Source organism: Planktothrix paucivesiculata PCC 9631, assembly GCF_900009265.2.
Taxonomy (GTDB): Bacteria; Cyanobacteriota; Cyanobacteriia; order Cyanobacteriales; family Microcoleaceae; genus Planktothrix; species Planktothrix paucivesiculata.
In genome coordinates this window covers 566,218-623,888 of record NZ_LR735018.1, presented here as the reverse complement: position 1 = coordinate 623,888, position 57,671 = coordinate 566,218, and the positions used below count along the sequence as shown (strand labels likewise).

The following is a 57,671-nucleotide window of genomic DNA, read 5'->3' as shown; positions in this document are numbered from 1 at the left end:
TATTCTTGCGTCGTCTTCGGTCGAATCTGTCCTAATTTTCATAAAAATTTGAGGATTAATGTCAAGCCAGTTTTTTAGAAGAAAATAGTAACCTTAGTCTTTGAAACCCTTTATTTTTCCTCTTTGGTTTCCTCCTCCAAAGACTCGGATTTTTTGATGGGTTTAGGCTTTTTTTCCGGTTCAGGATTGGAATGATTATTGTCTTCTTCAACTAGGGGAAATTTCAACAGGGGTTCATTGATTTCCTCGGGTTCTTCTGCTGTTTCTTCCTCCTCAGTTTCGGGAATTTGTAACTGAGATTTTGCATAGGGCCAATTCTGACGATACATCAATTCTAATTCGTTTCCGGCTTTCCGAAATATTTTGACCTGCCCAAACATTAAACCCTGAAAAAAACGATAAAATGCTAAACTAATAATCGCGACAATCAGTCCTGTTGCGGTTGTAATTAAGGCTTCTGCAATCCCCAATGTCACATCCGCAGATGATGAAGTTCCAATATCACCCAAACGAATAGAACCCAGGGAGTTAATTAACCCTAACACCGTTCCCAAGAGTCCCAACAGAGGAGCCATGGCAATCACCGCCTCGAGAATTTTATCTCCCCGACGCATCAAGGCCAATTCTTCATCCGCCGCCGCTTCTAGGGCCAAACGAAACAGTTCGGGGTCGGGAGACTGTAGCCGCAGGGGGGCATAGAGAAACCGTCCCATGGGGAGATTACTAGATTGTTTAGCAATTTGATGGGCTTTCCCCCATTGTCCCCGTCGGGCTGAGTCAATGACTCGGTTCACGATTTGTTTTTCTTTGGTTAGGGTCGTCGTCCAAAACCAAATCCGTTCTAAAATCACACTCATCGATAAAATGGACAAGGCCAGCAGCGGCCACATTGCTGGCCCACCCTTGGCAAAAATCTCTTGAATATTCATCGAACTCGCACAACCTCCTAAAAACTTCACCCCTACAACTGTATTAGATGTTTGACACTCTCACCGTTAAGCCTTCGGCTGTAACGGGAGATTCTTGCTTAATGACACTTAACTAGCTCAAACAGTGTTAACTGTTCAAACCCCGCCAGTACGTCTGACCCGATTAAGGGTACTTCACAAGCATTTTCCCTTACGGTATGCCCTACCGCAACTAAGCCTCTATTTCTAATTACTTTGGCACTCGCTATGTCTCTTGGTTCTGTATGACCACAATACTGACAATTATGCACTCTTTCACTCAGTAGCTTTTTGCCAGTATGTTTTCCACAATTAGGACACTCTTGAGATGTACCATTTTTATCTACTTTTAGATAAAATCTATCTCTTTTCCAGCAGACATAAGGTAATACTTCATTCATAAAACCACCTATCCCTGAGTCTAAAGATTGCTTCTTGACAATCCCCCGACTCCAATCTTTAACCAGCCTAATTGGGGTAGTTTTACCTTGCCTATTGCTAAACAATTTTTTAACATAGCTGGAAAAACAAAACTACGCATTTTCTTTTTATATCGTGGAAAACCACGACCTTGAGATTTCATATCAGTAAAGGCTTTGTCTAATGTTTTCAACGTTTGTTGTAACACTTGAGCATTAACTGACTTTAAATCCTGATTTTTTTGTTTGGCTATAGTTAAATTCTTGGCTTGTACATTATAATTGGGATAAGGTTGCTCCGATGGGACAATGTATTCTGACACAATTGAACAACTGTTAACAGGTGATTTTCTACTGCGTAACCAGTGCTTACGTTCAGCCAAAGCATAGTTGTAAACAGACCGACAGACATCTAAGATCTGCTCTATCTCTAACTCTTGCTGTCTGTTTAAATCTAACCTGAACTGATAAGTAAGATTAATCACTTGCTTTTATTGATTTTTTTGTGACATTTATGTATTCATTATAAACTTACTCATTAATTATGTCAACTAATTATCATAAAAATTGACTCAATATCAAGCTGATATTGTTTTGTTAGTATTAAGCATTCATCTTAACTACAAATTATCTGTTTATGAATTTATTTTTAAGGAGATTGAAATTAACAATTGAACTACACAGGATCATCTGTTTATTTCTGAAAATAAAAATATATTTTTCCCCTTGGCAGTTTAATTTTAGACCGAATATAATAGGCTCACAATAACGTTTCTAAGTCAGTTTATCAATAACTGGCATTGTTTTAATTGTCTAAATAGGGAGGACAGAATGAATCACTTTAATGTTGTCATGAATTTATTACGAGAAAGACAACAATTTTTAGAAGAGATCAAAAAAGGAGTCAAACTTAAATCTAAACTGATCGGATTATTGGTTTCAAGCACGGTATTTTTTGGTATTTATGGGGCAATTATTGGCTCATCAAGTAGTCCTTTACAGGCGTTAGTCTCGGCGGTGAAGTTACCTGCATTATATTTATTGACGTTAATTATTTGTTTCCCAACCCTATACTTTTTTAATGTTATGTTTGGGTCAAAACGAACATTTCAGCAATATTTAACGCTGTTAATGACGGCAATGGCATTGATTAGTGTGTTGATGTTCGGGTTTGCTCCGGTGGCTTTATTTTTTCTATTGAGTACCAATGATTATGAATTTTTTCTGTTATTAAATGTAATCATTATGGCAATTACTGGAGGATTGGGGGTCAAATTTTTCTATGAAGGAATGCAATATTTTTCCCTGGAAGATACGGAAGGAAAAGAACTGAGACTGAATATTTTACGATTTTGGTTAGCCCTCTATGCCTTTGTCGGAACTCAACTGGGTTGGACATTACGACCTTTTTTTGGTTCCCCTGGAATACCCTTTCAACTGTTGAGAGAACGCGAAAGTAATTTTTATGTTAGTTTATTGAATTCCATTGGCTCTTTATTGGGATTCAATTAAGATATTATGTAGGGATATTCCATCAATATCTCTACATCAAAAATCAAGTTTTTATATAATATCAAAAATCATGAGTCAGCAGGATTTAGAACCCTTTAAAATTACGGAATCAGAATTAGAGGAATTATCGGGAATTTCGCCGGGTGATGTATTAACCGGAAATTTATATCGGCTGAAAAATTGGCGAGATCCTAATAAATTTTTATCTCTATTTTTGAATCAAATTTTAATCTTAGGTTTAACTTTTGTCTTTTCTCTGCCCTTGGCTTTAGTCATTTCTCGCAAAACCGCCTATTTTACTCAAGACTTTGATTTATTTATTCAAGTGTTAGGAATTACTTTAACAATTTCTTTGATATCAATAATCAGTTGGAATGGATACATGATCAAAAAAGCAAAATCCTTAACTCGGTTAGCCAGTTTACTAGAAGAAGTTAATAAATATAATGATGTGATGAAAGCGGTTGAAATTTTAGATCAATTAGTTGCGGTGGGGAACTTACAAGCCGATATTATTAATAGAAAAGATGTGATGAAAGCCTTACAAATTACCCATGATAGTTTAATTAATGGATTAAAAACTGAACGAATATTAAGAGAACATCAAGATTTTATGGGTCGTCGTTATGAATTATTTGTTAATTTAGAAAATAACCTCTCCGCATTAATGGCTTTAGATGTTACCAACCAAGCTACTGAATACGGAAGGTTATTAAATGAAGCCCTAGAAATTGGGATGAGCGTGCATCAAGAGGTCAGGAAATTAAATTAAGATTGTTTTAAAGAATGGGTAACTACGAATTACGAATTACGAATGGGTAAATTTCCTATTCCAAAATATTGTAACCCTTGTGGTGGGAGTGTCCTCACTCGCTAGGATATACGGCTATATTTCTGACTAAGATTTACAATCTTTTAAGTAATCTGACCAAACATAACCTTGTAAGGGTTTGATGATTTTTGTCCATTTTTCTCCCTCACTGCCATCGGTTTCTCCTAATGCGACAATGGTTCCATTTTTAAGAGTTCCAATCACTTTTCCATTGGGTTTTTGTCGAACATTTAGGGGGGTTTTTGTGGGGTCAGCTACGATACAATAACCAATAAGAGTCTGTGCTAATTGGAATTGATTATTAGTTTCAGAAAGAGGAGGATAAGATTGAATTGCTGTATTTGCAGGCGTCGTAAAACTTAGGGTGATGGGAACTAATCCTAAAATAGCTAATTTACAAATTCTATTTCCAGATATTGTATTCATGGGGTTTCTATGCCTCAATTTAATTCATGATTAAAGTTGCACCCCTAGGCTGTTGCTTTGCGGTTTTTTCTCTGATAACCCTTGAGAACGTTAGGGTAATAAGATTCAAACACCTAACAGCCTAACCCTATTATAAACTATTTTTGAAATTAATCCTCAAAAATATCTAACTGTTCTACAGAATCATCTTTTTTATCCTGTTTCTTAATTCCTTTTCTCAATCCCATGGCTATTTTACTATGCTTTTCAATTTGACGCATTACTTGTTTAGCCCGTTGAATTACCACATCCGGTAAACCCGCTAACCGTCCGGCTTCAATTCCATAGGATTTATCGGCTCCTCCGGGTTGAACTTGATGCAAAAATATAATTTTATCGGGTAATTCTTTAACAGTAACTTGATAGTTTGCCACATTGGGAATAATTGAAGCCAGTTCATTTAATTCATGGTAATGGGTAGCAAAGATCGTCCGAGACCGGATTTCTGTGGCTAAATATTCCGCTACCGACCAAGCAATTGATAACCCGTCAAAGGTAGCCGTACCCCTCCCAATTTCATCTAATAATACTAAGGATTTAGGTGTGGCATGATTTAAAATATTAGCGGTTTCATTCATTTCTACCATAAACGTTGATTGACCTGTAGCTAAATCATCCACTGCCCCAACTCGGGTAAAAATGCGATCGCAAATTCCTAATTTAGCCGATTTAGCCGGAACAAAACTCCCCACTTGAGCTAATAATTGAATTAAGCCAATTTGTCTTAGATAACAACTTTTTCCACTGGCATTTGGCCCGGTTAAAATAATTAAATCTGGGTGAGAATAGGGTTTAACTCCTGGGGTTTCCGACCCTTCCTCCTGACTTCCTAACTGAGCCGTATTCGGAACAAAAAACCCAGGAGGTAAGGATTTTTCGACTACGGGATGGCGACCTTCAATAATTTTAACTTCTCGACTATTCACCATTTCGGGACGACAATAACCTTGATAGACTGCTATATCTGCTAACCCCGATAAAACATCAATTGCAGCCACCGCCCGCGATACATCTCTAATTAATTCTGAGTGTTCTCCCACTTCTAATCTTAATCGCAGAAAAATCTCATATTCCAATTGGTTTAAATCGTCTTTGGCGGTTAATATTCTGGCTTCTCGTTCCTTCAATTCCGGGGTAATAAATCGTTCTTCATTTGTTAAGGTTTGTTTCCTAATATAATCATTTGGAGCTTGATCTAATTTAGATCGTGTTATACTAATATAATAGCCAAAAGCCTTATTGAAACCCACTTTTAAAGTAGAAATTCCGGTGCGTTCCCGTTCTTGTACTTCTAAGTTTGCCAACCATTGTTGATCGGCTTCTGCTAATACCCGCAGCGAGTCTAATTGTTCATCCATTCCCGACCGAATAATTCCTCCTTCTTTCAAGTGTTGGGGGGGAGAGTCTACTAAATAGGATTGAATTTTATGGGCTAATTCTTCTAAAATAGGCGGAACGGTTTGTAGGGATTTTAAATAAGGAGAATGACCTTGACTGACTAAAACCGATAATTCCGGTAATTTGGCTAAGGAATCGGCTAAAGCCACTAAATCCCTAGCATTTGCGGTGCCATTTCCTGCCCGTCCAGTTAACCGTTCTAAATCATAAATTTGTCGGAGTAATTGTTGCAATTGAAACCTTAATTCATGATTTTCTACTAACTCTTGAATCGTGTCATGGCGCGCCCGAATTCCTCGCAGATCTAATAAAGGTTGTAATAACCAACGACGCAACGCCCGACCGCCCATGGCGGTGCTAGTTTTATCTAAAGCCCATAATAAAGAACCATGTAAAGTTCCATCCCGAACGGTTTGGGTAATTTCTAAATTGCGGCGACTTTGATAATCTAGGATTAAATAATCGGTGATTGTATAGGTACGCAGTCGTTGTAGGGGAACTTGATTGTTCCGTTGAGTATCTTCTAAATAATCTAATAATCCTCCGGCGGCACGCACTCCGAGGGGTAAATGATCACAGCCTAAACCTTCTAAAGAACGCAGTTGAAATTGTTCTAAAATTTGGTTTCGGGCTTCAGTTAAACTAAAGGGAAATTGCGATCGCAAGGAATAACAAAAACAATTCGGTAAACAATCGGGTAACTGACTCGATTTTTCCCCAGGACGGAGCATTTTCCCTAAATCCGGGGCATTAATCGGAAACAACACTTCCGACGGTTGTAGACGCATTAACTCTTGGGTCAGTTGTTCTAAATTTTGCGATTGGGTGGTTAAAAATTCCCCCGTGGAAATATCAGAATAAGCCAAGCCCCAATGATCTCCAGCAATCACAACCGCCGCCAAATAATTATTTTTACGCCCTTTAAGCATTCCGTCATCCGTCAGAGTTCCGGGGGTTAAAATTCGGGTAATTTCTCGACGAACTTGGCGTTTTTCTCTAGCCGCAATTTCCGCATCTTCAACTTGATCACAAATCGCCACCGCATAGCCTTTTTCTAATAACATGGTAGCATAGCGTTCTACTGCATGATGGGGAACACCCGTCATCGGAACTCGCCCGATTTCTTTCCCGGCGTGTTTTGCCGTTTGCACTAATTCCAATTCTTGCGCTATTGTAATAGCATCCTGAAAAAAACACTCAAAGAAATCTCCGACCCGAAATAATAGTAAGGCATGGGGATATTGTTCTTTGACTTCAATGTAGCGGTGCATCATTTCTGATAACTTTTCCCGATCAAGCTGGCGATAGTCTGCATTGGGCGGAAGTGAATTTTCGGGAACTGAAGGGGCAGAGGACGCACTGGGGGGAACGCTCATAGTTTTTTGAAGATGCAAGCCAAGACTAACCCTTAAGACTTTAGCGCGTTTAGTGGCTTTCTGCCAATAGGTAGCACTTTAGTTTAAACTTTAATTCATGCAAATCTTAGTCCACAACAGTCGTCAGACTGTATTTTTAAAGTGACACGCGATCGCATTTTATCCAAAAATCTAGCTCTGCAATTGGCTACTATTTACGCCTTTCTCAGTATTATTTGGGTGTTTTCATCCGATCAACTGTTGTATTTCCTCGTGCCTAATTCCCAATTTTTAAATCTGATTCATAGTATAAAAGGAGGACTTTTTGTTGCAATCACAAGCACCCTGCTCTACTTTCTCATCCGGTTAGGAACTCGTCATTTAGAAAAGTCCGAACAGAGATATCGAAGTTTGTTTTGTGCCCATCCTCAACCGATGTGGATTTATGATGTCAAAACCCTTAACTTTCTAGCGGTTAATCAAGCCGCAATTCAACATTATGGCTATTCAGAAGCCGAATTTCTATCGATGAAAATTACAGAAATTCGACCTCCTGAAGAAATTCCACGACTTATGGAAAGTCTATCTAAAATTGAGATGGGATTTAACCGAGTTGGGCTATGGCGACATTATAAGAAAGATGGTACATTAATCGCCGTAGAAATAACCGGTCATACTTTAGAATGGAAAGGTAAATTTGCTGAAGTCATTCTCGCTCAAGATGTTACAGAACGGCTCAAAACTAAGGCCGAATTAGAACACTATGCCTTTAGTGATTTACTCACCGGATTAGCCAATCGGAGTTTATTATTAGAACGCTTACAAATTGCGATTAATTACTCCTCCAAAAAATTTGCGGTTTTATCCTTAGATATTGATCGATTTAAGCCCCTTAAATATGCCTTTGGTCATGATTTAGCCGAACAACTATTAATTGCCATTGCCCAGCGCCTTAAAACCTTTGTAAATCCCAAAGATATTGTGGCTCGAGTGGGAACCAATGAATTTGCAATTTTATTTAGTGATATTGGCAATTATAATATTTTAACCGAAAAAATTGAACGTATTCATGCGGCTTTAGATTTTCCCTTTCGTTTAGATACGGTGACTATTTCATCCGCGACCAGTATTGGTGTGGTTTTAAATCAATTCCAGAGTCAACGTCCAGAAGATTATCTCCAAGCCGCTGATACCGCCATGTATTATGCCAAACAAAAAGGACGGGGAACAACGGTATTTTATGAACCCAGTATGGCAAAAATTGTGGCTGAACATCTGCAATTAGAAGCGGATTTACAACGGGCAATTGAACGTCAACAACTCAGTTTAAATTATCAACCCATTGTTTCCTTAGAAACTCAAAAAGTGGTGGGTTTTGAAGCTTTAGTGCGTTGGTATCATCCTGACCGGGGTTTTGTGTCTCCAGTTCAGTTAATTAATTTAGCCGAAAAAGCCGGCTTAATTGTCTCCATGGGACAATGGGTTTTATCCCAAGCCTGTCAACATTTATTAGAATGGCAAACCGAATTTCCTGAGATCTATGTGAGTGTTAATCTTTCAGAAATTCAATTACGACATCCGAATTTAATTCAAGAAGTGAAACGGGTTTTAGATTCTTTAGAACTTCCTCCTTTTAGTCTAAAATTAGAAATTACAGAAAGTAGTTTAATGGAGAATATAAACCATGCAACCGGATTATTAGAACAGTTAAAAGCTCTAAAAATTCGGTTGTTAATTGATGATTTTGGTACGGGATATTCTTCTTTAAGTTATTTACAAAAACTGCCCGTTGATACCTTGAAAATAGATCGCTCTTTTGTCCAGCATATCGAAGTTGAAAATAAGGATTTTGAGATTGCTAAAACCATTATTAATTTAGCTCATAGTTTGGGTTTAGCAGTCGTGGCTGAAGGCATTGAAACCTCCCAACAAGTTGAAATTTTTCAGCAACTGGGCTGTGACTTTGGACAGGGATATTTATTTTCTCCTCCCCTAAACCCCCCAGATGTGATGAATTTTATCAACCAAAAGCGTTGAAATAACAGCCCTAAATGTTCCCGGCAAAACAGTTAAGATAAAAGAGAAATTGGAGTAATCATTAAACATCCTATGGCAAGAGGCGACCAAATCTATATTTTTCGAGAATTTTGGAACCTAGAGGGTTTATATGAACACCATGGTATTGATTGTGGTGATGGTACAGCCATTCATTATCGCAAACCCAGCGAAATTATTGAACGGACTTCCATGGATATTTTTTCCAGGGGTCAAAAGATTTATGTTCGACAGTATCCCATTCGTTATATTGCGGATACGGTGATTAACCGCGCCCAAAGTCGTTTAGGAGAAAATCAATATAATCTATTGTTTAATAATTGTGAACATTTTGCGACTTGGTGCATGACTGGGGAGAGTAAAAGTCAACAGATTGAGAATTTTATTCCCCTGCTTCGTTATATTAATATTGATACCTTATCTGAGCCTCTAAAACAAGCGTTTATGGGCAGTCAACCCCAAGATGCTAACCGACTTTTAAATCAAGCATTAGGGGAAATTCGGGTCGCTTGGGATGACATTCATCCTCAGTATAAACAAGCCCTGAATGAAATGAATTCTTGGCATCAAGTAGCAATGGAAGCCTTAAAACGAAATCGAGAAGATTTAGCCCGAGCAGCCCTAAAACGAAAACTTAATGCTAAAAAACGAGCAACCGAATTAGAAGAAAGTTTGGAAAAATTAGCCACTATGACTCAAAATCTGTTGAAAAATCAAGGAGATAATAGGGAATAGGGAATAGGTAATGGGTAATGGGTAATGGGTTTTGGGTTTTGGGTTTTGGGTTTTGGGTAATAAACTGCTAACTAACAACTGATAACTGATGACTGATGACTGATGACTGATGACTGATGACTGATTCAGGGGATAAACTGATACAAAAAAACCTTGGACAGATATTGTCGAAGGCTTTTTTGCAGATATGATGTTTTTAACTGGGGCGAAAGGATTCGAACCTCTGGATGTCGGGACCAAAACCCGATGCCTTACCACTTGGCGACGCCCCATTGCTTCACAGTTATTAATATTAGCATTACCTACCCGGGATTTGTCAAGAGTTTTTCCAAAATTTTTTTTATTCTTTTTGCCCAATTCTCTAAAACCCTTAATATATAAGGTTTTCAGGCATTCTTTCCTGGGGATTCATCCTCGAAATTGGACAGAATCCAAGACCCTTGATTTTGAGGATAGATTGTTTACGCTTCATCATCCCCCGTCAATAGAGTTGTTTGTTGGGATTGTCGTGGGTTCTGATCCCCAATGTTCAATGGGATTCAGATTGCTATATGGTATTATGACGACCATGATTAATGCAAGGATCAAGATCAACGGTATCACTTATAACGAAAAGGTCAGATATTGTGGGAACTCGGATTAAGAACTTACAAGTCACAAGGGTTGTCGATGGGGACACAATTAAAGTCTTACTCAATGATAAACGGGAATTTTTAAGACTCGATTGTGTAGATACCGAAGAAATACTCAACCATGATTCTAAACCCCGAACTAATGCCGGAATTGCCGCCGCAGAAATGGCGCAAGAATACTTTACGAATGAACATGTTTTTTTAACAAAAATTGATGTTGAATTTGATGGAAATGAACCATTAGAAGTGTGTTTAGAAAAATATCGAGATCATCACGGGCGATTGATTTGTTATGTACATAAACAGGGAGAAAATTATAATTTAAAATTAATTAAGGAAGGTTGGAGTCCCTATTTTATTAAATATGGATTATCTCGATTATATCATCAAGAAATGATGGAGGCTGAAGCCGATGCCCAAGCCCATAACCGCATAATTTGGAATCGCCAAACCAATGAAAGTAGTGCCTTTAGAAACTATCGAATTTTAATGCCTTGGTGGTCGTTACGCGCTGCGATTGTGGATGATTTTCGTCGCTATGGACAACCGAATGGGGTGTTATCCGTGCGTTTAGATTATCCTAAAATTTTAGGCGCGGCAATGAAGCAACAATCCATTACTATTTTCTGTGATTTACAGGAGGGAATTACTAAATGGATTGGGAATAGTGCGATTATTCACACCGGAACAAAAGACCGAAGTTTAAAGCTATGGATTCCCGAAGCCAGTGATAATAAATATGCTCCCCTGGTTGATTTAATTAATAAACGATATACGGGGTTAGGACGGGGCTATGTTTATATTAGTGGACAGGTGACCATGTATCGAGATAAACCCGAAATTACTCTTACCCATCTGCAACAATTATCGGATTTTTACCCAATTTTTCAAACTAAAACCTTGGTAAATTCCCCCAGTTTAACCTATAATAATACTCAGAAATAATCACCGATACGATCATGGCAAATTCTCCCAAAATTCTCGCCTTTGCTGGCAGTGCTAAGGAAACCTCCTTTAATAAAAAGTTAGTCCAAATCGCCGCCGCCGGAGCCAAAACAGCCGGGGCGGAGGTCACCTATATTGATTTACGGGATTTCCCAATGCCCTTATTTGATGAAGATTTAGAAGCCCAACAGGGAATTCCGGTCGCTGTTCGCGAATTCAAAGATTTAATGGTAGCCCATCAAGGCTTATTAATTGCCTGTCCTGAGTATAATAGTTCGATTACACCGCTATTAAAAAATGCCATTGATTGGGCATCCCGTCCCGAACCAAATTTACCAGGATTAGCCTGTTTTAACAATAAAGTTGCAGCGATTATGAGCGCCTCCCCGGGAGGATTTGGAGGAATGCGCGGGTTAGTTCATGTTCGGGCTATTTTAGAAAGTATTGGGGTATTAGTTATTCCTCAACAACGATCTATTTCTCAAGCGTTTGAAGCCTTTAATTCAGATGGCAGTTTAAAAGATCCCAAACAACAGCAGGATGTAGAAAGTTTAGGAGCAAAAGTTGCCAGTTTATTAATCAAACTTTCCTCTTAAATATTACCCCGTACCCATTACCCTGTTACTGAGCGAAGTCGAAGTATTACCCATTCGTAATTCGTAATTCGTAATTCGTAATTGCCCACTACCCCTTCCCTAATCTATGGCTACTTTTCCAGAAGGATTTCCACCACCGACTCCCGTTGGAGTAATTGAAGTTAAACAATATCCAGCCTATCGAGGGATAACTTATTTACATCAAGGGGATTTAACTCAAGCCACTCGCCAGGCATTTAATCCCCTATTTCAACACATTAGTAGTAATAACATTGCCATGACAACTCCGGTGGAAGCTCGGTATTTACAAGAATCTGATTGTCAGAATCAAGCTGAGGTTTCTTTCCTCTATTCCCATCCTGAAATTACTCCTGAACAGATCAAATCAGATGTTAATGTAACGGATACTCCTACCATGAAAGTCCTCAGTATTGGAATTCAAGGAGCTTATAGTTGGGAGAGCTATCAAGTTCATTTACAACGATTAAAAAATTGGTTAAAACAACACCCTGAATATGAAATTGCGGGTTCCCCCCGACGGTTGTTTTATAATTCTCCCATGACACCTGAGAACCTCAAATATAGTGAGGTGCAAATTCCGATAAATTAATCAAAATTCGATTAATTTATCCCAATCTCAACTATTATTTTTGATCAGTAATAGAGAGTCGATAGGGATTTTGACCCTGTTGACGATCGCCAATATAAATGTTATAATCCCCCTTAACTCCGTAACCCGAATATTGTAGAACACCGCTATTAGCAGAACCTTCAGGTAACATACAATAACGTCCGGTGGGGCCATCAATTAATAGGGTCGGTGAACCCGATGTGGTCACCATAATTCGCCAATAGGGTAAATCATCAGTAACCTGAATAACGTGGTTTGGGGTTTGGGCAATAAACCCACAGTCCTGACTATTCACAGGCCCCCCAGAGGTTCCTGAGAGGGAGACGGGAGCTCCGGGGCTGATTTGCTGTAGATTTGCTCCAGCACTGGGCGCAAGGGCTAAAACCAGGCTAAAAACCCATCCCATTAGGGTTAAATGGCGTAATTTCATTTTAAGTTTCTCCTACAATTAATGCACTCCATTCAAACCATACTGACGAAAAATTAGACTTACAGGTTCGTTTTTTGAATCTTTGAGGGATAATCAAGACTGTGCCATTAAAGCAGGGATTGTTGTGACCCATCACTACCAAGCTAGAATTTATATTACCCTCCGTCCTTCTGTTCTTGATCCTCAAGGCGTGGCGGTGAAATCTGGTATTCAACATCTGGGATATGACAATGTTGAACAGGTGCGGATTGGTAAATATATTGAAATGACCCTTTCGGCAACGGATGAAACCGAAGCAAAAAGTCAACTTGACCAGATTTGTGATCAGTTGTTAGCTAATCCGGTGATTGAAATTTATCGATTTGATCTAACGGAAGTTGCGGCAGTTACTCATTAATTTGATGAACATTTTGGTTGATCAAAAATGAACTAAAAATCTTTTTTGATCAACTTGTTTCTATTGATAATTTACTAGATTAATACATTATGAAATTTGGGGTTATTGTGTTTCCGGGTTCTAATTGCGATCGAGATGTGGCTTGGGTCACTCAAGGATTATTGGGACAACCAACCCGGATGATTTGGCATGAAGATACGGATTTATCTGATATTGATGTGGTGGTAATTCCGGGGGGGTTTAGTTACGGGGATTACTTGCGTTGTGGGGCGATCGCGCGTTTTTCTCCGATCATGCGTTCAACTATTGAACACGCTAACCAAGGGAAATTTGTTCTAGGAATTTGTAACGGATTTCAGGTATTAACCGAAGCGGGATTATTACCCGGAGCATTAGTTAGAAATCGGGATTTACACTTTATTTGTGAGTCTGCTCCTTTAACGGTAATTAATAGTAATATTCCCTGGACTTCTGAATATCAAGTTGGGGAAGTAATTAATTTACCCATTGCCCACGGGGAAGGCTGTTATTATGCCGATGAAAAAACCCTAGAAGAATTAGAAACAAATCATCAAGTTTTATTCCGTTATGGAACTGATAAAACCCCGAAACCCGAAGAAAATCCTAACGGATCTTTGAATAATATTGCGGGAATTTGTAACCGTCAAGGCAACGTTTTAGGTATGATGCCGCATCCCGAAAGAGCCTCCGATCCCATGTTAGGAAATACCGATGGAATTAAACTGTTTAAAACCCTATTAGGTTAGTCGATTAAAGAACTGTGAGTTTTGTCGTTAGGAAAAGCGCGAGTCAGCCTGTTGTCCAGATGTCAGATACAACAGTGGAGGACGCAAGAAATCCACTGTTGTGCTTTCTGTTGGGCAGGAAACTCCGACCTCAGCGTAGCAGGTCAGAGTAATTCACGGTACTATCAAAACCTAACAGTTTAACGAGTTCCTCTCCCGTATTGGCAAGTTTAATGATTGTATTGCCACTAACTGTTGTGATTTGCAACTCTTCAAAGATTAATCCGCCTATTAACTGAATCTGATCTTCACCCAGAGTAAAATCATTAATGATATCTACTCCTTGATTCGCTCCAATATAAAAGCGATCGCGTCCTTTACCGCCGATTAAAATATCATTTCCTACATCTCCAAATAGGTGATCATCCCCTTCTCCTCCATCTAAGAAATCATCCCCTTGTCCACCATAAAGATTATCATTTCCTAAATCTCCAAACAAGTTATCATTTTCTTGATTTCCCCATAGCAAATCATCATCTTTTCCGCCATATAGAATATCTCCAGCAGCACCGCCATGACCTTCATCATCCCCTTGACCTAATGCAATAGTTTGGGCTAGTTTATCTCCAACAACAATATTTTTTCCGGCATCGCCCAAGAGTTGCATTTGCCCCCTTAATAAAGCAACATTAATATTTTGGAGTTGAATAATAGAATTAGGCAAATCCGTACTATCAATCAAGCTAATTTGTTGATTTCCGACTCCTGTTTGCTGTGATAAAGCCACATTTGCTTGCATCAGAATTGGCTGACTACTCGGCAAATCCTCTGGCAATTGGGAGAAAGGAGCAACCATAGAGAAATCCCATGGGGTATTGGCATCAAACCGAGTTGAAATTTGTTGAGCCAATTGATTGAGTTCAGGAGATTCAGTTCCTAGCGTTTCTTGAAGATCTGTTTGTAAATTTTGCAAGGTGCGATTATTTTCCGTCAACATTGCACCACCAATCTTTTCAGGGACAGAAACTTCAAAGCTTTCTCGATTGAAATGTTCAAATATTTCCTGATTCGTCGCATTAACGTTAATCGGTTGTTCAGAAATACTCAATTTCTGGGCAACTTCCAGAGGGAATACCATACCCCCATTGGAATTCAATACATAATAATGCTGAGAAAATGTATCGTCTCCTGGATCTAACAGGGGGATAGAATTAAGATTCTCAGATGCAAGGTCATCAACAAAAGATATCACATCATATTGAGGTGCAATTAAGTTTTCGTGAGATTCCATGCCGCTACGCTCGTCATTATTGCTACGCGGTGCACCGAAAAGACCGGGGGCAATTGTGCCACCAGGCCCCGTAAACCTGACACTCGTAAACCTATAAGCCAGTATCTGAGTTAACGAGATCTGATAGTATTGGATTCTGCTAAATTGTGTAGCTCGACGTATAGGTACACCGCCAAACTGTGCAAGACCTAATCGATTTAGCAAAGCAAATTTTTCAGCACTTAGTGTGCTCAACATTTTTGCAATCTCAGATGAACTTCCTGCTGTTTTTATTAGGTTTACAAAGCTATTATTATTAAATACCGCAAGAAGAGGTAGACCAGCACCCTGAAGTTTAGATGCAAATGCTTCAAGTGTCTTGAGGGGATCGTCAGTATTATTTGCTGCTAAAACCAGTGGTGTTTGGGTTAGTTGTTTTAGAGTAACCCCCTGAGATGTAGCAAGACCTTGAAGGAAATTTAGAGTTTCTGGCTTGTCTGGTGGACTAAAGTTAGTCAGTTGATCAATGACGGTATTCTGTTGGTTAAAATTGCCTGCTTCATCGGTAACAGTATTGGCTGGAAGTGTAACCGAAACAGTCCCAAATGCTGTCATTCCCTCAACCGCTACCTCATAGATGCTGCCACTACCTGTAATGGTTGCAGTTTCGGGGTTCGCAGTTCCCCCTAACAGGAGATCATTCGCTTCAAACCCCTTAACCGGTTCACTAAATTCAACCTTCAAGTAAACAGCATTGTCAGAAGGGGGACGATTTTGCTCAAGGGTAACTGTCGGAGGAGTGGTATCACCAGGAGGTAATGGTGTTGGACTCGGTTCTAACGTCGGTGTTGGCGTTGGGGTCGGGGCTAAAGTCGGTGAGGGTGTTGGAATCGGTGTTGAAGGAGGAACTGCCACTAGCCAAGGGAAAAAGGTTTGTAGTTGTTCTTGAGTTAAACCTTGGGTCATCCCTTGCAACTGTTGGGGACTTAAGCTTTGTAACTGTTGGGCGCTAAAACCTTGCAAATAGGCTTGCAATTGTTCTGGGTTTAACCCTTGAGTCACAGCTTGCAACTGTTCAGCAGACACAACTTGCAATAATTGGGGATTTAACCCTTGGCTAAACTCTTGCAACTGTTGAGGGGTTAATTTTTGTAGCAAACCTTTTAACAGTTCAGGCGTCACGGCTTGCCACTGTTGTAAGCTTAACCCATTCGTAAAAGCTAAAATTTGTTGTGAACTTAATCCTTGGACTTGAGACTCAGTTAAACTACCGTAGACAACTGAAATTTGTTCCGGTTTGAGTTTTTGGATTAAGTTTTGAATTTGTTCGGGTGTAAATGCCTGAAGTTGTTGACTTGTTAACCCTTGAAAAAAGGCTTGGGTTTGTTCTACTGTCAGCGCTTGCCATTGTTGGACGCTTAGACTTGAGACCAAGCTTTGGGTTTGTTCTGATGTTAAACCTTGGGTTAAAGTTTTTAACTGTTCAGGACTTAAAATTTGCAGGAAGCTTGTCCACTGCGTGGGAGTCACCGCCGCAAACTGTTCAGGAGTTAACCCTTTAATAAAGTTTATAATTTCTTCTCCAGTTTGGGGAATCGGCGTTGGTGCTGGGGTAGGTTCTAACGTTGGCGTGGGTGATGGTGATGGTGTTGGTGTTGGGGTAGGTTCTAACGTTGGTGTTGGTGTTGGGGTAGGTTCTAACGTTGGTGTTGGCGCAGGTGTAGGTTCTAACGTTGGCGTTGGCGTTGGACTAGGTTCTAACGTTGGGGTTGGCGTTGGTGTGGGTGCTATTGTCGGTGTTGGTGTGGGTGCTATTGTCGGTGTTGGTGTGGGCGTAGGAGCTATTGTAGGTGTTGGTGTTGGTGTGGGTGATATTGTCGGTGTTGGTGTGGGCGTAGGCGTGGGCGCTGGCGTTATAACCTCAACTGTATAAATTTCACCCGTATTAAAGGCTGTTGTTAAAGCGTTTCCAGCAATATCTTTAATTGTCGGAGTTGCTGAGGTATCCAGTCGTAATGTTCCGTTTCCACTAATATTATTGACGGTGACATTAACACTATTTCCCGTTACCGCAGAAACACTGGCAATTGTACCGTTTACTGTTCCTGTTGGGGTGATGAGAAAATCACTAATGTCTAAATCTTTCACCCCTTCACTAAAATTAACTTGATAAACAACCGTATTCCCATTGGTGATTTCTGTTGTCGGGGTTTGACGAATAATACTACTAACTGTTGGTTGAATTCCGTCAACTGTATAAGTTTCACCCGTATTAAAGGCTGTTGTTAACGAGTTTCCAGCAATATCTTTAATTGTCGGAGTTGCTGAGGTATCCAGTCGTAATGTTCCGTTTCCACTAATATTATTGACGGTGACATTAACACTATTTCCCGTTACCGCAGAAACACTGGCAATTGTACCGTTTACTGTTCCTGTTGGGGTGATAATAAAATCACTAATGTCTAAATCTTTCACCCCTTCACTAAAATTAACTTGATAAACAACCGTATTCTCATTGGTGATTTCTGTTGTCGGAGTTTGACGAATAATGCTACTAACTGTTGGTGTGACTGCATCTACCTTAATGGCTGTGGTATCCGTCACATTATTGAGGGTTAAATTAACGTCATTTCCCCCACTATCTTTAACAGTTGCATCCCCCGTTAAGGTTAACGCTGTTCCTGTAACGGGGCCATTATTATCCTCTTCTCCTAAACCAATATTGTAACGGAAAATATGCTGAGTATTCGCTGCTCCTGTCCCTAATAAAGTCGCATTAACAATTCCGCCTGTATCTAAGGTAACGGGAATATTAACATTTCCTGTACCTTTATTAATCGTGACAGGTTGAGTAAATGTCACTACAAAATCGAGGTTATCTCCCGCTTTTAAGGTAATCGCAGGAGGAGCTTGAACTTTACTAATTTCTACCGCAGAAGCAATCAATGAAAAAGGAAAGTTAAACGGGTTTTCGTCTCCATCATTATTACTAAAAGATAATTCTCCTTGTAGTGTTCCGATTTGATTGGGTGTGAGGGTAATATCAACAGTTGTACTCCCATTAGGAGCAAGTGTAGTGGTGGTAAAAGTCCCTAATCCGGTAACACCTGTTCCGGTAAAAGTTATCGGATTAGTTAATAGTAAATCCCCTAATCCGGTATTTTTAATCGTGAAGGTTTTAGTAAGACTTCCTCCTAGGGATATCTGACCAAAATTAATAGCTGTTGAGGTTCCATCAATAATATTGCTAGTTCCGTCTAAGACTTCTATTTCGGGGGCGACATATTCAAACGCACCAATATCAACAGTATTATTAATAATTCGGTCAAATCCACTGCCTCGTTGGTCGGTTGTTAATCCGGTCGCATTGGTATTATTTCCTGTATCAATCCCTGGGCTTCCTGCTAACAAAGCATGGGTAAAACTTAATCCGCCATTATCTTGTAAAGGGCCTAATTTAGCATCTAAAGGATTGGTGGCTGTTCCCACTAAGCTACTGGTTGGAAATGTCGTTTCAACACTGCTATTATCTCCGATTAAATTTCCACCTCCATCTGTCCAAGTTCCTCCGGCTATATCGGGAGTTTTAATATCTGTTGATAAGTCTTGATTTCCGGCAATTAATGTGTTTTTAAGGGTAGCTGTTCCACTATTTTGAAAAATGGCTCCACCACTATCATAAGAGGTATTATTACTGGTATTAGTATCGGCTTTGTTGTTCGTAAAGGTACTATTAGTAATGGATAAGTTGCCAATATTATGAATAGCACCGCCACTATCTTCTACGCTGTTACCCGAAAAGGTACTATTATTAATCGTAGCGGTACTGCTGTAGTAAATAAAAATTGCCCCACCGCCATATCCTCCCTCGCCTGTGACTTTGTTATTGGTAAAGGTACTATTATTAACCGTAAGGTTGCCTAGACTGCTACTAACATAAATTGCTCCTCCCCGTTTGTCTGCTTCCCCATTACTGAAGCTGAGGTTATTTAGGGTAAGGTCACTATTAGAGGGAACATAAAAGAAACGGAAAGCAGGTGCTGTGGTGCTTCGTTCAATAATAGCCCCATTCCCGTTCAGGGTCAGTTTTCCACCAACGGTTATATCCGTAGGAGTGGGTAAACCGTTAGCATCACTAGCAAAACCATCGGAGGTGTTGTTATCAACCGTTGTTAAGCTGTAGACTCCTTTTGTTAAATTAATAACATCGTCTTCTGTTGTGGTGTTAGCCGTGTTAATGGCTGTTTTTAATTCATCAACGGTACTGACGTTATAAGTCCCTAATATTGCTGGATAAGCAGTAATTTTTTCTTGATCAAACGGAAATGGCGTGGTAATTTTTCCTAAGATGAAATCTAGGTTCCAACTTCCCCCCAAGGAAGTATAACCAACTTTTTGACGCGAAGCCGCTAGGTTAACTCCTAGATAGTTATGAAGACGAGACAAAAACCTACCGTTATCCGATGCGAGTTCACAACTATAGATTAAAAAATCGGTATTTTCTGTAAAAGTTTGTCGCCAAGTTTTCAGTTGGGGTGCATATTTTTCAATATTATTGGCGTTTAGGGTCGTATTACCTAGATGCAGTGTTCCTGAACTTCCATGGGTGAGCAGATGAACAGCTTTTAAATTTTTGTAGCCTGATAAAATATTGGTAATTTGTTGAATTCCATCTTCATTTTTTGAGAGGATAAGAAAATCAACATCTTCACCCATTGCATCTAATAATTGGGGGATATTAGTAACGGATGAATCAATGATCAGTAATATATTATCCGTGACGGCTGAACTTAGGTCAAAATTAATGGTACTCATGATCAATCCTTTATTTTCTATTACCTGGAATGGTTTGGGTTTAGTCTGAATGAGTTGGAAAGTTAGGGTGGTTTGTTGAGTGCAAAACCGACCCCTCGGCTGAAGAAGTCAAAAGACGATAGGAGACTGCACTTATAGCAATCGTGTAGGATTTATGAAAAAGTTCTGTAGGGGTAATGTCCTTCTAAACTCTCTTTGCGCCTGGGTTTGGTTTCCAAACCCCTACGATAAAATATTACAACCTTATTTGGGATTGCTATAGTTAATGTGATACTAGGAAAGGACAATTTTTAAGGATTTTATACAGAATTTTTAAGTTGCTTTTGGCTTCTGTTAGAGAATACCCTGATTTAACATTACTAAATTTAGTATAGCAATCCTATTTAAGTTGTAATATTTTTTGAAATTTAATCCTTGTGGTAGGGGCAATTCATGAATTGCCCCTACCACAACCTATTTAGGATTGCTATATAACTGACCGATTCTGTTTTTCTCAGAAGGTTTAAAAATTATTACAAAACTTTACATTAAGTAAGTGGGCGAGAAAATCAACCAGTATTGAAATGTTACAACCTATTTAGGATTGCTATACCTACTCACCTGAGCTAAATTTAATTGAAATCTTATTGCTATAGTTAGAATTTGAGTGAGCCCTGAAGGGCTCACTACGAAGTTTATAGGTCTTCTTGGAAGTCTTTTAAAATTCTTACTAAGTCTTGAATTCCGGCATTGGGAATTAAATTCACCAAGGAGGTTGTCTGTTTTCCGCCGCCTAAATTTACATGAATTTTTTGCAAAACCTGTTGAACTTCACTTTCACTAAAATCTCCCTGATCTAAAAGCGGATAAAGTTGTTCGGCTAATTGTGTATGCAAATGGGCCTCGGCTAAATAGAGACGCCATTTAGCAATATCAATATAGATATTTTCTCCAATTTCAGCGGCTAATTTTTCCAGGGTTTTTGTATCTAAAACAGACATAATTAAACTCCTAAATTATTGGGGGTTAACGATTCATCGTTAACCTGAATTTTATCGATTGGGCGTGACGGGAGAATAGTCGGCGATCGCAAAAATATAAAGGCCATGAATGGCGATCGCAGATAACCAAACCAGGGTAAATGGGGTTAACCAAGACCAGTCCGTGGATTGCAGATTATGGAAAAACCATAAACCCGAATTAATCGTGGCAAAAATAGCAACATGGGTGGCAAAATTCATCCGATCATCCAAACGGCGATAGTCTGGATCTTTCCGGTCAGGTTGACGGGGCCAACGAGGAGGCATAGACAATAAGTTCCCAAGATTTTCTATTCCATTTTAGGCCTAACTGGGATTGACTTCTATCTGTTGTTGGTAGTCCCCGGATTTTCCCCCGGTTTTACTCAACAGGCGAATTGACTCAATCACAATGGATTTTTCCAAGGCTTTAGCCATGTCATAGAGAGTCAAAGCCGCCACGGAAACGGCGGTTAAGGCTTCCATTTCTACCCCGGTTTCCGCTTTGGTAATCACTTGGGATCGAATTTGATACCCGGGTAATTCGGGATCGGGAATAATTTGGACATCAATTTTGCTTAAGGGCAAGGGATGACACAGGGGAATTAATTGGGCCGTTTGTTTGGCCGCCATGATTCCCGCCAGTTTTGCTGTGCTTAAAACATCCCCTTTCGGTGCGTTTCCGGCTTCAATGGCGTCAAAGGTCGTGCTTAACATCCTGACTTGTCCCCCGGCGATCGCCTGGCGACGGGTTGCCACCTTCCCCGACACATCCACCATCCTTGCTTCCCCGGTTTCATCCAGGTGGGAAAGGCAATCGGCGGATTCTGAAAAAAAAATGTTTGCCATTTGGGAAAAATGTGTTATGCTAATAAAGCAGTCAAAAAAAGCTAATTTTTGAGATTGTTGTGCTGAACTGACGGGGGCTTGTAGCTCAGTGGACTAGAGCACGTGGCTACGGACCACGGTGTCGGGGGTTCGAATCCCTCCTAGCCCGTTAGATAACTTAATATATGGTTTGGGGGAAAATTTATCAAGAAGCCGCGTCGTGAGCTTGTCGAACGGTTGATAGATTTTTCCCTTTTTCAAAAACTTGTCATGTCTGCTTAAATCAAGTAGGGGCGAACGGCCATTCGCCCCTACTTCTGATGTTAGGGGGTTATTTTTTATTCTTCTTCTCCAGACTCCCCAGGCTCCCCAGATTCTCCAGATTCTTCAGAATTGGATAGACTTTCCGCATCTTCTTCCCCGGAAGCGGGAACAATGGCGACCGCAGCAATGGAATCTTCCTCGTATAGACGCTGAACCCGAACCCCTGTAGCACTACGAGACTGAAGGGGAATGGCATTCACGACTTGACGAATAATAATGCCTCGACTGCTAATTAACATTAATTCCTGAGTTTCATCAACAACTTTTAAAGCCACAACTTCGTCTTTCTTCGCATGGGGTTTAAACTTGGTAGCAATAATCCCTTTTCCAGCGCGATTTTGTAGACGGAATTGAGACACTGGAACCCTTTTTCCATAACCACTGGCGGTGATGACTAAAACCGATAGTCCTAGAGAATTTACCTCGGCTATTACTTCGGTTTCTGTTTCGTTTTCTTCAGTGGTTTCTGCTGTGGTTAGTTCGTTTTCTTCCTCGGTACTTTCTACCGTTGTGAGCATCAATTCATCATCGGTTTCAGGTTCTTCTCCCTCCGCTTCCACAAAATTAGAAATAATTGCACTGGGCAAAATATCCATACTGATTAAGGTATCATCCCCTTTCAATTTCATGGATTTAACGCCCCGGGTTGCCCGTCCTAATGGTCGCAATTGTTTATTATTGGCTTTAAAATGAATAGCCATGCCATGACGGGAACCAATGATAATACCATCGTCAACTTTTGCCCGTCTGACCCAGCGCAATTCGTCTCCTTCTTCTAAGGAAATAGCAATTAAACCATTAGTTCTAATATTACTAAAGGCGGAGAGTTGAGTTTTCTTAATAAATCCACCTTTAGTTAACATCACTAAATATTCATCATCGCTAAATTCGCTAACGTGAACAATAGATGTGATCCGTTCTTCCTTGGGAATGGGTAACATTTGAATAATCGGAACCCCCCGCGCTGTCCGGGATGAAGCCGGGATTTGATAGGCTCTAATACTGTAAACTACACCACGATTACTAAAGAATAAAATCGTGTCATGGTCACAACAGGTGATAAAGTGTTCAACCCCATCATCCTCTTTCATTTTTGTGCCTTGTTTGCCTTTGGTGGCTCGACTTTGGGCAGCAAAGGTATTAACAGGCATTCGTTTCATATAGCCCTGTTCTGTTAACAGAATTAAGGCTTTTTCATTGGCAATTAAATCCGTATCATCTAACTCCCCTTCTGTGTGTTCAATAATAGTACGTCGGGGGGTATTAAATTTTTGTTTGATTTCTAGGGCTTCATCTTCAACGATTACCAAAATTCTTTCTCGTCGGGCTAAAATATCCTCTAAATCAGCGATTTTTATTTGTAATTCTTGGTGTTCTTGGTCAATTTTTTGGGCTTCTAAAGCGGTCAACCGTCGCAATTGCATTTGTAGAATTGCATCGGCTTGTTGTTCAGATAACCCATAGTTCGTCATTAATTCTTGTTTAGCGATGGGAATATCTGCCGCATGACGAATTAAGGCAATAATTGCATCTAAATTGTCTAAGGCAATTAATAAACCCAGTAAAAGATGATCCCGTTCTTGGGCTTTTCTAAGTTCATATTCCGTGCGTTTGCGGATAGTTTGTTCTCGGAAATGCAGGAATACTTCTAAGAAGCGTTTGAGGGTGAGAATTTCAGGACGACCATTAACTAGGGCTAACATATTCGCCCCAAAATTGGTTTGTAGGGGCGTTTGTTTGTAGAGGTTATTAAGAATAACTCGGGGGTAAGCATCCCGTTTGAGTTCAATTACGATCCGCATTCCATCGCGATCGCTTTCATCCCGAATATCGGAAATTCCCTCTAATTTCTTATCATTCACCATTTCAGCAATGCGTTCAATCATCGCCGCTTTATTGGTTTGATAAGGCAATTGGGTGACAATAATTGCTTCTCGATCGGGTCTACCTTTATGTTCGATGGTTTCAATGGTAGCAACCCCGCGCATCGTAATCGAACCCCGACCATCGTTATAGGCTTCTTTAATGCCCGATGTGCCTAAAATTTGCGCTCCGGTGGGAAAATCTGGGCCCGGAATATGGCGCATTAATTCGGCAATAGTAATCTCAGGATTATGAATTAATGCCAGTAAACCATCGATTAATTCTCCTAAATTGTGAGGGGGAATATTAGTCGCCATCCCCACAGCAATTCCCGAAGATCCATTTAATAGTAATTGGGGAATTCGTGCGGGTAAAACTAAGGGTTCCTGTTGAGAGCCATCGAAGTTATCGCCAAAGGCAACGGTTTCTGAATCGATATCTCGCAGGAGGGAATCACTGGTTAGAGCTTGTAGACGGCATTCCGTATACCGCATGGCCGCGGGAGGATCGTTATCGACTGAGCCAAAGTTACCATGGCCGTTGATTAAGGGCGAGCGCATGGAAAAGTCCTGTGCCATCCGCACCAAGGCATCATAAACGGCTACATCCCCATGGGGGTGATATTTACCGAGTACCTCCCCCACCACACGGGCGCATTTACGGAAGGGCCGATCGGGTGTTAAGCCCAGTTCGTTCATCGCGTACAAGATCCGACGGTGAACGGGTTTCAAACCATCCCGTGCATCTGGCAGTGCCCGCCCTACAATCACGCTCATGGCGTATTCTAGGTAGGACTGCTGCATTTCATTTCTCAGATCCGTCGGGACAATTCTCGACTCAGAGGTACTCATACCTTCAAAAACTCCATTACAATTTAAAATTAGTCACATTTAACCGAAAATATTAATAGAAAAAAAATCCCTTTCGGTAGGGGTTCTAAAATCAGTGACTAATGCTTAAAATTCTACCATAATTTGCCTTCTGATTGGGGGTAAAATCTGGGATTTAAAATTGAAAAAACTCTTGACAAATGCTAACAGTTATTTATTCTGACGAATTCCTCAACCATAAGACGGGATTGTTCCATCCAGAACGGCCAGAACGGTTAACGGCGATTGTGAACGCTCTCAAATCCGTACCTTGGACGGAACAGTTACGGTGGGAACAGCCGACTCCGGTGGCCGATCGCCTGGACTCTTTAATCAAGCTATTGGAAAAGGTGCATACTGCGGCCCATATTCAGCAAGTCAAAGCGATCGCAGATCGGGGTGGTGGTTATTTGGATGGGGATACTCCCATGTCGGCGGAAAGTTATGATGTGGCACTCTTGGCGGTGAGTGGTTGGTTGGATGGGGTGGATCGGGTTTTGGATACGGGTCGTCCGGCTTTTGTTTTAGCTCGTCCCCCCGGACATCATGCCGAAAGAGATCGGGGGATGGGATTTTGTTTATTTTCTAATGCAGCGATCGCGGCCTATTACGCCCTGAAAAAACCAGGAATTAAGAAGGTGGCGATTTTAGATTGGGATGTCCATCATGGGAATGGAACTCAAGATTTAGTGGAAAATAATGCTCAGATTGCCTATTGTTCGTTACATCAGTCCCCTTGTTATCCGGGGACAGGATATGGGGATGAATTTGGCTCTCACAATAATGTTCTGAATATTCCCATGTCTCCGGGTAGCACGATGGGGTTATATAAACCCGCGTTTGAAGGTTATATTATGCCCTTTTTACAGCAGTTTCAGCCAGATTTGCTGATCGTCAGTGCCGGGTATGATGCCAACGCGGATGATCCCTTAGCGAGTATTGCCCTACAACCAGAGGATTATGGAGTTTTTACCGAATACTGTCTACAACTGACTTCTAAAATTGTCTTTGGACTCGAAGGTGGCTATGATTTGCCGAGTTTATCTCAATCAGTTGTGGCTACGTTGGAAAAATGTTTGTAGGTTGACGGTTGAGTGTTGATCGGCAGCCCATCTAAATTTTCCTGCAACTCTTGGGGTACGAGCCGCCTCGCTGTCTGAGAATATATTGTTTAAATGCTGATTCCTAAATCCGGCAACTCTGTAGTGTGAGCGTCCTCGCTATATCATTTAAATGCAGAAACAGCTTAACGGTTGACGGTTGACTGTGGGGGAGCGAGGACGCTGGCACTGGACATTGACTCAAATCACAAAAATTATGCCAATGAATCACAACTTTACATCCCTTTGAATCACTTAACATTCTGTACAAAAAGTTCATAATTGATCTATACAAGCTCACAAAGATTAATCTTTGAGCAAGCCATTCTAAGTAGAGGTAATTCATGATGGCATACTGTCCCGTCCCACTTGAGGAGCTTTTTGGTCAAATTATGTTTTCTAGTGTGGTGACTCGTACCGATCGCCAACATCTGAGATCCGCCATTTTGGGGGATAGCCTGACCGAAGACGAAAAAGCAATTATTAACCGACTGCTTTACAATGTCCGTAGAGGTTGGGTGAAGTTAGTCGATCTGTAGTCGATGGTTTTGGAATGATAGAATTATCACCAACTTTAAAAAAAAAATTTTTGTATAGGTTTTCTATTCTCAAGTTCGGTGAAGTTGAGCAATCTTCGATACAATATCAATCGTTAACTGCATAACCCTAACCCTTGTTATCTCCATCTTTGCTGGTTGCTCACGGTAGCCGTGATCCTCGTCCCCAAGAAGCTCTAAATCAATTGGCTGAACACCTGGGGCAACGTTCGGGCTGTTCTTTGGTTGGCACTGCCACCTTAGAATTAGCCCCCCTTCAACTCCACCAACAGATTCAAGAGTTTGCCCAGTTAAGTCGGTCTCGGGGATATTCCCAAGTACAAATTTTGCCCTTATTTTTATCTGCGGGTGTTCATGTTCAGGCGGATCTGCCCGAAGAAGTGGCGATCGCCCAGCGAACACTCGGCCCGGACATTCAACTCAATTTATTACCCTATTTCGGTTCTCAAATCAATCGTTTAGCCCCTTGGATCACTACAAAAATGGCAACGGTTGAAACTGATCATTGGATTTTAATTGCCCATGGCAGTCGCCATTTAGGGGGAAATCAACCCATTGAACAGTTAGCAACTCAAATCGGCGCAATTCCTGCCTATTGGTCGGTTTCTCCTAATTTAGAAACCCAAATTCAAGGGTTAATTTCATCGGCAGTTGATCGAATTGGAATTATTCCTTATTTTATGTTTTCCGGTGGGATCAGCGATGCGATCGCCCAATCAATTCAACGGTTTTCTGCCCAATTCCCGACCGTTAAATTTGATTTAATTTCACCTTTAGAAATAGATGAAAATTTAGTAAATTTAATTGAGGATTTATTGAAATAATAGCCAGCAAAAATAACTCAATAGAGTCTAGGAAGGCGGATTTCCTCTAATATCTGCCCCTATCGTTGCTATGATGCAGTAAATTCAGTCCCGTTGTCAGGAGTTGCAACCAATGAAACTCAAAGAGTTACTGGTAAAAGTTGGGATATCAGCGTCCGAGTCTCACCCCGCCTTAGAACAAGAAGTTAAGGGGTTAACGACAAACTCCATCGCTTGTCAACCGGGGGATTTATTCCTAGGAATGCCTGGAACCCGGGTGGATGGCGGGGACTTTTGGCCGAGTGCGATCGCTTCTGGTGCAGTCGCGGCCATTATCTCCCAAACCGCCGCCGAAAAAACTCAAGACCGGATTACCGCCGAACAGCCCTGCATTATTCCCACCGATGATATGACCCAAGCCTGCGCTAAAATTGCCACGGCTTTTTATGACTATCCAGGGGAAAAATTGCGCCTGGTAGGGGTAACAGGAACCAATGGGAAAACCACAACCACCCATTTAATTGAATTTCTCCTCAGCAATAGTAACCATCCCACGGCCTTACTGGGAACCCTCTACGCCCGTTGGCCCGGATTTCAAGAAACGGCCACCCATACCACCCCCTTCTCCGTAGAATTACAGGGACAACTGGCCCAGGCCGTAGCCGCCGGATGTGAGTTCGGGGCGATGGAAGTCAGTTCCCATGCGTTAGACCAGGGACGGGTTCTCGGTTGTCCGTTTCAAGTAGCCGTATTTACCAATTTGACCCAGGATCATTTGGACTATCACCCGACGATGGAGGATTATTTTGCGGCGAAATCCCGATTATTTAGTCCCGACTATCTCAAGGGTCGAGGGATTATTAACGCCGATGATCCCTATGGTCAAAGGTTAATTGCCCAATTGGGGGATAGGGCGTGGAGTTATAGCACCAGTGACTCGACGGCCGATCTCTGGGCGGATCAACTTTCCTACCAACCCACGGGGGTTAAAGGTGTTCTCCATACTCCTCAAGGAGAGGCGGAATTTGATTTACCTTTGGTCGGTCAATATAATTTATCTAACCTGTTGGCGGCGGTCGGGGCGGGGTTAAGTTTAGGATTAGATTTAACTACCATTGTCGATAAAACTGCTCAGTTTCAGGGGGTTCCCGGACGGATGGAACGGGTACAAATTAGCCCGGATCAGGATATTAGTGTGATTGTGGATTATGCTCACACCCCCGACAGTTTGGAGAATTTGCTCAAGGCGTCCCGTCCGTTTATTCCGGGTCGGATGATTTGTGTCTTTGGTTGTGGGGGCGATCGCGATCGGACTAAACGCCCGAAAATGGGGAAAATTGGGGCAGAATTAGCAGATGTTGCGGTTGTGACTTCGGATAATCCCCGGACGGAAGACCCGGAACAGATTTTACAAGATGTTTTAGCCGGAATTCCTGACAGTATCAAACCGATTGTAATTGCAGATCGGGCTAAAGCCATTCATACGGCTATTCTGGAGGCGCAACCCGGAGATGGGGTATTAATTGCGGGAAAAGGTCACGAAGATTATCAAATTTTGGGGACTGAAAAAATTCATTTTGATGATCGAGAACAAGCCCGGAATGCTTTAGCTATTCGCATGAAATAACATAAGAAAAATCAACCAAGTCACTAGATGGTCATAAAATTTGTTCTTCTCGTTGTTGCGCTTCAGCGCTCTTAAGCGAGAGCTAAAACAGCGGCAACTAAATTTTTATGACCATCTACTCTCTATTAAACCGAGTTTTTGTGGTATTTTTCCCAAGTTCTGAAACACCCCTGAAGGGGTTACTAAGAAGGTTGTATATAGGCTTGTTTAAAGATATAAATTGAGAGGATAATTAAAAATATTTTAAACATTATAGTCACGGTTTGATCGGATAATTTGGGTAAAAATCGGGTGCTAATCTGCACACCTAATAATCCGCCTAAGCCTAAAATAATTCCTGGAATCCATAATACATTCCCTTGAGTTGCGTGTCCAATACAAGCAGAAATAGCCGTAATCATAATCACGCCTAAACTGGTTTGAATAGCAACTTTAATGGTTTCTCCTAATAGTAATATTTGCAAAGGAACCATAATAATTCCTCCACCCACGCCAAATAATCCCGCTAAAATTCCGGCGGAACTTCCGGTTAAAATTCGAGAAAAAACCGGATTAAATCGAATATTATTCTCGGAATTTATAGTAGATTCAGAGGTTTGTTGTTCTTCCCGTTGTTTTTTCTTAGCTGTTATTTGTTTACGAACTTCTACCAAATAAACATTTAATAACAATAAACAGCCAAATAAAAATAATAATAATCTTGGAGAAAATATTCCCGCCAAAAATACCCCGATTTGTGCCGTTAATACCGAAGGAAATCCTATTCCAATCACTTTATTTAAACTCAGATATCCCATGCGCCAATTTTGAAAACTTCCAGAAATAGCCGTGATCACAATGGATAAACTACTGGTCGCCACTGCTTGAACAGGTGTATATCCTAATGCGACTAATAAGGGGACTAAAACCGTGCCACCCCCTATTCCTAAAAATCCCGCTAAAATTCCAGCAATTAATCCCGTACCTACTAAAATAATTAATTGAAATGTAGTCATATTGGTTTTTTTGTACTTATTATGCTAAATTTCTTGTTAAGAGAGGGAATGGGGAATAGATAAAAAGTTTTACACAAAGATAGAATAATTATTGGTGTTCTTATTATAACACTCGAAAATTCATCACTATTACCCATTACCCATTACCCATTACCTATTCCCTGCCATGACAATTATTCAGAAAATTATACAATTTTTATATAGAATTTTTACCCAACCCATTAGAATCGGTGAAATTACAATTTCAGTCAGTTTAATTATTACAGTAATTATATCACTATTAGTCGTTATTTTTTTAGCTCGATTAGTGACAAACTGGCTCCGAGATAAATTATTGATTAAATGGGGATTTGATGAAGGAAGTCGAGAAGCGATCGCCACAATTTTTTATTATTTTGTTATTTCATTAGGGTTTATTATTGTTCCTCAAGCCTGTGGTTTAGATATTCGATCTTTAACCTTCTTAGCCGGAGGTTTAGGGATTGGAATTGGTTTGGGTTTTCAAGGATTATTCCAGAATTTTGTTAGTGGATTAATCCTACTAATTGAACGTCCGGTCAAAGTCGGAGATTATATTGAAATTGATGATTTAGAAGGTAATATTAAAAAAATATCTATTCGCGCCACAACTATTTTAACCAATGATGGAATTTCGATTATTATACCCAATCAAAGTTTAGTTAATGCCAATATTATTAACTGGAGTTATGGAAATATTAATAGTCGAATTCATATTAAAATCCCCGTTGCTTACGGAAGTGATCCGGTGTTAGTAACTGAAGTTTTATTGGCCGTTGCCCGTCAAGAATCGAGGGTTTTATCCTATCCGGCTCCTCAAGTTTGGTTAAGAAGTTTTGAAGATGATTGTATTAATTTTGAACTCTTGGTTTGGATTGATCAACCTAAAGCTAGACTTCCGATTCAAAGTGCCTTAAACTATATGATTGAAAATGCTTTTAAAAAAAACAATATTACTATTCCTCTACCCCAAAGAGATTTATGGATTAAAAATCCTGAAGACCTACGAATGATTTTTAATACCCATCCTGCTGCTGTTGATGCTCCATCTCAACCCCAAGCTTTTCCGATTCAAACAATTGAAGATTCTCAAGGCTTAGAACTAGAATCTATCAATCATATATCCCTAGCAGATTTATTAAGAAAAGTAGTTTATTTTGAACATTTTACCGAATTAGAATTATTAGGATTAATTGAACAAGGGTATCGAGAAACGGTTATTCCTGGGGCTTTTATTTTCCATGAAGGAGATCCAGGAGATGCGTTTCATATTATTCTTTCAGGTTCCGTAGAAATTCTATCAGAAAAACTCGATAAACAGATTAGAAATTTACAAGCTGGAGACTTTTTTGGGGAACTGGCTTTAATTATGGGAATCCCCCGCACGGCGGCGGTGAGAACCTTGGAAACAACTATTTTATTTGTAGTCGATCGCAATGTATTTCATTATTTTCTTTCTAAATATCCCCAAGTTGCTGACCAAATTGCAGAAAAATTAGTGGAACGCAAACAGGAATTAGTTGAACGTCAACAACTATTAAGAGAAATGGGAGTATTAGGGGAAGAAGAAGATTTAGAAATCAATCCCCTGGTCTGGATCAGAGAGCGAATGAAATCGCTATTTGGAATTTAAAATTAACAATAATATTAATTAATTAATCAAGATTGTTGTAGAGATAGGACTTACGCAGGTCGCCCGAGAAACCGGGTTTTTTAGAGAATATGTGGGTCACAAGGAAGTATTTTCCTAACAGGACTTACGCACAAGACCAAAGAAACCGGGTTTCTGGCCCTGATTTTGCGGATGAAATCGAGATTTCTCGTTCAGAAACCCGGTTTCTGCGTAAGTCCTACCTAAAAAAAACCGGTTTCTGGGAGAGCACCAGCAGAAACGGCATCTCCAAAAAAATTTCAGATTAGGGGGTGACAGGTTGAGGAAGCTGTGCTACATTAGTAAATTAGCTGCGAAAGTAAGCGCAGTCTTCACAAGCGGATGTGGCGGAATTGGTATACGCGCACGTTTGAGGGGCGTGTGGGCTTCCCTTGCGGGTTCGAGTCCCGCCATCCGCATTAAGATTTTTACCTAATAGGTAGGTTAAATTGATATGATCCCCATGGTTAGAAGGCAGGGGATTCTAATAATCAATCTTCGGGGATAATTTCGGTAACTACAGGGGTTCCCGTATTCCCTCCACTAACAACAATTGTATCATTTTCAAACCGACCCACGGCTTTTTCTCCCATTAAACTAAATGGGGGATCGAGTTGACGATAAACCACGTTTCCTTCGGCGGAAAAAGACTGTTCAACCACAGACCAATTGACTAAATTAGCATTGAGTTGGGCTTGACGTTTTTGACCAATTCCGACTACATTTCCGGTTAAATAAAAGATATTATTTTTTAAATCTCCCCATCCTTGATCGGCGGTTAAAGTTACTTGCTGATCTCGTTCAATTAGGGTAATAAACTGAGGAGAACTAATCGTTTGTTTCTCGTAATTCCATTGTAATTCATTACTAGAAATTTGTAAGGGCGGTTGAGATAAAGCAATTTGAGCATTCTTTTTGAGAGTCCCAATTTTAGTTTTTAAATTCATTTCTGCGGTTTCCCCCACCCCCCGGTCTGTAATAGTTTGATTTTGATAACGTTCAATCTGCGTTTTCATATTACTGGTTAACAGTTGGGGTTCTAATTGCCAAATAATATGATCACTTTGTAACTTAATAACGGGATCTTTGCCACTAACCGTGGCTTTATCCCAAAATTCTACTCGTTTTTGTCGATAAAATACCTGCACTTCCCGAGCCACTGCTTGCAATTGAGCATGATCTCCGGTGACTCCATTTCGCACTACAATAATATATTGCTGTACAATCCATTCTAACTCATTTCCCTTCAAAACTAGACCCGTATTCGGATCGGTAGCGACAATATTGTTGCGTAAAAAAATACGTTTGCTATTCTGTTCAAATTCTCCCTCATCCGCTTTAATATTATATAATAATTTCCCCTCATCGTATAACTCACCCACGGGATTTTTCACCGTAGCCATTTTTTGATCTTTACTATAACTAACCTGTTTGGCTCTGATTTTCCATAATAATCTTCCCTTCTCATCCGCCTGTTCTAAGGTGACATCATCTAAGGTTAAAGTGCGTTCAAATTCTTCCGAGGGCTTAGATTGAGAATTTGTTGAGGTCTGTTCAACATTTTTGGGAGCGCAAGCAGAAATTCCGATTAAAATAATTACCCAAACCAGTAACAACCGCATCTAATTTTAAGAGTTTAAGAGTTGGAAAGTTCGGAGTAAAAACCAGCCGAAGCCAGCTTTTACTCCGTTTGTTTTTCTAGGAATGCTCCTCAATTATTTGTCCATCTATCAGACTAATTCCCGATAAGGGGCGATAGGTATAGCTGGGACTGCGGGGGGTTTTTTGGATTTCTTCTTTGATCATTTCTAAATCAATATAGCGATCGGCGACATTAATTAAACTATCGCTGGTCATCGCTCGTAAACTCACCACTTCTACCCGCACACCCCGATAACTCACGGAGTCCACTGCATAGGCTAAATCTCCATCCCCACTCACTAAAACCGCCGTGTCGTAGGAACCTACTAAGGCCATCATATCCACGGCTATTTCTACATCCAAATTAGCTTTTTTAGAACCGTCAGGAAGTTGAACTAAATCTTTAGAAATGACGCGATAGCCATTGCGTCGCATCCATAATAAAAAGCCCTGTTGCTTCTCATTGGTGCGATCAACTCCCGTATAGAAAAAGGAACGTAACAACCGAGATCCGGCGGTTAAACGACACAACAATTTAGTGTAATCGATTTCAATTCCCAGTTGCAAAGCTGCATAAAATAGATTGGAACCATCAATAAAGATGGCAACCCGGCCCCTGTTTTCGAGAACTTGTTCAGGAGTAAACAGTTCTCCAGTGGTCATATTATTCAACATTTTTATACCTCTTTTTTATGAAAAAAAATGATTTGAGTATGGGGAAAGTAAAACAATTGAAATTGATGTTTTATGTTAAACCAGGCGATCATCACAACGGGGTTAAATTTAGGATGACACCTCCTCTACATCCTCCAAGCGCCTAAAAACGGGTTGTCCTTCCTGGATGGGTTGATTAGGGGGTAAAGCACCCCAAACCCCATGAATATCAAAGGACAGTGATGTTCTGAGTATAGTCTGGTCATTGAAGTCAACAGTATATCCCAGTTGTTGATAAATCCGAGTGCTAATATTCGGAATAATGGGGGATAAAAGATAAGATGATAACCGAACTGATTCCAAAACCGAGTACAGCACTTGAGCCACCGCTTCTTGTTTTCCTTGTTTATAAAGACTCCAAGGAGCTTGCTCATCAATGTATTTATTCCCGGCTTGAATTAGGGTGAAAATAGCGTGGCAAACTTCGCTAAAGGCTAGGGAATTGTATGCTTGAGTTACCGTATCCGTTAAGGGGAGACCGATGGATTTGAGCCCATCTTCCTGGGGGATATCCTCACTCTTAACATTAGGAACACAACCGTTAAAATATTTATGCGCCATTTTCAGCGTCCGGTTAAGCAAGTTCCCTAAGTCATTAGCTAAGTTAGCATTAACGGTATGAATAAACCGAGTCTGACTATAATCACCATCCTGTCCAAATTCTATCTCTTTCAAAAAATAAAAGCGAATAGCATCCGAACCATATTGATTGACTAAAGCCACGGGATCGAGCGTATTCCCTAAGCTTTTGCCCATCTTCTTCCCATCTTTGGTTAAAAAACCGTGTCCAAAGATACGAGCGGGCAGAGATATTCCTGCGGACATCAACATTGCCGGCCAATAAATGGCGTGAAACCTTAAAATATCCTTACCAATCAGATGCAAACTAATCGGCCACCATTTCGATAAAGCCTTGTCTAAGGTGGGTTCATCTTCAGGATCAAGCAAGGCGGTGACATATCCCAATAACGCATCAAACCAAACATAAATCGTATGATTCGGATCGGTAGGAATGGGAAATCCCCAGTCAATATTAACGCGGGAAATCGAAAAATCCTGTAGTCCTTGCTTAACAAAATTCATGACCTCGTTGCGCCGACTTTCAGGCTGAATAAACTCGGGATGCTCTTGATATAGAGTTTCTAACTGTTTCTGATAATTAGATAAGCGGAAAAAATAGTTCTGCTCATCTTTCCATTCTACTACTTTATTGGTATGAATAGGGCAAAATTTTCCCGGGGCTAATTCCCGTTCTTCTTTGTATTCTTCACAGGCGACACAATACCAACCCTGCTGTTGACTGAGGTAGATATCTCCGTTATCCCAAACCCGTTGAAAAAATTCTTTGACAATGGCTTCGTGACGGGGGGCGGTGGTGCGACTAAAGCGATCGTGCTGAATATTAAAATACTCCCACAGGGAGGCAAAACTAGAGGCAATCTGATCACAATGATCCTGGGGAAAACGGCCTAATTCTTCGGCTGTCCGTTGAATTTTTTGACCGTGTTCATCCGTTCCAGTAATCAGGAGAACAGATTTTCCTTGGAGTCGTTGAAATCGGGCGATCGCATCCGCCGCCATGGTTGTATAAGCACTGCCAATGTGAGGAACATCATTGACATAATAAAGGGGTGTTGTAATCGCAAAGGTATCTAAAGGGGTCTGTGTCAATTTCATTAAGATTGATTGATTTAAAGAAGTTTTAATCGGCTCTAGGGGTTAGGATTCCCAGTGAATCTTAACTTTTTATCGCTGATTGCTAAATTCTACAAGAGTAGAAATCTGCCAATATCGATACCAAAACTTACAAATTATAATACGTTATTTAAAAATTCTCAAAAATTCTCAAACAAGTTTTAATTTTCTGTCAAAAATATCACCAATACCAAACTATTAAACATCTTGAAAGCTAGAGTTCGGTAGTCAGTGGTGGCAAAAATGAATCACCGATCACCGCTCAAGGTACGATAAACGATGACGCTATGCCATACTATCGATGACCTACGACCAATCCGCCGAACAGCTATTAGAGTTAGCTGCCGCATCGGGCGCTGAGGCTGCGGAAGTGTTTCAATCCCAATCTCTTTCCCAGCCGATTTTTTTTGAAGCCAATCGACTCAAGCAACTCGAAAGTAGCCAATCGGAAGGGACAACCCTGCGACTGTGGCGAGATGGACGTCCGGGGTTGGCCGTTGCCTATGGGCCAGTGGAACCGGAAAAATTAGTCGCCCGGGCACTGGCATTAAGTACCCTAAATCAACCCGAAACCATCGAATTAACCGCATCCAAGGCTCAATCCACCTATCCCGATATTGGGCAAGTTGTCCCCGTTGAACAATTGATCGGTTGGGGGAAACAAGCAATTGAATTAATTCGGGCGTCCTATCCTGATGTCCTCTGTACAGCCGAATGGGATTGTGAAGTGGAATCGATTCGCTTGATTAACTCCCGGGGCCTCGAATGTAGCCACACCGACACCACCCTCAGTGGCTATATGGAAACCGAATGGGTACGGGGAGATGATTTTTTAGCGGTTTCCGATGGCCAAACCCAACGGGATGTTCTTGACCCGACTCTCCTAGCCCAACGGATTTTAATGCGGTTAAATTGGGCTAAAAATAACGTACCGTCTCTGATAGGTCGGATTCCGGTGTTATTTACCGCTAAAGCCGCGGATATGCTCTGGGGAACCCTGGATGCTGCTTTGAATGGTAAACAGGTCTTAGAGGGGGCGTCTCCTTGGAGCGATCGCTTAAATACCCCCGTCCTGTCTCCAGTCTTAACGATATCTCAAGAACCCGATGCTGGGCCATTTAGTTGTCCCTTTGATGATGAAGGTATCCCCACCCGTCCGATTACTTTTATTGAAAAGGGCGTTTTAAAACTATTTTATACTGACTTAACCACAGGTCGTACCCTGGTCAATGGTACAACTGGCAATGGATTTAGAACCCATTTAGGTAGTTATCCCACTCCGGGTTTATTTAATCTTTTAGTCCAACCCGGAAAAAGTTCCTTAGCTGAGTTAATTAAAAGTTTAGATCGGGGTTTAATTGTCGATCAAATGTTAGGAGAAAGTGCGGGAATTAGTGGGGATTTTTCGATTAATGTGGATTTAGGATATCGCATAGAAAAGGGCGAAATTGTCGGACGGGTGAAAAATACCATGGTCGCCGGAAATGTTTACACCGCCCTGAAAAAAGTTATAGAATTAGGGGGTGATGCCTCTTGGAATGGTTCTTGTTATACTCCTTCTATTATTGTTGAAGGATTATCGGTTACGGGGAATGGGTAAGAGGGAATTACGAATTACGAATGGGTTTTAGAAAAATTATGATTGAATTTAATCAATTTGAAGCCTTGAGTTTTGACTGCTATGGTACTTTAATTGATTGGGAAAACGGAATTACTCCGGTTTTACAACAATTAGTTAAGGCCCATGGTATTGAGATGAGTAATCAACAGTTAATTGAATTATTTGCTATATTAGAACCCGAAGCCCAAAGTGGAGAATATAAAATCTATCGGGAAATTCTGCGGGAGGTGGTGCAGAAGTTCGGAGAAAATTTAGGGTTTTCTCCCACTCCCACGGAATTAGAAAGTTTAGGCAATTCAATTCAAGATTGGCAACCTTTTCCTGATACGGTAGCAGCCTTAAAAGCCTTAAAACAAAAATATCAATTAGTAATTATTTCTAATATTGATGATGATTTGTTTGCCCAAACTAACCAACATCTTCAAATAGAATTTGATCATATTATCACAGCACAACAATCTCAATCCTATAAACCTTCTGCCCATAATTTTCAATTCGCCTTAAATAAAACGGGGCTTTCTGCTAATAAGTTACTGCACGTTGCCCAAAGTATTTTCCATGATATTGCCACGGCAAATAGTTTAGGATTAACAACGGTTTGGGTTAATCGTCGTCAAGGACAACCCGGAGGAGGAGCAACGAAAATTGCGATCGCCCAACCGGATTTAGAAGTACCGGATTTAAAAAGTTTAGTTGACTTGATTTTTGAGCGTTAGGAAATAGAGTCAAGTTTTGGATAGGTTTTGGTTAGGATACAGAATCTCAGATTGACATTCATCCAAGAAAGAATTACAATCTTTTTAATATAGATATCCTCTTTTTGTGATGATTTTAGTAATACTTATTCAAATATCTGGGTTTCTATTTTTGGGTAACTAACACGATTAAATATTATTTATTTATCCTGAAAATACCGACTAATTAGATCCCGATTTTGTAAAGCTGGTAAATAGTTCGGATCAATTTTTAACGCTTCTTCAAAGGCATTCAGAGCTTCTGAATAGCGCTTTAAATAGAAGAATGCCATCCCCTCAGCCACCCAAATATTAACCGCTTTTGGATCAAGTTTTAGAGCTTGCTGATAAGACTTGACTGCTTCTTCATAATCGTTTATACCCGTGAAAAATAACCCTCGATTAAACCAAGCGGATACTGAATTAGGATCAATCTCAATCGCACTATTCGCTGCTGCAATTGCCTCTGGATATTGCCCTAAGTCCCACAAAATTGCACTGGAATTAGTCCAAACTGACCCCAGGGTTTCTATTGGTACAAAAGTGATATCGCTACCGATCGCACGCTGATAGGCGCTTAGGGCCTCTTGATTTTGCTGCATCGCCCGCAGAATACTCCCCCGATTAAACCACCCTTGAAAGTAGTTAGGATCGGCTGCTAAGGCCTTTTCTGATGCGTTGAGAGCTTCCTGATATTTTTGGGCTTGCCATAAAATCACGCTTTTTGTGTTCCAAGCGATCGCTGAGTCAGCTTTCAAACTCAAGGCTTGATCAATCGCCAAAATCGCCTCCTCATAGCGTTTCAGACCTGCTAAAGCCTGTGCTTTCTGGATGAAAGTATCAGCAGGCTCACTTTCTAGCCAATGATTATCTTGTTGTAATCCACTTTCACAAGCTGTTAGTGCTTCTTGATAATTGCCTAATTTATTCAGAGTTGCACACAAATTCACCAAAGCCAAGGCATTATTAGGATAAATTTTAATAGCTGTTTCTAAAGCCTTTCGCGCTTGATCATATTCGTTTAATTCTCCCAAATTTATCCCTTGATATGTCCAAGCCACAGCAAATTCAGGATCGAGGGTTGTTGCTTGTTCATAAGAAGTTTTTGCCGATTCTAACCTAGAGGTTCGAGTAGTTAAAATACAATTATTTTTGACTGCAATATTAGTCTCCAAATCAGTTTTTTTTGCATCACAACTGGCTAAAACTTGCTGATATTTTGCCAAATCACTAAAAGCCAAACCCTGCCAAAACCAGGCTTGAGCCGGAGAACTTTCTCCCCAATTTTGATTAACTTTTAAAGCGTTATCACAACTGGTAATTGCTTGTTCATGCTTCTCCATTTCTAACAAAACTCGGCAGCTACTGACTAAAACTATAGAATTCTGAGGATCGAGTTTTAAAGATTGATCAAAGGATGCTAAAGCTTCAGAATATTGGGCTTTCTGTTCTTGAGCTAAACCTCGACTTAACCAAGTCAGACTCGGAGAAAATTCCTCCCAATTTTGATTGATTTCTAAAGCACTATCACAAGCGGAAATAGCCTGATCTTGTTGACCTAATGCTGAAAGAGATCGACACTGTATGGTTAAGACTAGAGAGTTTTTGGGCTGAATTTCCAGAGCTTGTAAACTCGATACTAAAGCTTGATCATATCGCCCTAATTTCAATAATAGATCGCTGCGAAATTCCCATAAATCGGCTCTCTTTTTTTTACTTAAATTAATTGCTTGATTACAGGCTGATAACGCTTCTTCTAGCCGGGGTTGTTTCCGCAGGATATTACATAAAGAAAAATAGTAGTCAAAATCTCCGTTAATGGGAATAGGGGGAATAGGAATTGCGGTCGGTTGTTGAGGGATATTAATATTAAAAGGTAAGGAAAATTGAGCAATAATTATCGACCCCCAAAAATTAAGACTTAGAGCAATAGAAGGAAAACGCACTTTTTTAATTTTATTTATTTTGGTCATAGTTTTAACATAAGGCGGTTTTTAATCAGAGTGAAAATTATTCTATTAACTATTTAATCAAATTGAGGAGGAATTTCAATCGGTGAAGCGGAGAAAGAAGGGGTTGGAGTTGGAGTTGGAGAGGGGGTTGGAGAGGGGGTTGGAGTTGGAGTTGGAGTTGGAGTCGGTGCTGTTGGTAATAAAGGAAAATTAGGTGGAGTTGGTGACAAGTTAGGGATAGTTTGATTAGGTCGATTTGGGTAAATATTGGGGTTATTTGGGGTTAATTTAGGGGTTCTGGAATCTTGTGAAGACGCGCCCGGCTGTTTATCGACTGGGGGTGTTTTAGGTTCAGAAATAGGAACAACAATTTTTTCAAAGGTGACAGTTCGATTCAATTTTTCCCCTGATTCTCCTCGAACCGCCAGTGTAATTGTTTCTGTCCCCGGTTGTTGAGTAACTGGATAAATGATCGAACCTTCAAGACCTACTGTTCCGGGTGCGGGGAGTAATTCAACAGTTGTATTTTTACCCCCTTCTACCTTCCAACTAATCCGAATAGTTTTAGCAGTTTTTTCGGGATTAATCGGTAAAATATATTTAGGTAAAGCGTCCTGACCATTCACAGAAAAAGAGACTATTTTAGTCGGGTAAATATAAGGAATAATCTTGATTATATCACTTTTCTGGCTAATGGCAGTTTCCTCTGGTGTCTCCAAGGAGACCGCCGACAATTCAAAAATATAGTTTCCGGCTTTTCGGGCATTTGTAGGGACTCTTTGACAAATTAATTCCGATTCTAATAAGCAAAATCCAATTAACTCCGAGGGAATACCCTCACTAAAATCGTAGGTTTTTAAGGGAATTAGAACTGTGTCATCTGTGGAACGAGCAATTAACTTTAATGCTTGCAATTGTTCTGGATTTTTAATTTTCCAATTCAAGGCAATTTCATTATTAAATGTTAAGATAGATTGGTTAGGGGCTGCTTCTTGATAGGCTGTTTGTGTTGCCATGAAATCCAAGATTTTAGGCTGAGGTAAAGCACTAATACGAATCGTGTTTGTTTTTTTGGAATCAGCTAACTGATAGCGTTTTTTAGAAAATATATCCATTTGAAAAATATAAGTTCCCGATTCTTGGGCATCGGTACGAATATTTTGACAATTTAAAACCGATTCTAAGGTGCAAAATTCTTTCAATTCTGGCGGGATTCCCTGGCTAAAATCATACAATATATCTCCACTAGAAACAATACCACTATCGGCAGCAATCCCAATAATTTTAATCGTTTTTAACTGTTTAGGGTGAAGAATTTGCCAATTTAAGTGAATCGCATCTCCTGCGGCTTGTTCATAAGTCGGAAAAACAGACGTAAACTCTAAGATTTTCGGGGGTGTTGGGGGTCGGAAAAATACCCACCAAATCGCAAAAATTAGGGATGCGATCGCCCCCAAAATCATAAAAATTAACAAAATAAATTGCCAGAGTGGTCGTGCTTCCCAAATTAAAGTTCCTGGCAACCTTTCAGGAACAGGTAGTTGATCACTATCCTCAATTTCTATATAAAATTCAATTGGTAATCCCTTCCCAAACCAAGGACGTCGCCACCATTTATTCGGTTTAACTTTTAGGTCAATTTGAGTTTTTAATTGCGCCCCTAATTTCACCTGTTCAGGGTCAAAAGTATAAGTACAAATTGGTTTCCCGGCGTCTTCTTCTGCGGTAAAACTAACATTGCGGAGGGTGTTTCCCCCATTCCCCAATAACAGCCGAAACCATCCTGTTTCTTTACTAACCTTCCCAATTTTAGTTTGCAATTCTGGGATTAATCTATAGATGGGAAGTACCCGCAAATACAAGACATCAATCAGTACCAAATCGAGATTATTCAACGAAGTTAAACGTAGGGTGGGGGAGTAATTTCCGGCTTTAACATTTAGAGGAAATTGCAAGCGTAATACAATCTCACCTTTCGCCCCCGGATTTAATGCTAAACTCTGCCGTTCTCCAACTAATCCTAATTCGACCAATCCCTCTGGATAAATCACAGTAAACCAATCATTGGGCAGATCAGAACAACTTAAACGAAAGCGATCAACCCGTGAAGAACGGTTATTAACTATAATTTTACAATCTAAAGATTTGCCCGGTTCAATAATAGTTGGTTTGTTATAAGTTGTAATCGGTAAAATTTGAAATGTCGGGTCATTAATCTGGGCTGCGGATTGTACTGATGGTAAAATTTGTAGTCGTGCTTCATGACGAATTGGCGTGTCTTCTGGATAGTGGTTGGGCGCATCAATAACTAATAAATAACTATGGTTTTCGGGGGTAGCATTAATAGGAATTGTAAAGTAAAAAACCACTTCTGCACTACAATTATTGGCTAAGGCTAAACTTTCTGAAGCCGAGCTACACCACTGACGTAACAAGCCAGAAGTTTCATCAATATAAACATTAATAACAGCGCCTTTATTGCCTTGATTGGTTACTGTAACCCGCAGTTCAAAAATTTCTCCAGCACAGGCAGAACTGTCTTCGGAAGGGTTAATAATCAAGGCGATGGGTTTAGCAATTGCCGCATTATCTGAATATTCAATATCGTTCAGAGCCTGACCGTTAGTTTGTGAAGTTTGATGCACCATAATTTTAAATCCTCAAAAACAGTTAAATTAATTATTTAAGTATCTACTCCGTCTCCAGATTACTGCGAAAATCACAACCTAAATTAAATATTCTTTTGGCTTGGGCTATTCTGACCTGAGCATCATCACTCCCACTGGCAATTAAAATATTTTTACCGACAATTTTAACATCAACACTATTAATTTTTTTCTGACGAGATGAATGGCTAACTTCCTGTTTAATCCCCAGATTTGTTTGTAGAGATGAACCATCAGGCATTGCTAAAGGTCGTTTTCCTTCAGAGGTTAAAGCCCAAAGTATGACCTTACCATCGTCTCCACCACTGGCTAAATAGCAGCCATTGTCACTAAATGAAACTGAACGAACCGCTTCACCCATTTTAGTTCCTTGCCAACGATCAATTACTTCACATTCTCCTGAACTATCTAAACAATTTTTCATATTCCAGATGGTAATATTTCCTTGATTATCCCCGGTTGCTAAAATATAGGGAGCAATTTCTGCAACGTCAACACTTAAAATATAATCATCTTGCGCTCCGACTGGGTAAGGAACTTTTAAGGTTTTATTCTGGTCAAGATTCCAAATTAAAAACTGATTATATCGACCGACAACTGCTAGGTGAAGATTGCCTTTCCCGACAAAACTTAGGTCATAAACGGCAAAATCAAATTGTTTTTTCTTTAACAAGCGATCGCTACCTTTAGTCATTTGATCTCGCTGAAGACTGGCATCCCACTGCAAGACTAAACCACTACCATGACCACTAAATAATGTTTGAGAATCTTGAGAAAATTCTAAGGCAAAAACGCGATCATCTTTATTAATTGAAAAAGTATCAATTAACCCGGTTTCTTCCGTTAATCCCCACAATTGAATCTCCCCATTTTCCAATCCGGCGGCGATCATATTATTATCAACTGGTCGGTAACGTAACACTCGCACAGCCTTTTTCGCATTGCCAATTTTACCGATAAATTGATTGTGTAAATCATTGAAAAAGTTAGTAACTTTCCATTCAGCTATGGTCTGATCATTAGAACCACTCATGATTGTGCTTGCTAACCCATCAAATTGAACAGAATTAACTGGTTTTTTATGTCCTAAAAAGGGATGATGTGGATTTAGTGCCGAAAACCACCACAGTAACCCCAGTAATATAACACTGCCCGTTAATATTAACCCCAGGGGAATAAAGGGTAAAACTTTTAATTTCAAGGTTTGATTGGGGGGAGAAGTTCCAGACAAACGGCTATCAGAAACAGAGGAAAGATTTTGTGTTTGTATTGTTGTTACTTCTATTAAAAATTCTCTCATCCGACCTAACCAATGTCGTTTAACTTTTGTTACTAATAAGATTTGATTTGTTTCGCCAATTTCGAGATCAATAGTAGGATCAAAATTATTGATCTCTACATCATGATTTACGGGTTCTATAGATTTTTTTTTATCTTGTATTAATAGAGATAAATCGGTTTTTAATTCATACTTTATTTTGTCTGAACAATTAATTTTGAGTTGAAATATCTGCGAAATATTGCTGCGATTTTTGATTTCTATATGAAAAACAACCGGGTCAGAACGCCAAAAAAACCTTCTTCTACCGGGGATGCGACGTTCCTGGGGAAAACACCTAAATTCTACAATTCCTTGGGGTAAAATTAATAAATTTCCGGTGATTTGCCTTGATAAACCATTGGTGATTGTTGCTGTAATAGTGAAGGGCTGAACTTGGCTTTTAGTTTGGATAATATCGGGAATTTGGCAAAGAAAAACAGCATCAACCTGAATATGAGATGGAATCTGGATCACCTGTTGTTCTTCTATTAACCAGGTGGGATTAATTCCTGTTAATTTTAATACCGCATTGGCAGGTTGAGAACTGGGATTATAAACCTGAACCGGGATTTTAATTTGCTGTAGGGGGTAAGCTTGAAATTCCTGGACAGGAAGGGTTAATTTTAAGCCAACTCCCCCGCTTCCTTCGAGTATATTTAACCGCAATAATTGACGGGTTTCTTCCTGAAGTTCAATGGAAAAAACTCTCACGGTTAGATTCATCTGACCGACAAAACCAGGTAGGGGAGTATCAATAATTTTAACCAGAAATTGTGTAGAATCTCCTGGGGGTTTTTTAGTACAAATTTCGGGGGAAAGAATATACCAATTTGGGGCTAAATTTTCATCTGTACCCGCCGCTAATACTTCTACCTGAAAGCTGGCAAAACGCTCACTATAGTTAATCGCATTGATTTCAAAAGATACGGCTGATTCACCAGGTTTGAAGGTCAGTTCAGTCGTAGAAATATTAGTAGTAATTAGATTTGTTTTCATGTTTAATTCCTTGAGATTTATCGGATTTAATTTATAATTAATTATCTTTAATTTCTGGAATTTTTATCCTTTTCTCCTATTTTTGTCCTGAGTTGTTGTGATTCTCTCAATAATACTTCTAAGTTTTTGACTTGCTTTTGGGAATTATTTCCAGTCTTAATTTTTTGCTTTTGCAAATCTTGATTTTTAAGTTGATCAATCATTTGTTTCCAATTTTGTTCGCGGCTGTAAATAACATTTGCCATTGCTAACATCACTTTTCCTAACTGTCCAAATTCATCGCGCCGACTACTCACCTCCTCTAATATACTTTGCTCAAAGTTTTGTGACTCAATAGTTTCGGCCGCTTGCTGCAACTGTTCAATAGGTTTAATAATCCAACGCACCATTAACAGAGCTAAAATCACGCCGATACCCGCCACCAAAACGCCAATAATTATGGTTAAAGTTGTATAAGTATAGATATATTGAAGAAAATCAGAATAGGGAATCACAACCACCATTAACCAATCACAACCAATTGCTTTTCCTTCTCGATTCTCTTGTAGAGGGGTGACTTGGACAAGTTGTGAATTTCCTTTGAATCGAAAGGTAAATTGTTGTTTCTCTTTAATCTGATCTAAACCATTAAATTTTTCAATTAAGTATTGATTTATTCCTTGAATAATCGGATCTTGACTTTCACTCATATTCAGTCGTTTATTTTGATTATTCACTACTTTAAAAGGTTGCTCTAAAGTTGAGATTGCAATTACATCTCCCGTCCGTTCTATAACTAAAGCTTTTCCATTCTGACTAATTTCTAAATTTCGTAAAAATTTGCTAATTTGTACCAGACTAACATCAGTGGAAATCACTCCTTTAAAACTTCCAGATTCCCGATCGTAAATCGGAATAGAAAAATCCATCCCTAGCGTATTGATACTGGCTAGTTGATAAACTGGACTCCAGCTTGGTCTTCCTATACTTTTAGAAAATTCATACCAGAGACGATCACGATGATCATACTCCGCGCTTTTGATCAATCTGATGCGATTTCCTTTGGAGTCAACTTCATACAAGTTCCGATTTCCGTTCGTTGATTCATCTCTAAATTTTTCTATAAATTCATTTTCTGTTTTCTCATAATGTACATAGTTTCCTTTTTCCGTTCCTATATAAATGGAAGTTAATGCGTTTGTTTTTTCTAGTTGTTGCCAAAAATATCGCTTGACTTCTTGTAAGTTATCAATATCAACATTCCCACTTTGGATAGCTGCAAAGTATGCGGGTAATAATACTTTTGGCTTTCCTAAATAATTGCGAAGATTGAGTTCAATCATCTGAGTTGATTTTTCACTAATTTTTAACATCAGTTTTTCAATCTCTTGTTTTCCCGCTTGAAAGTTAAACCAGCTAATCACTGTGACAGAAACCAATAAAGGTGTAACAATAATCAGGGGCAAGGTACGGCGAATGGATAAAGAACCCACGGATTTATCAAAAAATTTATGGAAAAAAGAGAAGGTTTTGTTAGCCATAGTAAGTTTAATTTTATAGTGGGAATAAAGATTAACAACCTCAATCAATTATAGTTTATAAACCTAAAGTAGAAGTTGAGTTAATTGTCGCCTTTTTACGGCAAAATGTAGAAAATTAATCCCCATTTCTTGAGCAGATCTAATCGTTTCTCTTGGAAAACTAAACCCTTCATTTATTCCCCAAGCCATTGACAAATCTCCTAAAACTAATATAATATTATCCCAGTTAAATAAGCTAATTTCCTGTTCTTTAATGATCGGAAACTGACTAAACAAAAAAGGCTGATTTCGTAGGGGATGTTGACGAGTAATTGCTCCTGAATCGTTGGCTGTAACTTCGCCTGTTTTTTGGGCTAAATTTCTGATGGTGATCATAACATCAGCCAACTGTTTATCTAAAATTTTTGTTGTAGTCTCTAGTTCGCTTTCCAACTGTTGTATCAACGGATCAAATTCTCCATCTTCTTTAAGATCATTTAGGGTTTCTTGCAGTTTTTGTTGAATTTTAATTAACTGCACAATTTCGCTTTCCATAGTTGTTAATTCTATAAAAATCATTCCTCCAGTTTCCCTATATTCTCTGAGACTTTCAGTTTCTAATTCTGTTAATATAGCAATTTTTTGATAGCTGAGATAGAGTAAATCATAGTTTAAATATTCGTTATTTTCTCCTGCTTGTAATTTAATTTTGCCAATTTCTGACCGACCTCCAAGGGCGGGATAAAGTGCAGTTAAAGACTGAATTAGTCCAGATAAAGAGGATAAAATTATCTGATCAATGGGTGAATCGTTGGAAATTAAACCGATGCTTACCACCCCTTGAGGACGTGCCACTACTTGTTGCCGATAGCGCAAATCAATATGATTTCCGCCGGGAAAAAAAACGTTAGTTGGAGAAGTAATTTGGACAGTTCCTGCTAACAGGATAATCCGACACAGTTCTACTTCTAGTTGATCGGGTTTATTAATTTTTTCATCAATTCTAAACATTTCCTCGATCAAATATTTTGATTCGGGTCGATATAGCGTTTCTGGATTAACATATCTGATGGTAATATAAATTAATAGGGGGTTTTCCCCAGCTTCAGAGGCAATATGAAATTCCATCGGTTCGGGAACAATTATCAGATTCCCGATTAAATCAATCGCAATTCCACGATCAATTTTAATCCAGCGATTATCCCGATATTTAGCGACAATATGATCAGGAGAAGGAATAGCAGAAACCCCTAATCCACAGACAATTCCTGGTTGATTCAGGGATTGATAATGGAGATTTTGACGATTCTGGTGATAGGCGTGGGCAGATTGCCAACGTTCAGCATTTAAGAGCAGTCCATCCTCGACGGATAGACGTTTTAGGGGCGATGGTTCAGGGTAATCAAATAAGGAAAACATAAGGTAAAGCAGGGAATGGGCAATGGGCAATGGGCAATGGGTAAGGTAAAGCAGGGAATGGGCAATGGGTAATACTGAATTTCTTCTATTGCCTATTGCCTATTCTCTGTCTTTTTTTAGCTTGTTTCTATAATTAACTCGTAACTACAAAATGCTGGTTTTTCCTGTTCAATAATAGTTCTCACTAACGCTTCTTCAATGGGGCGATCGGGTTCGGGACGCAGGCGAACTGTAAAATGAAAGGGTCGCACTCCTCCCAAAATTGCATCGTAACCTAAGCGAGTTTTATCCAAGACAAAGCCGGAATTAAAAAACTCATAAATTCCAATATGTTTTTCATCTTCATTCATAATGTGATCATCTAAAGGTAAACGAGTTGCTAAGTAAAGATACAGGCGCAGACCCCGCCGAGTTCCTCGCCATCTGTAAATTTCAATAGCATTTCGGATTAAGTTTCTTTGCTGTTCTAAGGTTAAATAAGGTTGATTTCTCCAGCCCACCCAGTGGGCTAGAAACTCTAACATTCCGATTGGGGCTGTCAGGGGATCTAAATAAGCCCAAAGGTTAGAAAGAATTTGGACATCGGGTTCTAAAGTTGCTTCAAAAATTTGCAGAAAACGTCCGACAAAATCAATTTCTCGATAAAAATTAGGTAGAAATTGTTGATAACGACTAACCGGGCGAACATAGAGGTTAAAAGTGGCTGTTTCCAGCAATTGTGATCTTCCCTGGGCTGCTCCATAAACAGCTAAACGGCTTTGATAATCTAATTTCAGAACTTGACCCACACCAAGGGCAAAGGGATTTTCAAAGAAATCCGCCGGGGTTTGGAAGCGGATAATCGCTTTGATTGTTTCGCCAGGTGTTAGTAAAAACGCGGAATTTTCTTCCTCTACTTCTGTAATGATAGTATACCAATTACGAGGAAAATCACCTGTAATTTCCAGGGTTAATTCTAAAGTATAAGTCCCGAAATTTTCTAAATTGACTACCAATTCACTGGCTTCTCCTGGAACAATTAAAAGACTCGGATTTTCCAGATTAATATTTTCCGATGCCTGAATCGGAAGCGTGTTTAAACTTGCTTCTGGCGATCGCATAGGAATTAATTTTAAACTCAGGAGTTCACGAGCCATAAATTAGTGAAATAACGTGCTGCGATCGCAGGGTCAAATCAGCCCAGGAACAGATCAAGCCCATGGGGCCGGGATTAACAGTGGGGGATGGGGGTAGGCGAACCCAAGATTGTCCTTGACGCTGAAGTTCAAACAGTTGCAGGGTGCCAATATAACGAATGGCATCAAACTGCTGAAGGACAGTGATCGCGTCGCTGAGATAGACGGGTTGACCCAGGGGCCAGCCCTTTTGATCGATGCCTCCAGTAATCGGATTAAAAAAGCTGTAAAGGGCGACTAGCATTTGTTGGCGGAGAGTTTGCTGGGCAAGGGGGTGATTGTATTCGGGTTTGAGGGCAACTTCCGCCTGAATTGCGACCCCCGTATAGTCACCGGAGACACATAAGGCCTGAACTCCTAACAGTCGGCGTTCGTCCAAGTAGGCGATCACTTTTTGCTCCAGGTCATCGGTGAGGGTGAACTGGTTGGGGTGAATACCCTCACTATAGGTGATGTCATCTATTGTCACTTGGGGGACAATTAAAACCCGTACTGTCCCTCCTTTGCCACTGGTGACGGGTAAACAGTGAGCGCGAGCAACACCCCCAGCCCCGCCCCGAATCGCCAATTCTTCAAAATCTTCAGGGGTGACGGCGCGATCGCGGGTACGAAGCATTTGGGGCACACGAATCGCTGCCTGTTCTAAGGTTTCCGCCTCGGCTCCATTTCTGGCAGGTTGATGGTTAATCACACTGGCAACATAAGGAACGGCCGTTTTCAAAATTTCTAACGTCCCCACCTGAACGTTTCCCCCCGAACCTCCCCCCGTGCGGTAACGAGACATCTGCAACACCGATCCTTTTGGGGGAATGCTGCCATATTGGTTTTGTAAGTCGGAATTTGAAAGTAGCATTTGCCTGGAGGTGTTGGTTTGGACGTTTGCCCTTAACTCCATTGCTTCCTTGAGTTGGCTGGCTTCCCTGACTAATGGGCCCAATTGCAGGACACCTGTTAGGGAGTCGATAATATAGTGTTGATCATTGACTCCCGAATTAGAAAAATCCTTCACCTCTTGCCAGCGTTGGGGAATGGCACCTGGGGGAGTAACAATCAGATATTCGTCCTCCCGCCGTTCTAGTACGGGTGCTCCTTCAAGTTGAAAAAACTGTCCGGGGTCACCGTTGCTTTCCCCCAAGATTTCATCTTCAATAATTTCACATTGGGTTGCTTTCACCGTTCCCCCAATGGCTGTAGCCGTAATCCCAATCATCCGAGGTGAGCGACTGTAGGCGGGTTGTCTGGGATCGGGTTCTGTACAAACACACCGCAACCACCGACCTCGATAGGCGGTGAAGTGAGCCGGAGGAAAGTTAATTGGCAGGTGTAAGGTCACGTCAGCGCCTTGTAAGGGATTACCTCCTTTTTGGGCGAGGTTACTGAAGCTAAAACCTTGGGTTTCGTCATCGGATTCTTGTAGGAGGACGGGTTGCCATTCACTTCCATTCCAGGCTTCCCAACTACGGGGGGGTGCTTTGGGGTTAATTCCGGTGGGAGTGGCTTCTTGACCTTTGATCCGAATGCTGAGAACGTTACCATCGAGGGGTTCATCGGGGTCAAAGACCACATAAAAGCAATTACCCGGTTGGGGACTATCACTAAACAGGGAAAGCTCTGGCCCTGACCAGTTACCCGGCTCTTGGGCACTCCAGAAGTTGGTAAAGCGATCGCGCAAAACCTGGGGGGTTGAGGGTGCTGTATCCCCGGTAAGAAAGTGTTGGATGGTGGGTTGACCAATAATCAGGGGTTGGTCGGTTGTAAACACAATGGCGGACTGGGTGGCCGTGCGTCCTGTGGCGACTTCAGTTCCCGTGGTGATGGTATAAGCGTCTGGCAAATCGCCGACTAAATAAAATGTTATTTCTGTGGTTGCTGGTTTGGGCGGTTGTAAACGAATACCGAGCAATTCTAAGAAAGTAATATAGTTGCGTCGGGGGACTTGATTAAACCGAGCTAACATTTGGTCAGTTAACCAGGCAAATAGTTCAACTAAGGTAATACCTGGATCACTGGGATTATAGTTTGTCCACTCTGGACAATAGCGGGGAATTCTAAGAATACATTCTTTTACCAGGTCTTCATAGTCCCGATCATCTAAGTTAGGTTTAGGTAGTTTAGGTAAAAAGTCAAAAACCATAAAAATCTAAAGGGAATAGGGAATAGGGAATGGGCAATGGGCAATGGGTAATGGGTAATAGGGAATAGGGAATGGGCAATGGGCAATGGGTAATGGGCAATGGGTAATTCGTAATCAGTTTTCAACTTGCAAATAAAAGGGAAAAACAATACTGCGTCCTTCGTAAGTTTTTTGCAGACGGTAAATAATATTAATATCAACTCTTCCCTGATAGGAGTGAGGCTGGGTTAGGACTTCATCAACAATAATTCGGGGTTCCCAAAGTTCTAATGCTTCTTGGACATAAATTCGCATTAACATCAGGGTTTGTTGGTTAATCGGGGCAAAATTCAACTCGGACAAACGACAGCCAAAATTCGGCCGATAAACCCGTTCTCCCCATTGGGTCAGGAGGATAATATAAATTGATTCTCTGATATTCTGTTCCTCTGCACTCAAGTCCAGGTTGCCCTGAAGGTTGATTTGCACGGGAAATCGTAAACCTTGACCCAAGTAAGGACGGCTTAATTGTCGATTCGCTAAATTAACCATTGCCAACTCCCTCCCCAGATAGATGTTTTTAATTTAGCCGATAGATTCTCAAGGGAGTATTCGCCAAAGGTCTAATCACCGGAAGATATCAAGGGGAAACCTGATTAGAAGAAGAACTGGCGGTGATTTTTTTTTGTAGGTTGCTTAAGGTTTGAGCTTGCTGAATATCAGTGCTAATATTTTGTTGAACCTGCTCCTTAAGTTGAGCCATTTCCTGAGAACGGGTGCGATCGCTATTTGTATTTTGCTGAATTTGCTGTTGCAAATTAGTTAAGGTTTCTCCAACATTGACAATATTTCCTGTAGTCCCAACTAGGAGTTGTGCTGCTGAAACATTACCCGATACTAACACCTGTCCTGTTCCCGGTTGTAGCTGAATATTTCCCCGAGACTCGATAGTAATACCCCCCTGATCATCTAAGCGGATGGACTGTCCCGCCTTAGTCCTCATCTCAATTGACCCATTACTATCATTTAGGCGAATTTGATGGCCCTGACTGGTTTGAATATAAATACCCGCCGCCGTTCCACCTTTATCTTCCTCGACAAACTGTAAAGTATGCTGGGTACGAGTTTTAAACGTTCGTAAGCGGACTTTTCCTTTATCTACTGAATCCTTGATATTAGCGGGGGGCTGATCTTTGCCATTCCAAACCCCACCAATAATATAGGGGCGATGAATGTCTCCATGTTCAAAGGCAACTAACACCTCATCATTAATTTCCGGCAAACAGTCGAACCCGCGACCTGGGCCAGCCCCCACCCCCACAACCCTCGCCCAGTAACTAGCATGGGCGGTACTATCTTTTTCCGGGGTCAGGGTCGGAAATTTCACCCGCACCCGTCCCCAACCCTTGGGATCTTTGTTATCCGTGACAATACCCACCAAATGGGTCTGTCCGGGTCTGAGGCGTGTACTTGGGGAAAGGGTTTGCAACAAGTTATCTCCCCGGAGTCCCCGCACACTAAATTCCGTTGTGTAAATTCCCTGATAAAATAGATGGCGACTTTCGGTAACGTAATAACTGCCACTATAACGACCCATTCTATCTAGTTCCACAACTTTCCCCGGTCGGATGCTGGGGTTGCCCAGTCCCCGGGCATCGGCATAGATAAAATCCCCTTCTAATTCGTTAAAAAGTGCCTGTGCCATCACTTCTGCTTCTTTGATGGTAGCAGTGGGTTGATCCACAACTAATAGCTTAGGTTCCGAAGGGTTTAACCCGAACTTTTGGCTATAGTCCCTACCTTTTCCATATTCGGTACGGGTCAGAACGTCAGTAGAGACGTGTCCGGGCGCGTCTGTCGATTGACTGGTTTCTTTGGGAATACGAGCAACGATAGGTTCCTTTCTTTCATAGTCCCAACTCCGCACTTCCACAGCTTTCACCTGTTCGGCACTGGTTAAACGAACACGAAAACTGGTAAAATCCGCCAGCCAAACTAACTGTAAAACTTCGTTAATTTTGGGATTGCGAAAATTCAGTTTACCATCTTGGACAAATAGTTCAAACCCAATGCGGGCGGCTCGTTCCCGCAAAAACGCCATATTTGTTTGATTTTCTTGAAAAACGTATTCATGTTTTTCCCCACTAGAATGAATTGTATGGGTTTGAATTCCCACTTCTTCGGCAATTTTTTTAACAATATCAGAATCGGTATAATCTTGAAACGAGCGAATATAAAGTCCTCGATGTAAGCGATGGGAAATATCATAACCCCGAATTACAATAGGAGCTTGAGTTTGTCCTGAAAAATGAGTTTCAATTGCTGTAATTTCTCCTTCAATTAAATAGGTTGGCTGATTATTTTTGGGTGCAGAATCAGAATTCGTACTGGGAATAAAACCAATTTTAATAACTTTACCAATTTGGATAATATCCCGATCATACTTCCAGGTTTTTGTCTCTTGATCAGTGGCAGCATAAGGATTATTAATAACTACGGTAAACATAGCGGGTAAATGCAAACTTTCTTCTACAGAAATTTGCAGGATATCCCGCCTAAAATCATTCATTAAGTCTGGATCAACTCCATCAACTGTAATAATAGGAGTAGAGACATAATCCGTTGCTTGTGAAGTCATAAAACAACCTACTAATAATCAGTTATCAGTTATCAGTCATCAGTTATCAGTCATCAGTTATCAGTCTTTCATCCCTATTCCCTATTCCCTATTCCCTATTCCCTGTTCCGGTGTTCCCTAACTAAAAGTGATTATGTAACAATGAATTTTTGGCGCTCGCTGAAGGCTCTACTTGCCACCCCTAAATCCACTTCTTCTAAGGTAATGGTAACCATGGCTCGCACGGGTGTTCCATTGGGTAAAAACATGGTTAATTTATAGTCTAATTGTTTGATCATACAACACATATAATTCTTTTCACCCCAAATAAAATAAAAAACAGGAGGTCGTCTTGTTTCCAAGGTCTGACTACCCACCTTTTCTGAACCAAATTCTCGAGCACCCAAGACATTTTTTCCCCCGACCGATCCGACAAAAGATTTCATTGCTGTTTCTGATGAACTTAATTTAACCAGCCTTTCTTGGAATCCATCAGAAGTTGTTGGTTTCGCAAAAGGATCTTTAAACTTAGAAAAATCCACTGCATCCAATAGGGGTTTAATGCTATCAAAAACACTCGCACCCGTTTCATAGGTATCAAATAAAATCCCAGATAAGGTAAGTTTATAAGCTTCAATAAAGCCAAAGTTAACTTTGGGTAAACCCCTTTGTGTTCTCGATCCATCCATTGTTTTAATCGTAACACTTCGGCTTAAACTCAAATCAGTTGGATTGAACATAAAGTAAATCGCAGAAGCTGCTTCACCCGTTCTCGGTATTAAAGCAGCTTTGACTAACCGTTGATCCCCTTGTTGCGCTTTATAACTTTTCTGAGCTTGTTTTTTAAAGTTTTCTTCTTCTGATAGAAACTGCTGATCTCTGGCCAGATCATTTGCTGCGGCAGCTTCTAAAATTTTTATATCCGCCGCCTCCAGCATGGCATTTTTTAACGCTGTTTGCAGTGTTGAAACAACTGCTGCTACTGTTGATTTTGATGAACTTGATTCAGCCATGTTTTTCTCCTATTCTATGTCCTATTTGTTGATAGCATCAAAAAATTTATTAAGAACTTTTTGAGCAAAAATTATACTTAAAATAATCGACGATCATAAGATGAACCTTGTCGCTCCCTTTCTATTTCAAAACGTTGTCGAACAAGGCCATAAATTTCTCTAGCCAAGATTTCCACCTGATCTGTTTTAGTTTCCGCCTGTTTTGTTTCCTCCTTTTCTGCTTCACTTATCAACGAAACCCGAGACTCTTCCAGTCCTATATTTGAGCGAGTAAGAGTCTGAACAGGTTCAGCTTTACGACTAGCAGTTTTTTGTTCCTGTTGTATCCTAGTTTGGATCGTCTTTTCCATGAGCGCTTTTACAGAAGTTGGCTGCTGTTGTAAATCTAAACTGTGAATTCCCGAAACACCCCTAGAAATTCCAGGGGGTAGCAGCATCCCGGTACGGGCATCCAACAACCGATGCGGGTGTTTACGGTGCTTCGGTTGTCTGCCTGCTTTTGTGGAGAAAGCTTGCACAACAGTTGGTTCACTTGGTATTGAGTTACTTTCACCAAGCAATTCTTCAATACTTGACCAAGAATCAGGAACATCTGAAGTTGAGAAATCGCTTTCTTGCTGTTGAATCATTATACCTTGTTGTGATGATTCATTGTTAAAATTTGGTTCGGATTTTGGCTTTATATTAGTCCTTGATAAAGAAGCAAACTGATCCAGATTATCTAAAACATTTTCATCTTCATCTTTTGCCAGCATGGGATTAGTTTCAAGGAAGGAAGTTTCTGAGATCAATTTAGATGTTTGAACCAGAGGTTGAGAAATACCTAAAGGTTTGCTAGTGGTAAGATTTTCTAATACTTGAGGTAGTTTAGAAATAGCACCAGGTTGTCTTAACAATTGTGCAACAGTTTGACTTTCTGATTGTTTTTGGAGAGGGGTATAATTAGGAATTTCTGGTGTAGCAATATCTGTGGAATCACTACTGTCTGGGGGATTAATTGTGGAATCCGGTTGTTTTTGGAGAGGGGTATAATTAGAAATTTCTGGTGTAGCAATATCTGTGGAATCACTACTGTCTGGGGGATTAATTGTGGAATCCGGTTGTTTTTGGAGAGGGGTATAATTAGAAATTTCTGGTGTAGCAATATTTGTGGAATCACTACTTTCCGTGGGATTAATTGTAGAATCTGATTGTTTTTGGATGGGGGAATAATTAGGAATTTCTGGGTTAATAATATCTGGGGGATTAATTGTAGAATTCGATTGTTTTTGGAGAGGGGAATAATTAGAAACTTCTGGTGTAGCAATATCTGTGGGATTAATTGTAGAATCCAGTTGTTTTTGGAGAGGGGTATAATTAGGAATTTCTGGTGTAGCAATATCTGTGGAATCACTACTGTCTGGGGGATTAATTGTGGAATCCGGTTGTTTTTGGAGGGGGGTATAATTAGAAATTTCCGGTGTAACAATATTTGTGGAATCACTACTGTCTGGGGGATTAATTGTGGAATCCGGTTGTTTTTGGAGAGGGGAATAATTAGAAACTTCTGGTGTAACAATATCCGTGGAATCACTACTATCTGGGTGATTAATTGTGGAATCCGATTGTTTTTGGAGAGGGGAATAATTGGAAATTTTCGGGTTAATAATATCTGTGAGGTTAATTGTTGATGTGGATTCTGTTTTGGGAATGTTGTCAACGGTAGAATCCGGTTGTTTTTGGAGAGGGGTGTAATTAGGAATTTCCGGTGTAGCAATATCTGTGGAATCACTACTGTCTGGGGGATTAATTGTGGAATCTGATTGTTTTTGGAGAGGGGTATAATTAGGAATTTCTGGTGTAGCAATATCTGTGGAATCACTACTTTCCGTGGGATTAATTGTGGAATCGGATTGTTTTTGGAGAGGGGAATAATTAGGAATTTCTGGTGTAACAATATTTGTGGAATTACTACTGTCTGGGGGATTAATTGTGGAATCCGGTTGTTTTTGGAGAGGGGTATAATTAGAAATTTCTGGTGTAGCAATATCTGTGGAATCACTACTGTCTGGGGGATTAATTGTAGAATCCGATTGTTTTTGGAGAGGGGTATAATTAGGAATTTCCGGTGTAGCAATATCTGTGGAATCACTACTGTCTGGGGGATTAATTGTGGAATCTGATTGTTTTTGGAGAGGGGTATAATTAGGAATTTCTGGTGTAGCAATATCTGTGGAATCACTACTGTCTGGGGGATTAATTGTGGAATCTGGTTGTTTTTGGAGAGGGGTATAATTAGGAATTTCTGGTGTAGCAATATCTGTGGAATCACTACTGTCTGGGGAATTAATTGTGGAATCTGATTGTTTTTGGAGGGGAGAATAATTAGGAATTTCCGGTGTAACAATATTTGTGGGATTAATTGTGGAATCCGGTTGTTTTTGGAGAGGGGTATAAGTAGGAATTTCTGGTGTAGCAATATCCATGGAATCACTACTTTCCGTGGGATTAATTGTGGAATCCGGTTGTTTTTGGAGGGGAGAATAATTAGGAATTTCCAGTGTAACAATATTTGTGGGATTAATTGTGGAATCCGGTTGTTTTTGGAGGGGGGTATAATTAGGAATTTCTGGTGTAACAATATCCATGGAATCACTACTATCCGTGGGATTAATTGTGGAATCCGATTGTTTTTGGAGAGGG

At 40.3% G+C, this 57,671-nt stretch carries 43 protein-coding genes and 3 tRNA genes (1 of these 46 running past the window's edge); 18 read left to right on the top strand and 28 right to left on the bottom strand.

The features are described from left to right. From PL9631_RS16870 to PL9631_RS16860, 4 genes are all read right to left on the bottom strand, one after another. Positions 1–42 carry the beginning of an ExbD/TolR family protein gene (locus tag PL9631_RS16870; RefSeq protein ID WP_083622052.1) on the bottom strand. The gene continues 639 nt to the left of window position 1, outside the view, so 42 of the gene's 681 nt are visible here — the first part of the coding sequence; it begins with the start codon at positions 40–42; the stop codon falls past the left edge of the window. A gap of 68 nt (positions 43–110) precedes the next feature. Beyond that, positions 111–929, bottom strand: a complete 819-nt coding sequence (locus tag PL9631_RS16865) for a MotA/TolQ/ExbB proton channel family protein (protein WP_083622050.1) — start codon at positions 927–929, stop codon at positions 111–113. Between the two features lie 98 nt (positions 930–1,027). Next, positions 1,028–1,348: a transposase gene (locus tag PL9631_RS26790; protein ID WP_231516758.1), complete on the bottom strand. Its 321-nt coding sequence runs from the start codon at positions 1,346–1,348 to the stop codon at positions 1,028–1,030. Between the two features lie 20 nt (positions 1,349–1,368). Further along, entirely contained in the window at positions 1,369–1,851 is a 483-nt protein-coding gene (locus PL9631_RS16860; RefSeq protein WP_231516757.1) for a helix-turn-helix domain-containing protein, read from the bottom strand. Positions 1,852–2,197: 346 nt separating this feature from the next. On the opposite strand from PL9631_RS16860, the gene PL9631_RS16855 reads away from it, so the two are divergent. Beyond that, positions 2,198–2,878 (top strand): actin-binding WH2 domain-containing protein, encoded by a 681-nt coding sequence (locus tag PL9631_RS16855; RefSeq protein WP_083622049.1) that lies wholly within the window; start codon positions 2,198–2,200, stop codon positions 2,876–2,878. Between the two features lie 70 nt (positions 2,879–2,948). After that, complete coding sequence (locus PL9631_RS16850) at positions 2,949–3,650, top strand: hypothetical protein (protein WP_083622047.1); 702 nt, start codon at positions 2,949–2,951, stop codon at positions 3,648–3,650. A gap of 126 nt (positions 3,651–3,776) precedes the next feature. Here the strand turns inward: PL9631_RS16850 and PL9631_RS16845 are convergent, their stop codons facing one another. Both PL9631_RS16845 and mutS read right to left on the bottom strand, forming a co-directional pair. Continuing rightward, complete coding sequence (locus PL9631_RS16845; protein WP_083622045.1) at positions 3,777–4,136, bottom strand: SH3 domain-containing protein; 360 nt, start codon at positions 4,134–4,136, stop codon at positions 3,777–3,779. Between the two features lie 149 nt (positions 4,137–4,285). Then, positions 4,286–6,949, bottom strand: a complete 2,664-nt coding sequence (mutS, locus tag PL9631_RS16840) for a DNA mismatch repair protein MutS (RefSeq protein ID WP_083622044.1) — start codon at positions 6,947–6,949, stop codon at positions 4,286–4,288. A 141-nt stretch (positions 6,950–7,090) separates the two neighbouring features. Between mutS and PL9631_RS16835 the strand changes: the two genes are divergently transcribed. Both PL9631_RS16835 and PL9631_RS16830 read left to right on the top strand, forming a co-directional pair. Next, on the top strand, positions 7,091–8,965 hold the full coding sequence (locus tag PL9631_RS16835) for a putative bifunctional diguanylate cyclase/phosphodiesterase (protein ID WP_083622042.1): 1,875 nt from the start codon (positions 7,091–7,093) through the stop codon (positions 8,963–8,965). Positions 8,966–9,037: 72 nt separating this feature from the next. Then, the gene (locus PL9631_RS16830) at positions 9,038–9,718 is read left to right on the top strand and encodes a lecithin retinol acyltransferase family protein (protein ID WP_083622040.1); all 681 of its coding nucleotides are present in this window, start codon (positions 9,038–9,040) and stop codon (positions 9,716–9,718) included. A gap of 200 nt (positions 9,719–9,918) precedes the next feature. Here the strand turns inward: PL9631_RS16830 and PL9631_RS16825 are convergent. Further along, positions 9,919–9,990 (bottom strand) — tRNA-Gln (locus PL9631_RS16825). A gap of 354 nt (positions 9,991–10,344) precedes the next feature. On the opposite strand from PL9631_RS16825, the gene PL9631_RS16820 reads away from it, so the two are divergent. The 3 genes from PL9631_RS16820 (at position 10,345) to PL9631_RS16810 (ending at position 12,501) form a co-directional block, all read left to right on the top strand. Then, positions 10,345–11,295 (top strand): thermonuclease family protein, encoded by a 951-nt coding sequence (locus PL9631_RS16820; RefSeq protein ID WP_083622038.1) that lies wholly within the window; start codon positions 10,345–10,347, stop codon positions 11,293–11,295. Between the two features lie 14 nt (positions 11,296–11,309). Next, a complete protein-coding gene (locus tag PL9631_RS16815) occupies positions 11,310–11,891 on the top strand; it encodes an NADPH-dependent FMN reductase (RefSeq protein WP_083622036.1) in 582 nt (193 codons plus the stop codon). A gap of 106 nt (positions 11,892–11,997) precedes the next feature. Next, entirely contained in the window at positions 11,998–12,501 is a 504-nt protein-coding gene (locus tag PL9631_RS16810) for a heme-binding protein (protein ID WP_083622035.1), read from the top strand. Between the two features lie 34 nt (positions 12,502–12,535). On the opposite strand, the gene PL9631_RS16805 is transcribed toward PL9631_RS16810, so the two are convergent. After that, positions 12,536–12,952: a hypothetical protein gene (locus PL9631_RS16805; RefSeq protein WP_083622033.1), complete on the bottom strand. Its 417-nt coding sequence runs from the start codon at positions 12,950–12,952 to the stop codon at positions 12,536–12,538. A 124-nt stretch (positions 12,953–13,076) separates the two neighbouring features. On the opposite strand from PL9631_RS16805, the gene purS reads away from it, so the two are divergent. Together purS and purQ are read left to right on the top strand one after the other, a co-directional pair. Further along, complete coding sequence (gene purS, locus PL9631_RS16800; protein WP_083622032.1) at positions 13,077–13,349, top strand: phosphoribosylformylglycinamidine synthase subunit PurS; 273 nt, start codon at positions 13,077–13,079, stop codon at positions 13,347–13,349. 89 nt (positions 13,350–13,438) lie between these two features. Continuing rightward, positions 13,439–14,116: a phosphoribosylformylglycinamidine synthase subunit PurQ gene (gene purQ / locus PL9631_RS16795; protein ID WP_083622030.1), complete on the top strand. Its 678-nt coding sequence runs from the start codon at positions 13,439–13,441 to the stop codon at positions 14,114–14,116. A gap of 130 nt (positions 14,117–14,246) precedes the next feature. Here purQ and PL9631_RS26780 read toward each other — a convergent pair whose 3' ends face one another. The 4 genes from PL9631_RS26780 to moaC form a co-directional block, all read right to left on the bottom strand. Further along, positions 14,247–20,180: a DUF4347 domain-containing protein gene (locus PL9631_RS26780; RefSeq protein ID WP_269321706.1), complete on the bottom strand. Its 5,934-nt coding sequence runs from the start codon at positions 20,178–20,180 to the stop codon at positions 14,247–14,249. A 674-nt stretch (positions 20,181–20,854) separates the two neighbouring features. After that, positions 20,855–21,160, bottom strand: coding sequence for a DUF3181 family protein (locus PL9631_RS16775; protein WP_197046395.1), 306 nt, complete (start codon positions 21,158–21,160; stop codon positions 20,855–20,857). Between the two features lie 51 nt (positions 21,161–21,211). Then, positions 21,212–21,466 (bottom strand): 2TM domain-containing protein, encoded by a 255-nt coding sequence (locus PL9631_RS16770; protein ID WP_083622026.1) that lies wholly within the window; start codon positions 21,464–21,466, stop codon positions 21,212–21,214. A gap of 39 nt (positions 21,467–21,505) precedes the next feature. Further along, positions 21,506–22,027 (bottom strand): cyclic pyranopterin monophosphate synthase MoaC, encoded by a 522-nt coding sequence (gene moaC / locus PL9631_RS16765; protein ID WP_083622024.1) that lies wholly within the window; start codon positions 22,025–22,027, stop codon positions 21,506–21,508. 74 nt (positions 22,028–22,101) lie between these two features. Here moaC and PL9631_RS16760 point away from each other — a divergent pair. Continuing rightward, positions 22,102–22,175 (top strand) — tRNA-Arg (locus PL9631_RS16760). A 169-nt stretch (positions 22,176–22,344) separates the two neighbouring features. On the opposite strand, the gene gyrA is transcribed toward PL9631_RS16760, so the two are convergent. Further along, positions 22,345–25,044, bottom strand: coding sequence for a DNA gyrase subunit A (gene gyrA / locus PL9631_RS16755; RefSeq protein WP_083622022.1), 2,700 nt, complete (start codon positions 25,042–25,044; stop codon positions 22,345–22,347). Positions 25,045–25,223: 179 nt separating this feature from the next. Between gyrA and PL9631_RS16750 the strand changes: the two genes are divergently transcribed. The 4 genes from PL9631_RS16750 (at position 25,224) to PL9631_RS16735 (ending at position 29,149) form a co-directional block, all read left to right on the top strand. Next, a complete protein-coding gene (locus PL9631_RS16750) occupies positions 25,224–26,144 on the top strand; it encodes a histone deacetylase family protein (RefSeq protein ID WP_083622020.1) in 921 nt (306 codons plus the stop codon). Between the two features lie 365 nt (positions 26,145–26,509). Next, the gene (locus PL9631_RS16745; protein ID WP_083622152.1) at positions 26,510–26,701 is read left to right on the top strand and encodes a hypothetical protein; all 192 of its coding nucleotides are present in this window, start codon (positions 26,510–26,512) and stop codon (positions 26,699–26,701) included. Positions 26,702–26,835: 134 nt separating this feature from the next. After that, positions 26,836–27,543 carry a sirohydrochlorin chelatase gene (locus tag PL9631_RS16740; protein ID WP_231516756.1) on the top strand — a complete coding sequence of 236 codons (708 nt, stop codon included), beginning with the start codon at positions 26,836–26,838 and terminating at the stop codon, positions 27,541–27,543. Positions 27,544–27,655: 112 nt separating this feature from the next. Continuing rightward, positions 27,656–29,149: a UDP-N-acetylmuramoyl-L-alanyl-D-glutamate--2,6-diaminopimelate ligase gene (locus PL9631_RS16735; RefSeq protein ID WP_083622018.1), complete on the top strand. Its 1,494-nt coding sequence runs from the start codon at positions 27,656–27,658 to the stop codon at positions 29,147–29,149. Between the two features lie 182 nt (positions 29,150–29,331). Here PL9631_RS16735 and PL9631_RS16730 read toward each other — a convergent pair whose 3' ends face one another. Next, a complete protein-coding gene (locus PL9631_RS16730; RefSeq protein WP_083622017.1) occupies positions 29,332–30,144 on the bottom strand; it encodes a sulfite exporter TauE/SafE family protein in 813 nt (270 codons plus the stop codon). A 166-nt stretch (positions 30,145–30,310) separates the two neighbouring features. Between PL9631_RS16730 and PL9631_RS16725 the strand changes: the two genes are divergently transcribed. Both PL9631_RS16725 and PL9631_RS16720 read left to right on the top strand, forming a co-directional pair. Continuing rightward, a complete protein-coding gene (locus PL9631_RS16725) occupies positions 30,311–31,795 on the top strand; it encodes a mechanosensitive ion channel domain-containing protein (protein ID WP_083622015.1) in 1,485 nt (494 codons plus the stop codon). A 356-nt stretch (positions 31,796–32,151) separates the two neighbouring features. Beyond that, positions 32,152–32,232 (top strand) — tRNA-Leu (locus tag PL9631_RS16720). Between the two features lie 72 nt (positions 32,233–32,304). Here the strand turns inward: PL9631_RS16720 and lptC are convergent. The 3 genes from lptC to metG all read right to left on the bottom strand — a co-directional run bounded on the left by lptC (position 32,305) and on the right by metG (position 35,845). After that, entirely contained in the window at positions 32,305–33,435 is a 1,131-nt protein-coding gene (gene lptC, locus PL9631_RS16715) for an LPS export ABC transporter periplasmic protein LptC (protein WP_083622013.1), read from the bottom strand. Positions 33,436–33,511: 76 nt separating this feature from the next. Further along, positions 33,512–34,117 carry a LabA-like NYN domain-containing protein gene (locus tag PL9631_RS16710; protein ID WP_407947588.1) on the bottom strand — a complete coding sequence of 202 codons (606 nt, stop codon included), beginning with the start codon at positions 34,115–34,117 and terminating at the stop codon, positions 33,512–33,514. A gap of 120 nt (positions 34,118–34,237) precedes the next feature. Then, a complete protein-coding gene (metG, locus tag PL9631_RS16705; RefSeq protein WP_083622010.1) occupies positions 34,238–35,845 on the bottom strand; it encodes a methionine--tRNA ligase in 1,608 nt (535 codons plus the stop codon). A 319-nt stretch (positions 35,846–36,164) separates the two neighbouring features. On the opposite strand from metG, the gene PL9631_RS16700 reads away from it, so the two are divergent. Then, positions 36,165–37,463 (top strand): TldD/PmbA family protein, encoded by a 1,299-nt coding sequence (locus PL9631_RS16700; protein ID WP_083622009.1) that lies wholly within the window; start codon positions 36,165–36,167, stop codon positions 37,461–37,463. Between the two features lie 38 nt (positions 37,464–37,501). Continuing rightward, entirely contained in the window at positions 37,502–38,200 is a 699-nt protein-coding gene (locus PL9631_RS16695; RefSeq protein ID WP_083622148.1) for a haloacid dehalogenase type II, read from the top strand. Positions 38,201–38,379: 179 nt separating this feature from the next. Here the strand turns inward: PL9631_RS16695 and PL9631_RS16690 are convergent, their stop codons facing one another. The 11 genes from PL9631_RS16690 to PL9631_RS16640 all read right to left on the bottom strand — a co-directional run. Further along, positions 38,380–40,191 (bottom strand): tetratricopeptide repeat protein, encoded by a 1,812-nt coding sequence (locus PL9631_RS16690; RefSeq protein WP_083622007.1) that lies wholly within the window; start codon positions 40,189–40,191, stop codon positions 38,380–38,382. 53 nt (positions 40,192–40,244) lie between these two features. Further along, a complete protein-coding gene (locus PL9631_RS16685) occupies positions 40,245–42,818 on the bottom strand; it encodes a COG1470 family protein (protein ID WP_083622005.1) in 2,574 nt (857 codons plus the stop codon). Positions 42,819–42,861: 43 nt separating this feature from the next. Further along, positions 42,862–45,153, bottom strand: a complete 2,292-nt coding sequence (locus tag PL9631_RS16680) for a WD40 repeat domain-containing protein (protein WP_083622004.1) — start codon at positions 45,151–45,153, stop codon at positions 42,862–42,864. Between the two features lie 47 nt (positions 45,154–45,200). Beyond that, complete coding sequence (locus tag PL9631_RS16675) at positions 45,201–46,673, bottom strand: PDC sensor domain-containing protein (RefSeq protein ID WP_083622003.1); 1,473 nt, start codon at positions 46,671–46,673, stop codon at positions 45,201–45,203. Positions 46,674–46,736: 63 nt separating this feature from the next. Next, positions 46,737–48,071, bottom strand: a complete 1,335-nt coding sequence (locus PL9631_RS16670) for a DUF4159 domain-containing protein (RefSeq protein ID WP_083622002.1) — start codon at positions 48,069–48,071, stop codon at positions 46,737–46,739. A gap of 116 nt (positions 48,072–48,187) precedes the next feature. After that, positions 48,188–49,207, bottom strand: coding sequence for a phage tail protein (locus PL9631_RS16665; RefSeq protein WP_083622000.1), 1,020 nt, complete (start codon positions 49,205–49,207; stop codon positions 48,188–48,190). Further along, on the bottom strand, positions 49,197–51,380 hold the full coding sequence (locus PL9631_RS16660) for a putative baseplate assembly protein (RefSeq protein WP_083621999.1): 2,184 nt from the start codon (positions 51,378–51,380) through the stop codon (positions 49,197–49,199). Before PL9631_RS16660 ends, PL9631_RS16665 begins: the two co-directional genes overlap by 11 nt. A gap of 114 nt (positions 51,381–51,494) precedes the next feature. Continuing rightward, entirely contained in the window at positions 51,495–51,911 is a 417-nt protein-coding gene (locus tag PL9631_RS16655) for a GPW/gp25 family protein (protein WP_027250122.1), read from the bottom strand. Positions 51,912–51,999: 88 nt separating this feature from the next. Further along, positions 52,000–53,997, bottom strand: coding sequence for a VgrG-related protein (locus tag PL9631_RS16650; RefSeq protein WP_156090597.1), 1,998 nt, complete (start codon positions 53,995–53,997; stop codon positions 52,000–52,002). Positions 53,998–54,128: 131 nt separating this feature from the next. After that, positions 54,129–54,989 (bottom strand): CIS tube protein, encoded by an 861-nt coding sequence (locus PL9631_RS16645; RefSeq protein ID WP_231516755.1) that lies wholly within the window; start codon positions 54,987–54,989, stop codon positions 54,129–54,131. Positions 54,990–55,066: 77 nt separating this feature from the next. Continuing rightward, on the bottom strand, positions 55,067–57,671 hold a 2,605-nt coding region (locus PL9631_RS16640; RefSeq protein ID WP_197046394.1), incomplete at its 5' end, for a hypothetical protein.

Bases quoted from the DNA above. Each gene is read 5' to 3' on its own strand.
- PL9631_RS16775 (WP_197046395.1), bottom strand. From the start codon at position 21,160: ATGTCTGTTTTAGATACAAAAACCCTGGAAAAATTAGCCGCTGAAATT.
- PL9631_RS16695 (WP_083622148.1), top strand. From the start codon at position 37,502: ATGATTGAATTTAATCAATTTGAAGCCTTGAGTTTTGACTGCTATGGT.
- PL9631_RS26790 (WP_231516758.1), bottom strand. From the start codon at position 1,348: ATGAATGAAGTATTACCTTATGTCTGCTGGAAAAGAGATAGATTTTAT.
- PL9631_RS16680 (WP_083622004.1), bottom strand. From the start codon at position 45,153: ATGAAAACAAATCTAATTACTACTAATATTTCTACGACTGAACTGACC.
- PL9631_RS16865 (WP_083622050.1), bottom strand. From the start codon at position 929: ATGAATATTCAAGAGATTTTTGCCAAGGGTGGGCCAGCAATGTGGCCG.
- PL9631_RS26780 (WP_269321706.1), bottom strand. From the start codon at position 20,180: ATGAGTACCATTAATTTTGACCTAAGTTCAGCCGTCACGGATAATATA.
- PL9631_RS16655 (WP_027250122.1), bottom strand. From the start codon at position 51,911: ATGGTTAATTTAGCGAATCGACAATTAAGCCGTCCTTACTTGGGTCAA.
- PL9631_RS16810 (WP_083622035.1), top strand. From the start codon at position 11,998: ATGGCTACTTTTCCAGAAGGATTTCCACCACCGACTCCCGTTGGAGTA.
- PL9631_RS16855 (WP_083622049.1), top strand. From the start codon at position 2,198: ATGAATCACTTTAATGTTGTCATGAATTTATTACGAGAAAGACAACAA.
- PL9631_RS16845 (WP_083622045.1), bottom strand. From the start codon at position 4,136: ATGAATACAATATCTGGAAATAGAATTTGTAAATTAGCTATTTTAGGA.
- purQ (WP_083622030.1), top strand. From the start codon at position 13,439: ATGAAATTTGGGGTTATTGTGTTTCCGGGTTCTAATTGCGATCGAGAT.
- moaC (WP_083622024.1), bottom strand. From the start codon at position 22,027: ATGGCAAACATTTTTTTTTCAGAATCCGCCGATTGCCTTTCCCACCTG.
- PL9631_RS16805 (WP_083622033.1), bottom strand. From the start codon at position 12,952: ATGAAATTACGCCATTTAACCCTAATGGGATGGGTTTTTAGCCTGGTT.
- gyrA (WP_083622022.1), bottom strand. From the start codon at position 25,044: ATGAGTACCTCTGAGTCGAGAATTGTCCCGACGGATCTGAGAAATGAA.
- PL9631_RS16745 (WP_083622152.1), top strand. From the start codon at position 26,510: ATGGCATACTGTCCCGTCCCACTTGAGGAGCTTTTTGGTCAAATTATG.
- PL9631_RS16770 (WP_083622026.1), bottom strand. From the start codon at position 21,466: ATGCCTCCTCGTTGGCCCCGTCAACCTGACCGGAAAGATCCAGACTAT.
- PL9631_RS16685 (WP_083622005.1), bottom strand. From the start codon at position 42,818: ATGGTGCATCAAACTTCACAAACTAACGGTCAGGCTCTGAACGATATT.
- PL9631_RS16665 (WP_083622000.1), bottom strand. From the start codon at position 49,207: ATGGCTCGTGAACTCCTGAGTTTAAAATTAATTCCTATGCGATCGCCA.
- PL9631_RS16690 (WP_083622007.1), bottom strand. From the start codon at position 40,191: ATGACCAAAATAAATAAAATTAAAAAAGTGCGTTTTCCTTCTATTGCT.
- PL9631_RS16650 (WP_156090597.1), bottom strand. From the start codon at position 53,997: ATGACTTCACAAGCAACGGATTATGTCTCTACTCCTATTATTACAGTT.
- lptC (WP_083622013.1), bottom strand. From the start codon at position 33,435: ATGCGGTTGTTACTGGTTTGGGTAATTATTTTAATCGGAATTTCTGCT.
- PL9631_RS16645 (WP_231516755.1), bottom strand. From the start codon at position 54,989: ATGGCTGAATCAAGTTCATCAAAATCAACAGTAGCAGCAGTTGTTTCA.
- mutS (WP_083622044.1), bottom strand. From the start codon at position 6,949: ATGAGCGTTCCCCCCAGTGCGTCCTCTGCCCCTTCAGTTCCCGAAAAT.
- PL9631_RS16730 (WP_083622017.1), bottom strand. From the start codon at position 30,144: ATGACTACATTTCAATTAATTATTTTAGTAGGTACGGGATTAATTGCT.
- PL9631_RS16660 (WP_083621999.1), bottom strand. From the start codon at position 51,380: ATGGTTTTTGACTTTTTACCTAAACTACCTAAACCTAACTTAGATGAT.
- PL9631_RS16830 (WP_083622040.1), top strand. From the start codon at position 9,038: ATGGCAAGAGGCGACCAAATCTATATTTTTCGAGAATTTTGGAACCTA.
- PL9631_RS16710 (WP_407947588.1), bottom strand. From the start codon at position 34,117: ATGACCACTGGAGAACTGTTTACTCCTGAACAAGTTCTCGAAAACAGG.
- metG (WP_083622010.1), bottom strand. From the start codon at position 35,845: ATGAAATTGACACAGACCCCTTTAGATACCTTTGCGATTACAACACCC.
- PL9631_RS16850 (WP_083622047.1), top strand. From the start codon at position 2,949: ATGAGTCAGCAGGATTTAGAACCCTTTAAAATTACGGAATCAGAATTA.
- PL9631_RS16670 (WP_083622002.1), bottom strand. From the start codon at position 48,071: ATGTTTTCCTTATTTGATTACCCTGAACCATCGCCCCTAAAACGTCTA.
- PL9631_RS16815 (WP_083622036.1), top strand. From the start codon at position 11,310: ATGGCAAATTCTCCCAAAATTCTCGCCTTTGCTGGCAGTGCTAAGGAA.
- PL9631_RS16750 (WP_083622020.1), top strand. From the start codon at position 25,224: ATGCTAACAGTTATTTATTCTGACGAATTCCTCAACCATAAGACGGGA.
- PL9631_RS16725 (WP_083622015.1), top strand. From the start codon at position 30,311: ATGACAATTATTCAGAAAATTATACAATTTTTATATAGAATTTTTACC.
- PL9631_RS16735 (WP_083622018.1), top strand. From the start codon at position 27,656: ATGAAACTCAAAGAGTTACTGGTAAAAGTTGGGATATCAGCGTCCGAG.
- PL9631_RS16675 (WP_083622003.1), bottom strand. From the start codon at position 46,673: ATGGCTAACAAAACCTTCTCTTTTTTCCATAAATTTTTTGATAAATCC.
- PL9631_RS16700 (WP_083622009.1), top strand. From the start codon at position 36,165: ATGACCTACGACCAATCCGCCGAACAGCTATTAGAGTTAGCTGCCGCA.